48 protein-coding genes and 1 pseudogene (1 of these 49 running past the window's edge) are annotated in these 57,671 nt (G+C 61.9%); 36 read left to right on the top strand and 13 right to left on the bottom strand.

Annotated features, from left to right (window positions below):
- A protein-coding gene (locus IFT47_RS16030) for an alpha-2-macroglobulin family protein (protein ID WP_192173426.1) crosses the window boundary here: on the bottom strand, positions 1–3,236 show its 5' portion. The gene continues 1,693 nt to the left of window position 1, outside the view; 3,236 of the gene's 4,929 nt are visible here — the first part of the coding sequence; it begins with the start codon at positions 3,234–3,236; its stop codon lies beyond the left edge, outside the window.
- A 520-nt stretch (positions 3,237–3,756) separates the two neighbouring features.
- Here IFT47_RS16030 and IFT47_RS16025 point away from each other — a divergent pair.
- Entirely contained in the window at positions 3,757–5,097 is a 1,341-nt protein-coding gene (locus IFT47_RS16025; RefSeq protein WP_192173427.1) for an MATE family efflux transporter, read from the top strand.
- Here IFT47_RS16025 and IFT47_RS16020 read toward each other — a convergent pair.
- The 5 genes from IFT47_RS16020 to IFT47_RS16000 form a co-directional block, all read right to left on the bottom strand.
- On the bottom strand, positions 5,087–5,980 hold the full coding sequence (locus IFT47_RS16020; RefSeq protein ID WP_192173473.1) for an alpha/beta hydrolase: 894 nt from the start codon (positions 5,978–5,980) through the stop codon (positions 5,087–5,089). The two genes, IFT47_RS16025 and IFT47_RS16020, sit on opposite strands and share 11 nt — an antisense overlap.
- A 90-nt stretch (positions 5,981–6,070) precedes the next feature.
- Entirely contained in the window at positions 6,071–7,984 is a 1,914-nt protein-coding gene (speA, locus tag IFT47_RS16015) for an arginine decarboxylase (RefSeq protein WP_074890462.1), read from the bottom strand.
- Between the two features lie 182 nt (positions 7,985–8,166).
- A complete protein-coding gene (locus IFT47_RS16010) occupies positions 8,167–8,538 on the bottom strand; it encodes a translation initiation factor Sui1 (protein WP_192173428.1) in 372 nt (123 codons plus the stop codon).
- Between the two features lie 163 nt (positions 8,539–8,701).
- Positions 8,702–9,247 (bottom strand): NUDIX hydrolase, encoded by a 546-nt coding sequence (locus tag IFT47_RS16005; RefSeq protein ID WP_192173429.1) that lies wholly within the window; start codon positions 9,245–9,247, stop codon positions 8,702–8,704.
- A gap of 3 nt (positions 9,248–9,250) precedes the next feature.
- A complete protein-coding gene (locus tag IFT47_RS16000; protein ID WP_192173430.1) occupies positions 9,251–10,351 on the bottom strand; it encodes a DUF2333 family protein in 1,101 nt (366 codons plus the stop codon).
- Positions 10,352–10,699: 348 nt separating this feature from the next.
- Here IFT47_RS16000 and IFT47_RS15995 point away from each other — a divergent pair, with 348 nt between their 5' ends.
- The 13 genes from IFT47_RS15995 to IFT47_RS15935 all read left to right on the top strand — a co-directional run bounded on the left by IFT47_RS15995 (position 10,700) and on the right by IFT47_RS15935 (position 27,592).
- The gene (locus IFT47_RS15995) at positions 10,700–12,364 is read left to right on the top strand and encodes a GGDEF domain-containing response regulator (RefSeq protein ID WP_192173431.1); all 1,665 of its coding nucleotides are present in this window, start codon (positions 10,700–10,702) and stop codon (positions 12,362–12,364) included.
- Between the two features lie 113 nt (positions 12,365–12,477).
- Positions 12,478–14,274 (top strand): protein-disulfide reductase DsbD, encoded by a 1,797-nt coding sequence (locus tag IFT47_RS15990; protein WP_192173432.1) that lies wholly within the window; start codon positions 12,478–12,480, stop codon positions 14,272–14,274.
- A 152-nt stretch (positions 14,275–14,426) separates the two neighbouring features.
- On the top strand, positions 14,427–14,879 hold the full coding sequence (aroQ, locus tag IFT47_RS15985) for a type II 3-dehydroquinate dehydratase (RefSeq protein ID WP_192173433.1): 453 nt from the start codon (positions 14,427–14,429) through the stop codon (positions 14,877–14,879).
- An 80-nt stretch (positions 14,880–14,959) separates the two neighbouring features.
- The gene (accB, locus tag IFT47_RS15980) at positions 14,960–15,412 is read left to right on the top strand and encodes an acetyl-CoA carboxylase biotin carboxyl carrier protein (RefSeq protein WP_192173434.1); all 453 of its coding nucleotides are present in this window, start codon (positions 14,960–14,962) and stop codon (positions 15,410–15,412) included.
- 17 nt (positions 15,413–15,429) lie between these two features.
- Entirely contained in the window at positions 15,430–16,779 is a 1,350-nt protein-coding gene (gene accC, locus IFT47_RS15975; protein ID WP_192173435.1) for an acetyl-CoA carboxylase biotin carboxylase subunit, read from the top strand.
- Positions 16,780–16,955: 176 nt separating this feature from the next.
- Positions 16,956–17,834, top strand: coding sequence for a 50S ribosomal protein L11 methyltransferase (gene prmA / locus IFT47_RS15970; RefSeq protein WP_192173436.1), 879 nt, complete (start codon positions 16,956–16,958; stop codon positions 17,832–17,834).
- 55 nt (positions 17,835–17,889) lie between these two features.
- Complete coding sequence (locus IFT47_RS15965) at positions 17,890–19,266, top strand: DUF3426 domain-containing protein (protein WP_192173437.1); 1,377 nt, start codon at positions 17,890–17,892, stop codon at positions 19,264–19,266.
- 277 nt (positions 19,267–19,543) lie between these two features.
- On the top strand, positions 19,544–20,557 hold the full coding sequence (gene dusB, locus IFT47_RS15960; RefSeq protein ID WP_122533752.1) for a tRNA dihydrouridine synthase DusB: 1,014 nt from the start codon (positions 19,544–19,546) through the stop codon (positions 20,555–20,557).
- Positions 20,554–20,874: a DNA-binding transcriptional regulator Fis gene (fis, locus tag IFT47_RS15955; RefSeq protein WP_007907419.1), complete on the top strand. Its 321-nt coding sequence runs from the start codon at positions 20,554–20,556 to the stop codon at positions 20,872–20,874. The genes dusB and fis overlap by 4 nt, the downstream gene beginning before the upstream one ends.
- 78 nt (positions 20,875–20,952) lie before the next feature.
- On the top strand, positions 20,953–22,560 hold the full coding sequence (purH, locus tag IFT47_RS15950; RefSeq protein ID WP_192173438.1) for a bifunctional phosphoribosylaminoimidazolecarboxamide formyltransferase/IMP cyclohydrolase: 1,608 nt from the start codon (positions 20,953–20,955) through the stop codon (positions 22,558–22,560).
- 183 nt (positions 22,561–22,743) lie between these two features.
- Positions 22,744–24,039 (top strand): phosphoribosylamine--glycine ligase, encoded by a 1,296-nt coding sequence (gene purD / locus IFT47_RS15945; protein ID WP_192173439.1) that lies wholly within the window; start codon positions 22,744–22,746, stop codon positions 24,037–24,039.
- Positions 24,040–24,132: 93 nt separating this feature from the next.
- On the top strand, positions 24,133–26,928 hold the full coding sequence (locus IFT47_RS15940) for a response regulator (protein ID WP_192173440.1): 2,796 nt from the start codon (positions 24,133–24,135) through the stop codon (positions 26,926–26,928).
- Positions 26,929–26,995: 67 nt separating this feature from the next.
- A complete protein-coding gene (locus tag IFT47_RS15935; protein WP_192173441.1) occupies positions 26,996–27,592 on the top strand; it encodes a MarC family protein in 597 nt (198 codons plus the stop codon).
- Positions 27,593–27,599: 7 nt separating this feature from the next.
- On the opposite strand, the gene IFT47_RS15930 is transcribed toward IFT47_RS15935, so the two are convergent.
- The 7 genes from IFT47_RS15930 to cobG all read right to left on the bottom strand — a co-directional run bounded on the left by IFT47_RS15930 (position 27,600) and on the right by cobG (position 34,527).
- The gene (locus tag IFT47_RS15930) at positions 27,600–28,238 is read right to left on the bottom strand and encodes a hypothetical protein (RefSeq protein WP_192173442.1); all 639 of its coding nucleotides are present in this window, start codon (positions 28,236–28,238) and stop codon (positions 27,600–27,602) included.
- Positions 28,235–28,939 (bottom strand): hypothetical protein, encoded by a 705-nt coding sequence (locus tag IFT47_RS15925; RefSeq protein ID WP_192173443.1) that lies wholly within the window; start codon positions 28,937–28,939, stop codon positions 28,235–28,237. Before IFT47_RS15925 ends, IFT47_RS15930 begins: the two co-directional genes overlap by 4 nt.
- Before the next feature lie 45 nt (positions 28,940–28,984).
- Positions 28,985–29,776 (bottom strand): hypothetical protein, encoded by a 792-nt coding sequence (locus tag IFT47_RS15920; protein WP_192173444.1) that lies wholly within the window; start codon positions 29,774–29,776, stop codon positions 28,985–28,987.
- A gap of 339 nt (positions 29,777–30,115) precedes the next feature.
- A complete protein-coding gene (gene cobJ / locus IFT47_RS15915; protein WP_192173445.1) occupies positions 30,116–31,825 on the bottom strand; it encodes a precorrin-3B C(17)-methyltransferase in 1,710 nt (569 codons plus the stop codon).
- On the bottom strand, positions 31,825–32,559 hold the full coding sequence (locus IFT47_RS15910; RefSeq protein ID WP_244655966.1) for a precorrin-2 C(20)-methyltransferase: 735 nt from the start codon (positions 32,557–32,559) through the stop codon (positions 31,825–31,827). Before IFT47_RS15910 ends, cobJ begins: the two co-directional genes overlap by 1 nt.
- Entirely contained in the window at positions 32,556–33,182 is a 627-nt protein-coding gene (locus IFT47_RS15905; RefSeq protein ID WP_108119017.1) for a precorrin-8X methylmutase, read from the bottom strand. Before IFT47_RS15905 ends, IFT47_RS15910 begins: the two co-directional genes overlap by 4 nt.
- A complete protein-coding gene (cobG, locus tag IFT47_RS15900; protein WP_192173446.1) occupies positions 33,175–34,527 on the bottom strand; it encodes a precorrin-3B synthase in 1,353 nt (450 codons plus the stop codon). Before cobG ends, IFT47_RS15905 begins: the two co-directional genes overlap by 8 nt.
- Positions 34,528–34,735: 208 nt before the next feature.
- Between cobG and cbiE the strand changes: the two genes are divergently transcribed.
- From cbiE to IFT47_RS15790, 22 genes and pseudogenes are all read left to right on the top strand, one after another.
- A complete protein-coding gene (gene cbiE / locus IFT47_RS15895; protein WP_192173447.1) occupies positions 34,736–35,938 on the top strand; it encodes a precorrin-6y C5,15-methyltransferase (decarboxylating) subunit CbiE in 1,203 nt (400 codons plus the stop codon).
- Complete coding sequence (locus tag IFT47_RS15890) at positions 35,938–37,035, top strand: cobalt-precorrin-5B (C(1))-methyltransferase (RefSeq protein WP_192173448.1); 1,098 nt, start codon at positions 35,938–35,940, stop codon at positions 37,033–37,035. The genes cbiE and IFT47_RS15890 overlap by 1 nt, the downstream gene beginning before the upstream one ends.
- A gap of 11 nt (positions 37,036–37,046) precedes the next feature.
- A complete protein-coding gene (locus IFT47_RS15885; protein WP_192173475.1) occupies positions 37,047–37,769 on the top strand; it encodes a cobalt-precorrin-6A reductase in 723 nt (240 codons plus the stop codon).
- Between the two features lie 145 nt (positions 37,770–37,914).
- Complete coding sequence (locus tag IFT47_RS15880) at positions 37,915–38,205, top strand: addiction module antidote protein (RefSeq protein ID WP_192173449.1); 291 nt, start codon at positions 37,915–37,917, stop codon at positions 38,203–38,205.
- Positions 38,206–38,302: 97 nt separating this feature from the next.
- Entirely contained in the window at positions 38,303–38,719 is a 417-nt protein-coding gene (locus tag IFT47_RS15875; protein WP_192173450.1) for a DUF2946 domain-containing protein, read from the top strand.
- A 49-nt stretch (positions 38,720–38,768) separates the two neighbouring features.
- Entirely contained in the window at positions 38,769–39,245 is a 477-nt protein-coding gene (locus IFT47_RS15870; RefSeq protein ID WP_192173451.1) for a copper chaperone PCu(A)C, read from the top strand.
- 35 nt (positions 39,246–39,280) lie between these two features.
- Positions 39,281–39,748, top strand: coding sequence for a DUF2946 domain-containing protein (locus tag IFT47_RS15865; protein WP_192173476.1), 468 nt, complete (start codon positions 39,281–39,283; stop codon positions 39,746–39,748).
- An 85-nt stretch (positions 39,749–39,833) separates the two neighbouring features.
- The gene (locus IFT47_RS15860) at positions 39,834–41,207 is read left to right on the top strand and encodes a PepSY-associated TM helix domain-containing protein (protein WP_192173452.1); all 1,374 of its coding nucleotides are present in this window, start codon (positions 39,834–39,836) and stop codon (positions 41,205–41,207) included.
- Positions 41,208–41,471: 264 nt separating this feature from the next.
- Complete coding sequence (locus tag IFT47_RS15855) at positions 41,472–42,140, top strand: hypothetical protein (RefSeq protein ID WP_192173453.1); 669 nt, start codon at positions 41,472–41,474, stop codon at positions 42,138–42,140.
- Positions 42,141–42,346: 206 nt separating this feature from the next.
- Positions 42,347–44,947 carry a dermonecrotic toxin domain-containing protein gene (locus tag IFT47_RS15850; protein WP_192173454.1) on the top strand — a complete coding sequence of 867 codons (2,601 nt, stop codon included), beginning with the start codon at positions 42,347–42,349 and terminating at the stop codon, positions 44,945–44,947.
- A 249-nt stretch (positions 44,948–45,196) separates the two neighbouring features.
- Entirely contained in the window at positions 45,197–46,462 is a 1,266-nt protein-coding gene (gene urtA / locus IFT47_RS15845) for an urea ABC transporter substrate-binding protein (RefSeq protein ID WP_192173455.1), read from the top strand.
- Positions 46,463–46,646: 184 nt separating this feature from the next.
- On the top strand, positions 46,647–48,236 hold the full coding sequence (gene urtB / locus IFT47_RS15840; RefSeq protein ID WP_192173456.1) for an urea ABC transporter permease subunit UrtB: 1,590 nt from the start codon (positions 46,647–46,649) through the stop codon (positions 48,234–48,236).
- Entirely contained in the window at positions 48,236–49,315 is a 1,080-nt protein-coding gene (urtC, locus tag IFT47_RS15835; RefSeq protein WP_192173457.1) for an urea ABC transporter permease subunit UrtC, read from the top strand. Before urtB ends, urtC begins: the two co-directional genes overlap by 1 nt.
- Positions 49,312–50,166 (top strand): urea ABC transporter ATP-binding protein UrtD, encoded by an 855-nt coding sequence (gene urtD / locus IFT47_RS15830; protein ID WP_192173458.1) that lies wholly within the window; start codon positions 49,312–49,314, stop codon positions 50,164–50,166. The genes urtC and urtD overlap by 4 nt, the downstream gene beginning before the upstream one ends.
- 144 nt (positions 50,167–50,310) lie before the next feature.
- Positions 50,311–51,009: an urea ABC transporter ATP-binding subunit UrtE gene (urtE, locus tag IFT47_RS15825; RefSeq protein WP_192173459.1), complete on the top strand. Its 699-nt coding sequence runs from the start codon at positions 50,311–50,313 to the stop codon at positions 51,007–51,009.
- A gap of 49 nt (positions 51,010–51,058) precedes the next feature.
- Positions 51,059–51,904: an urease accessory protein UreD gene (locus tag IFT47_RS15820; RefSeq protein WP_192173460.1), complete on the top strand. Its 846-nt coding sequence runs from the start codon at positions 51,059–51,061 to the stop codon at positions 51,902–51,904.
- Positions 51,905–52,101: 197 nt separating this feature from the next.
- The gene (locus IFT47_RS15815) at positions 52,102–52,404 is read left to right on the top strand and encodes an urease subunit gamma (protein WP_020293711.1); all 303 of its coding nucleotides are present in this window, start codon (positions 52,102–52,104) and stop codon (positions 52,402–52,404) included.
- Positions 52,405–52,465: 61 nt separating this feature from the next.
- A complete protein-coding gene (locus IFT47_RS15810; RefSeq protein WP_192173461.1) occupies positions 52,466–53,017 on the top strand; it encodes a GNAT family N-acetyltransferase in 552 nt (183 codons plus the stop codon).
- 26 nt (positions 53,018–53,043) lie between these two features.
- A pseudogene (locus IFT47_RS15805) lies at positions 53,044–53,582 on the top strand (N-acetyltransferase family protein).
- Positions 53,579–53,884 (top strand): urease subunit beta, encoded by a 306-nt coding sequence (locus IFT47_RS15800; protein WP_065987755.1) that lies wholly within the window; start codon positions 53,579–53,581, stop codon positions 53,882–53,884. Before IFT47_RS15805 ends, IFT47_RS15800 begins: the two are co-directional and overlap by 4 nt.
- A gap of 141 nt (positions 53,885–54,025) precedes the next feature.
- Positions 54,026–55,726, top strand: coding sequence for an urease subunit alpha (gene ureC, locus IFT47_RS15795; protein WP_172610566.1), 1,701 nt, complete (start codon positions 54,026–54,028; stop codon positions 55,724–55,726).
- Positions 55,727–55,999: 273 nt separating this feature from the next.
- Positions 56,000–57,133 carry a sensor histidine kinase gene (locus IFT47_RS15790; RefSeq protein WP_192173462.1) on the top strand — a complete coding sequence of 378 codons (1,134 nt, stop codon included), beginning with the start codon at positions 56,000–56,002 and terminating at the stop codon, positions 57,131–57,133.
- Positions 57,134–57,671 lie beyond the last annotated feature (538 nt).

Genomic DNA, 57,671 nt, shown 5'->3' with positions numbered 1-57,671 from the left:
CCGCCCAGCGCCTTGACCGGAATCTGCAGCGTCGTGCGTTGCCCCTGGTTCAGGCTGATGGCTTTGGCGCTCTCGCCTTCGACCAGGCTCAGTTGCCCTTCAGCGACGACTTGCACGTTGAGCTTCTGCGCCTTGCCGGACAGGTTCGACAGGTCCAGCGCCACCTTGGTCTGGTCGCCGCCCGCCAGGAATCGAGGTGCCGACAGCTCGGCGATCAGCGGCGCCGCCACCACGGTTTTGGCTTCTGCCATGCCGTAGCGCTCGTCGGTCCAGGCCTGGGCCATGATCCGCAGCTCACCGTTGAAATCCGGGATGTCGACGCTGACTTCCGCATCGCCCTGCTCGTTCAGGGTCACCGGCGCGCTTTGCAGAGCGACGATGGTGACGCTGGTTTCCGGCCGCTTGCCGCCTTTGGCCAGCGCCGCGTCACCGCCGAAGGCCACGCTGGCGAGACGATTACGCCCGGCCTCGATCAACTGGCCATAGATATCCAGCTGATCGGCGCCGTATTCCTTGCGCCCGAACATCGCCGCGAACGGATCCGGCGTGGCGTATTCGGTGATGTTGAGAATGCCGACGTCCACCGCAGCGACCAGCACATGCACGCTCTTCGGAATCGTGCCGTCGGCGTTCTTCGCATTGACCTTCAGTTTGAGCGGCTGCTTGGGCCGCATCTTCTCGGGCGCCGTGACGGTCAGCGCCAGCTTGCGCTGCGAGCGGTCCAGCGGCAGATGCAGCACGCCCACGGCGCGTTTCGGCGTGACGTTGGCTTTGCGTTCACCCGGACGAATCACCAGCGCGCTGACGTAGAGGTCATGCCGCGCCCATTTCTTGTCCATCGGGATGTCGTAGGTTTTGCCTTCGGCCGGCACGTCGATCTCTTGCCACCACAGCGGCCCTTCGCTCGACTCCACCAACAGATAGCCCTTGCCCGCCGACGGCGGCGTGACGGTGACTTTTGCGGTGTCGCCGTCGGCATAGGCCGGTTTGTCCAGCGCCAGCTTGACCTGATCGGGACGCACGGCGCCGCCTTCGGCATTGTCCTGCCAGCGATAACCAGCCCAGAAACGCACGCTGCTGATCAGGCCGGTGGCCGGATCCTCGACTTCGACGCGATAAGGGCCCCACTCCACCGGGAAGCTGATTTTCGCCGTCGAGTCCTTCTTCACGCTGAGGGTTTCTTCGGAGAGGTTGAGAAACTTCTCGTTGAAGTGGTAACTCCAGCCATCGCTGTCGGAGTAGTTCCAGTAGTAATCGCGGCGCTCGCGGACCAGCCGCACCTTGAGGTTGTCGGCAGCCAGCTTGTGGCCCTGGGCGTCGGCCATCAGCACTTCGAACTCAACCGGACCGTCGCCGTCGGTGGCTTCGCCGTCGAACAAACCGCGCAGGCCCGGCATGGCATCGGCGGGCCAAACCGGTTGGGTCAGACGCCGCGTGATCGGACGCCCACCCGACTCCTGCAAACTGGCTTGCAGCACCAGCTCAAGCGGTGAACGGGCCTTGGCCCATTGGCTGTCGATGCTCAGGTCCAGCTTGCCGTTGGCATCGAGCGTGCTGTCTTCGATCTCCAGGTCCTGCTTGAGGTCTTCCTCGGTCACCGAACCAAACTGATAACCCGGCAGGCCGGGCACGGCTTCCCGCAGCGGACGCACATACAGCTGACCGTTCAGGCGATTGCCCGACGCGGGTGCGCCATAGAGGTATCGACCGGTAATCGCCACATCGAACGGCGCATCGGGCGCCAGCGGGGCGTCGCTGCCCTTGAGTTCCAGCGCCATGCGTTCTGGCAGGAAGTCTTCGACCTGGAATTCATACAGCTGCGGCTTGCCGTCACCCAGATCAAACACCAGTTGCCAGCGACCCGTCGGCGCTTCTTCCGACAGCTGCAATTGATATTGATACAGCCCGGTGGCGTTAGCGTCCCACACGAACTTGCGACTGACCTGCTCATCCGGTCGGCGCACTTCCACGGTAATCGGCTGAGGCTTGACGCTCTTGCCGTCGCTGTCACGCAGCAAACCGTTGAGCAGCACCACTTCGCCCGGGCGATAGAGATCGCGCGGGCCGAAAATAAAGAATTGCAGCGGGTGGGCCTTGGGGCCGGTGATGTCGAATTCCGCCAGATCCAGCGCGGCGCTGTTCAGGCGCAGCATGCTGGTCTGCTCGCCTTGGTGGGCCAGCAACACTTCAGCCTTGGCCGGCAATGGCAGCTCGGCGTGGCCGGCGTTGTCAGTCTTGCCCTGGCCGATCACGCGGCCTTTCTCGTCATACAGCTCGACGTCCACGCCGCTCAGGGCTTTGCCGCCTTCCAGCGCCTGAGTGAACACGTCCAGACGATTGGCGTAACGATGCGCCGACAGACCGATGTCGCTGAGGGTGAACAGCGTGGCAGGCTGGGTGTAGTTGTAGGTCCCGGAGGCGCGCATCACGGCCAGATAAACGCCCGGTTGTTGCAGCGGTTTGAGGCCCGAGATCGGCAGCAGCACGGTCTCGCGGGTGTTGCGCGCAGGGTTCAGGTCGAAACGGCCGCTGTAGACCAGATCGGCCAGGGGCAGCAGTTCTTTGGACTGGTAGCTCTCAAGACTGGACGAGCCTTCCCAGGAGCCAAGAAACGCAGGCAGCGACTCAGGCTTGATGCGGAAGAATTCGACGTCGACTTTATCGACGTTGAGGGCGATTACCGGCAGGCCTTCAGCGAGCCGGGTCGGCAGCAGACTGCCGCGACTGGCGAAACCCACGGTCGCCTGGAGATCGGAGGTTTCCAGCCGTGCGGAATACTCTGCCGCCAGGGTGTTGTTGTTCACCGCCACCAGACCCGGGTCGATGGTCAGCACCAGCTTGCGCTTGGGCTCGAGGTGACGAAGGCGCAGCTCCATGAGGTTGTCCGACAGCTCCCAGGCGCCATCGACCTTGCCGTCCTTGCTGTCGACCAGGTGCACTTTTTCAGCGAATTTCTGATCGGGGTTCAACGGCACCGAGAAGCTCAACGACAGCGTGCTGGCGCCATCAAGCTGAACTTCGGAGACGTCCACCACCGTCAACTCGCGTCCGGCGTAGCGCTTGCTCAGCGCAGGAATGTCTACTGCAGGCTTGGGCTTCGCGGACTCGGCGGCGCTTGATGAAGCCGCAGCAACCGGAGGGGTGGCCGCCGCTGAAGCGGGCTTATCGGAGGTGGAGGAATCGCAGGCACTGAGCAGTACCAGCGCGCAGGCCAGGAACAATCCTTTGTTTAGCATGAGGCACTCATTTGGACGGCAGCGATGAGGGAGCAGAAGTTATAGCACCGCTTTGGCAATCGTAAAGCGCGGCGCGCAGATAGACCGCGGGTTTGTGCGTTTGTTCTCGAGGGGGAACGCAGCCATGGTTCCTACCCTTGCGGGAGTCGACTTGATTTCTCGGCCATGCTCGGGGACTGGTGGGAGTGAGCTTGGTCGACTCGGAATCCAGCCCACTCCCACACTATTGGGTTTCGGCTCGAGTTCTCAATCACGCCCCAGGACTGGTGGGAGCGAGCTTGCTCGCGAAGGCATTTTCGCTCCCTATGGAGATGCGCTGAATGTACTGACGCTTTCGTGAGCAAGCTCACTCCCACACTATCGGGTTTCGGCTCGAGTTCTCGGCACGCTCGGGGACGGGTGGGAGTGACCGGGGTCGACTCAAAAACAGGGCGCGCCCCGAGGCTGGTGCACGGGAATGCAGAAGTCCTGCATTCACGCGTCGTCATCGCTACACTCGCGCGCTTGCCCGGGAGTCTTCATGTCCAACTTCTTCAACGACTGGCGTCAGCGCGCGACGCATCGACAGGTGTGGGCGCTGGCGGCGCCGATGATTCTGTCGAATATCTCCGTGCCCCTTGTTTCGCTGGTGGACAGCACGGTGATCGGTCACCTGCCCCACGCTCACCAGCTCGGCGCTGTCGCGGTCGGCGGTACGCTGTACAGCTTTCTCGCGTGGGCGATGGGTTTTCTGCGCATGGGCACGACCGGTTTCGCTGCCCAGGCCGCCGGCCGCAACGACGGAGCGGCGCTGCGCCAGGTGCTGTTGCAGGGCTTACTGCTGGCGATGGGGTTTTCTGTGCTGCTGGGGCTGATCGGCCTGCCGTTCCAGCACCTGGCGCTGGAAATGATGCAGCCCTCGGACGATCTCAACGAGCTGACCCGCGACTTCTTCCATACCCGCCTGTTCGGCTTACCCGCCGCGCTGGCCAGTTACGCGCTGGTGGGCTGGTTCCTCGGGCTGCAAAACGCCCGAGCGCCGCTGGCGATTCTGCTGACCACCAACCTGGTCAACATCGCGCTGAACCTGTGGTTCGTCATGGGCCTGGACTGGGGCGTGGTCGGCAGCGCGCGTGCGTCGGTCATCGCCGAATGGACCGGCGCCCTGCTTGGCCTCGCCCTCACCCACAGAGGTTTGCGCGCATACCCGGGACAGCTGGCAGTGTCCGTACTCAAGCGCTGGCAGAGCTGGCGACCACTGCTCACGGTTAACCGCGACATCTTCATTCGCAGCCTGATCCTGCAATCGGTGTTCTTCCTGATCACGGTGCAAGGCGCTCGACTGGGCGACGCCACCGTTGCGGCCAACGCGCTGCTGCTTAATGGGCTGTTGCTGATGGCCCACGCGCTGGACGGACTGGCCCACGCCGTCGAAGCCCTCTGCGGACACGCCATCGGCGCGCGGGACCGCGGGGCGTTGCGGCGCTCGTTGAATGTCTCGGGAGGCTGGTCGCTGATTTGCAGCGTCGCGTTTGTGGCGCTGTTTCTGCTGGGCGGGCACCTGTTCATCGAGATGCAGACCGACATCACCGCAGTGCGCGACATCGCCTTCGTCTATCTGCCCTATCTCGCCGTGCTGCCCTTTGTCGCGGTCTGGAGTTACTTGCTCGACGGCCTTTTCATCGGCGCCACCCGCGCCCGCGAGATGCGCAATGCCATGGTCGTCACGGCCTTGATCACCGCACCGTTTGCCTGGCTGGCAAGCGGATTCGGCAACCACGGTCTGTGGCTGGCGTTTTTGCTGTTCATGGCATTAAGGGCGCTGACGCTGGGGTATCTGGCGTTGAAGCTCAACCGCAGCGGCGCTTGGTTCAACGGCTGACCGAGACGCTCGACACCGGCGCCTGATCCTGTGCGTGGATAAAGGCTGCGACCTCCTCCAGCACCGGAGCCAGGCTGCGCAATGGGCGGGCAAGTGCACCCACCAGCGTGCGGTGACTGGTGCGAGAGAAATACACCTCGCGCACTGACACGCCCTGAGCGCGCAAACGACTGGCCATGCCCCCCGTGTTGCGTTGCGGGTTCACCTCCGTGTCATCGGCGGAAGCGATCAGCAACGCCGGCGGTGACGCTGCGCTGACATGGTTGATAGGCTGCGAGTCGGGCGGCGAATTCGGGAAGTAAAACACCGGCTTCACTTCCGGGTCGTCGATGGGCAGAAAATCATAGGGCCCGGCCAGACCGATCCAGCCCTTGATGATGGAAGGCGTCGTACCCGCTGCCGCCAGCCATTTTGGGTCCAGAGCAAGCATCGCGGCGTTGTAGGCCCCGGCACTGTGGCCCATCACATACAACTTCCCCGGATCACCGCCGTACTGACGAATGTGCGCGTGGGTCCAGCCCACCGCTTGGGCGCTGTCCTGCAGCAGTTCCTGGTAATGCACTTGCGGGTACAACCGGTAATCGGCAAGCACCGCAACGATGCCCCGGGACGCGAGCGCCTCACCGACGAAGGCGTAGTCACCCCGCGATCCGCTGATCCAGCTGCCGCCATAGAAAAACACGACGACGGGCGCGTCCGGCGCTGCATCTTTGGGCGTGTAGATGTCGAGTTTGTTGCGCGGGTCCGGGCCGTACGCCAAGTCAGACGTTCTGCTGAACGTGCTGCTCGGGGTAAACGCGTTGAGCACCTTCAGCGGCGTGCAAGCCATCAGCAAGGTCATCAACCAGGCGGCGAACACCGCTTTGAGCGCCAGCTTGATCATCATTCATGCTCCCGAAACAGTGAAGGACGCCTGACTGTGCAGACAACGAAAACGGGCCACAAGGGCCCGTTTTTGGGAGTCGCTACCTCATCACGACGACAGGTAGGACGACCGCGTCAGGCCCAGACGCAAGGCATCCAGAAACTGGGTGCGCTCGCGCGGGGTGATCTTGGCGCTGGCGACTTTGTCCCGGTAATGGGTCATCAGTTCTTCCGGCGACAAGTGCACGTAACGCAGCATGTCTTCGATGGTGTCGTGGGTTTCGATCCCGGCCGAATACGCGCTGCCATCCTGGTTCTGGTAGATGTTCACCGAATCGGTGTCACCAAACAGGTTGTGCATGTCGCCGAGAATTTCCTGATACGCGCCGACCAGGAACACGCCCAGCAAGTAGTCCTCACCCTCGTTCAATGAGTGCACCGGCAGGCTGGTCTCGATGCTTTGCTCGTCGACGTACTGATTGATCTTGCCGTCAGAGTCGCAGGTCAGGTCTTGCAGCACGGCGCGACGCAGTGGCTCTTCGTCCAGACGATGCAGCGGAATGATCGGCAGCACCTGATCGATCGCCCAGGTGTCCGGGAGGCTCTGGAACACCGAGAAGTTGCAGATGTACTTGTCGGCCAGCTTGTCGTTGAGTTCGTCGAGCACCTGACGATGGGAACGCTGGCGGGCTTTCAGCGAGTTGTGCAAACGACGGCACACCGCGAAATAGCACTGCTCGCCCAAAGCCTTCTGCGCCAGGGTGATCTTGCCGTCGGAGTACTGCGACGCGATGTCACTCATGTAGTGCGTGGCGCGCCAGTAGGTCTCGGTGACCATTTCGATGTCGGTCGGGCCGAGCAGATCGATCAACCACTGCAGGGTTTCCGGCAGGCTTTCCTTGTCGGTGATTTCAGGCACTTCGTCGTTGTGACGCTCGACGTCGGTGACCTGGATCACCAGCATGGCGTGGTGCGCGGTCAGCGAGCGGCCGCTTTCCGAGAAAATGTGCGGATGCGGCAGGCCCTGGGCGTCGCAGAACTCCTTGAGCATCCCGACCACGACGCCGGCGTAATCGTCCATGTCGTAGTTGATCGAGCTGGCGTTGCGCGAGTGCGTGCCGTCGTAGTCGACACCCAGACCGCCGCCCACGTCGATGTGATCCACCGGCAGGCCAAGGTTGCGCAGCTCGCCGTAGTAACGAATCGCTTCCTTGAAACCGTGCTGGTAGTCCGCCAGGTTGGCGATCTGCGAGCCCATGTGGAAGTGCAGCAGACGAATGCCCTGATCGAGGCCTGCCTTGGTGAAGCGGTCGACGACCGACAGCAACTGCGCGGCGGACAGCCCGAACTTGGACTTTTCGCCACCGGTGTCGGCCCACTTGCTCGACGCCAGGGACGACAGGCGCACACGCAGACCTACTTGCGGCGCGACCTTCAGCTCGGCGGCTTCTTCGATGACCAGTTCGACTTCGGACTCTTTCTCGATGACGATAAAGACGTTGTGGCCCAGCTTCTGACCCATCAAGGCCAGACGAATAAACTCGCGGTCCTTGTAGCCGTTGCAGACGATGGTGCCGCCTTTCGGCGCCAGGGCCAGCACGGCCATCAGCTCAGGCTTGGAGCCGGCTTCGAGGCCGATGGACACGTTTTGCGTGGCGATGATGTTTTCCACCACCGCTTCCTGCTGGTTGACCTTGATCGGGTACAGCGCGGTGTACTTGCTCTGGTATTCCAGGCGGGCGATGTTCTCGTCGAACGCACCGGTCAACTGACGCACGCGGTCCTGCAGAATGTCAGGGAAACGCACCAGCAGTGGCAGGGACAAGCCGCTCTTGCGCAGCTGATCGACCTGCTCGTAAAGATCGATGGGCGAACTGGTCGGCCCATTGGGGCGAACTTCAACGCGGCCGGCTTCGTTGATTGCGAAATAACCGGCCCCCCAATGACGGATCCCGTAGACACTGCGGCTGTCTGCCACGGTCCATTGGCTGCCATCGTCTTTGCGTGTGCGTCGTACGGACATCAAAGTCCCCTATAGAAAAGTCATAAAGCCCCGGCCTGACCGGCTGGGCGCAGTGTAGAGCGTGGAAATGACGGTTTGGCGCCTGCTCGCTGTGGGGCAGTAGACCCGCATTGCGCAGCAGAGTTTGCATGGATGAATGCGGCCAGACCGACGACTAAATCAACGGGCTCGAAACAGTCGGCTCAACCGCCCGACTTCTTCGCCTTGAAACCCTGCTTGACCAACTCGGCCAACAGCGTTTCGACGTGGTCACCCTGGATCTCGATCACGCCATCCTTCAGCGCGCCGCCGGTTCCACACCGTTGCTTGAGGGTCTTTGCCAGGTCCTTGAGCGCGTCTTCGGCCAGCGGAACGCCGGCGACGGTCGTGACAGTCTTGCCGCCCCGGCCTTTGCTTTCGCGGCGCACGCGGGCAATACCATCACCTTCCGGGATGAGCGTGCTTTTGCAGGTACAGGCGTGGACGGGCTGACGGCAGTCGGGACAATGCCGACCGGCGTCGGTTGAAAATACCAGGCCACCGAGGGCGGCGAAGGATGCGGCTTTTTTGGCCACCGGCAATCCTCTTGTTGAGGAGCGAAGTCTGGCCGGCGGGAACCGACCGCGAAGCCCCACTCAGGCAGGGGCAGCGCTACCGGATCGAAAGAACGGTCCGGCGTGAAAAGTCGCGCAGTGTAACGGCAAAAGGCGCCGATGCTAAGAGCAAATATGCGCCAATTTACGGGACTTTTGCGACGCCTTCCAAATAGCGCCTGAAGGCGGCCAGCGAGTCCGGGCAGTAAGGCTTTTCGGTGGTTTCGCGCAGCACCTGATCGATGCTGAGAAAGCGCGCTTCCAGCACTTCTTCCGGCTGCAGTTTCAGCGGTCCGTCCCAGACTGCAGAGAACACCGCGCACCACAGTCGGTTATCCGGCTGATCGAAGAAGAAACGTTCGTGAGGGGTAAGCGGCACGCCAGAGACGCCCAACTCTTCCTCCAGCTCGCGCGCTGCCGAAAGCTCGTAGCTTTCATCGGCCTGTACCATGCCGCCCGCCGCCACATCCCAATACCCGGGATAGATCGCCTTGCTCAGCGTGCGTCGATGCACACACAGCTCACCGGCCGAGTTGAACAGAAGGATATAGGTGCCGCGTCCGATGAGACCGCGCTCACGCAGCTCTGCCCGGGGCAGCGCGCCGAGGGATTGATCGTGACGATCAACCCAGGCAATCAGCTCGGCGTCGGAGGCCGCACGGTGGGCGGCCTCTTGATCGGAAACGCTCATCGATCAGCCTTGGGACAGCAACTGGCGCAGGTCAATCACCGCCGCGTTGGCACGGGACAGGTAGTTGGCCATGACCAGCGAGTGGTTGGCGAAGATACCGAAAGGGCTGCCGTTGAGGATCATCGGGCTCCAGATCGGCTCTTGCGAGGCTTCCAGTTCACGGATGATCTGACGCACGCTGACGGTTGCATTCTTCTTCGCCAGCACATCGGCGAAATCGACTTCGATCGCACGCAGCAGGTGCGACAGAGCCCAGGCCTGACCGCGTGCTTCATAGAAGACGTTGTCGATCTGCATCCATGGGGTTTCAACGATTTCTTCGTCAACCTGCGGCACTTCGCCCGGTTTGACCGTGACCGTGGACTGCGCCTCGGTTTTCAGGGTGCTGTTCAGCTTGACCCGACCGACGCTGGCGGACAGTCGCTGGGACAGAGAACCCAGTCGCGTACCCACGTCGCCCAACCAGTTATTCAGGTTGTCGGCGCGGGTGTAAAACAGCGCGCCCTTTTGATTGGGGTCAGACAGGCGCGCCTGGTAGCGGCTCAACGCAGCGATGCCGTCGCGGTACTGAGACTCGCTCGAAGGCAGCACCCAGCTTTTATTGTCGAAGTTGAACAGTGGCTCGGCGCGCGCCAGATCGCCGTCTTCGGCGGACTGGGATTGCGACCGAGCGAAGTCTTTACGCAGTGCGCGGCTCAGGTCGCGCACCTGGACCAGCACGCCGTACTCCCAGCTCGGCATGTTGTCCATCCACAGGCCGGGCGGCGAACGATCGTTGGAAATGTAACCGCCCGGTTTATCCAGCAAAGTGGACGCGACGGTCTTCAGGGTTTCGACGGTGGTGTAGCCCAACACCATCTGCTTGCCTTCACTTTGTGCGGCGGCCTGGGCTTGCTGCTGGACCGGAAACAGTGGCGGTTCGCTGCTCCACCAGATGCCGAGCACCACGGTGACCACCAGATAAATACCCACCACGGCCCCGACGGCACGACTGAACAACAGGCCGCCCCAATACCCCCGAGAACCCCGAGGAGCCTTGCCCATCGGCTTTTCGTCAACGCGTTCAGTTCCCGCGCTGCCCGAGCGCTTCTTCCAATCCAGCATGGCCTTGTCCTTTCAATCACGGAATTCAGTGCTTCTGACCGCAACCTTACAGCAAGGTGCGTTTGGCAGGAATGTAGTGGCAGGTGCAATTGTTTAGCAGCTGAGTCGAGCGCGTCCCCGGCCAAAGGCACCTTATCCATTCTCCTATCCCGCTATCCGCAGCTACGCTTCCTGCCTTGAACTGAACCAACTGGTTCGAACACTCAAACGGGTTTAAAGATAGAAATTTGACGGATAAAACCGTCAAAAATGACGAGAAAATGACTTGCGGCAATCCTGATCCGGGGAAGTAGTGCTAGCATAGCGCCAGCATTTATATCGGGGTTTCCCCTGTAAAGAAGTCAGCACATGACCGAAGCAGAAGATCCGAGCCGCGACCGGCTCAAACACCACTTTGCCCAACGCGTTATCCATCAGGCCCGTCAGATTCTTGAGGTGTGGCAACGCCTGCAGCAAAGTGAATGGTCGGCAACGGACATGGCTGAACTCAGCGAGGCCAACCAGCGCCTGCTGCGTTTCGCCGAACGCTTCGAGCAGGCCGAACACGTGCAACTGGCGACCGCGATCAACCTGGCGTTGCTTGACGTCGAGGCCAACCGAGGCCGCTTGAGCAGCGCCCTGATTACCGACCTCAATCGTCTGATGCAGCGCCTGTCCCGAACCGGCCTCAGGCACGGCGACCGCCTAGAGCAAACCGCCCTGCCGCCCCTGCGCAAGCCGATCTATATCGTCCTGCAGGATCATGAACGCGGCGAACGTCTGGCCAAGCAGCTGGAGTTCTTCGGCCTGAGCGCGCAGTCACTCGCAAACGTCGACTCCTTCCACATGACCATGGCCGAGCGCTTGCCCGCCGCCGTCGTCATGGATGTCGACTTCGGTGGCCCGGGCCAAGGCCTGAAGCTCGCCACTCAAATGCAGGAGGGACTGGAGCAAAAACTGCCGCTGCTGTTTTTCAGCCATCACGAGACGGACACCCCCACACGCCTTGCGGCCGTGCGCGCCGGAGGGGAAGAATTTCTGACCGGCACGCTTGAGGCCTCCAGCCTGCTGGAGAAGATCGAAATCCTGACCCGGGTGGCGCAGTACGAACCGTACAAGGTCCTGATCATCGATGATTCGCGCGCCCAGGCCACACACACCGAGCGCTTGCTCAACGGCGCCGGAATTGTCACCCGGACCCTGTTCGACCCGATCAAGACCATGGCTGAACTGGCCGAATTTCAGCCTGACCTGATCATTCTCGACATGTACATGCCCGGCTGCACTGGCACCGAGCTGGCCAAGGTGATCCGCCACAATGACCGCTACGTCAGCGTGCCGATCATCTACCTCTCGGCTGAGGACGATCTGGATAAACAGCTGGATGCGATGAGCGAAGGCGGCGACGATTTTCTTACCAAACCCATCAAGCCCCGCCACCTGATCACCACCGTGCGCAATCGCGCGGCGCGGGCGCGCAACCTAAAAGCGCGCATGGTCCGCGACAGCCTGACCGGCCTGTACAACCACACGCACATCCTGCAATTGCTCGAAGATTGCAGCTTCCGCTCGCGGCGGGAGAACAAGCCGCTGAGCTTCGCCATGCTGGACATCGACCACTTCAAGAAGGTCAACGACAGCCACGGCCACCCCATGGGCGACCGTGTGATCAAGAGCCTGGCGCTGTTCCTCAAGCAACGCCTGCGCAAGACCGATTACATCGGTCGCTATGGGGGTGAAGAGTTCGCGGTGGTCATGCCGGACACAGATCTGGCAGCCGCCCACGGCGTGCTCGACGAAATCCGCCAGCGCTTCGCCGAAATCCACTACCCCGCGCAGCCCGTTGATCTGTTCTGCACGTTCAGCGCCGGGGTGGTGGAAATCGCCGAGGACGACGATGCGCTGATGATGGCCTCGCAAGCAGACGAAGCGCTGTACCGCGCAAAAAAGGCTGGCCGCAATCAGGTGCATGGGCTCCAGGAGCGCGTTGCAGTGTCGCCCTTGAGCAAACACACCCAGCCGGACACTGTTTGACCGCTGTTTCCTACATCATTTTCAGACCGAAGCAGACCGAAGAACTCAAGCCCTCCCTGCACGCCCGCAGCCACTCCGCTATCATGCGCGGACTTCTGTGATGCGAGACCGCCATGCGCCGCCTGCTTTGTCTGCTACTGCTGATCTGTGCCCTCCCCGCTGTCGGCGCGAGCTTTCTGGAGAACAGATCGAGCCCCACACTGGGCAGCGCAGCAGTCGACAACAGCAAGGACTTCCTGCCGGTTCGCCAGGCGTTCCAGCTGAACCTGAGCGACACCACCGCTGACTCCATCAAGTTGCAGTTTGTCGCCACCGAAGGCTACTACCTGTATCGCCATCGCTTTCAATTTCGCACCGAGCCCGCCGACATCGGCCTCGGCGCCGCGCAACTGCCAGACGGCGAAAAGAAACACGACGAGTACTTTGGCGACGTCGAGGTCTATCACGGCATTCTCGACGTCAACTTGCCGCGCAACGCCGGGGACGACCGCCCTTTTACGCTAGTCGTCACCTATCAGGGATGCGCGGACAAAGGGCTCTGCTACCCGCCGGAAACCGAGCGCCTGAGCATCGGCGGCAGCGCAACCTCTTCTGCCGACGCATCTGCTGCGGCGCCATCAGGCAATGAGCAACCGTTACCCTCCTTCAGCTGGAAACAACTGGCGCTGTTTTTCCTCGCCGGAGTCGGGCTGACCTTTACGCCGTGCGTATTGCCCATGCTGCCGATCCTCTCCGGCGTGGTCCTGCGCGGGCAGATCGGCGGGCTGCGCGGTTTCTCCATGTCCCTGGCCTACGTGCTGCCGATGGCGATCTGCTTCGCCATCCTCGGCGCACTGATGGGCATGTTTGGCGCCGGTCTCAACCTGCAAGCACGCCTGCAGTCGGCATGGGTCCTCGTGCCGTTCGCCGGGTTCTTTGCGCTCTTCGCTATCGCCATGTTCGGCGCGTTCGAGCTGCGCCTGCCCCGCGCGCTCAATGACCGGCTGGACCGCATCGCAGGCAATACCCAGGGCGGATCCTTGTGGGGAGCAGCGGTTCTGGGCGTGGTTTCAAGCCTGCTGGTCTCGCCTTGTGTCTCAGCACCATTGGCCGGCGCACTGCTTTATATAAGCGCGAGCGGCGATGCGCTGGGCGGGGCTTTGAAGCTGTTCGCTTTGGGCCTGGGCATGGGCGCTCCACTGGTGCTGGTGGCAACGGGTGGCGCGGCGTGGCTGCCGAAAAGCGGGCCATGGCTGGTTGCGGTCAAGAACGCCATCGGCGTGCTGTTGCTGGCCCTGGCCATCGGTTTGCTGAGCCGGGTGATTCCGGGGCAAGCCACGTTGCTGTTGATCGGGCTGCTAGGAGCCGGCGTTGCGATCTTTCTGGGTGCGCTGGAGCTGGGCGAAAAGACCACCCGAGGCCGCATCGCCCAATTGCTGGGTCTGTTCCTGCTGGTGTACGCCCTCGCGTGCTGGTACGGCGCGCTGAGTGGTCAGACTGACCCGATGCGCCCGCTGGGTCAGGCTCAAGTCATTGCGAGCGGCGCCCAGCCAAAGTCCGACAGCCGCTGGCAGACGGTGACCCAGGCGAGTGAACTGGACCGAATTCTTGCGGAGTCCAAAAGCGCAGGTCAGCCGGTTCTGGTCGACTGGTACGCGGACTGGTGCATCAGCTGCAAGGTCATCGAGCACGAAGTTCTGCCGGACCCGAAAATTGCCAGTGAGCTGGGCGCTTTCAGGCTAGTCCGTTTCGACATGACCGACAGTAACGCCGAGCAACGCGCCTTGCTGGATCGCTACAAACTGTTCGGCCCTCCAGCGCTGCTGCTTTTCGGAAAAAACGGCAACGAGCTGGAAAACGTGCGTGTCGTCGGCGAAATCGACGTCGAAGCCTTCGCAGAGCGCCTTTCTAGAGCAAATGACCAAATTTAGCGTCATGGTCACAAACTTCGCGCGAACATCGGGCATCGTGCTGAATATTGTGGGTAACTGGACAGTCCATCGTACTTTCCGGCATAGTCGCTGCCCATCAGCGGCTCACTCTGTGCGTGAGCGTCGAAAACGCGAACAACAAGGAACACTCGATGGCGACTTTTCTGGTTCTTCACGGACCTAACCTGAACCTGCTGGGGACCCGTGAACCGGGGATCTATGGCTCGGTCACGTTGGCCGATATCAACCAGGATCTGGAACAGCGTGCGCGCGAAGCCGGTCACCACCTGATGTACCTGCAGAGCAACGCTGAATACGAGCTGATCGATCGCATCCACGCTGCACGCGATGAAGGCGTGGACTTCATCCTGATCAATCCGGCTGCTTTTACGCACACAAGCGTTGCGATACGTGACGCGTTGCTGGGAGTGAGCATCCCATTCATCGAAGTGCACCTGTCGAACGTGCACAAGCGCGAACCTTTCCGCCATCACTCCTACTTTTCAGATGTTGCTGTAGGCGTGATCTGCGGCCTTGGCGCCAGCGGTTACCGACTGGCCCTGGAGGCCGCCCTGGAACAATTGGCCAAGAGTTCGAAAGCGTGAACGGCACAGTCCCGTACTGAGCCAGACCGCCGGAACCGGCTACCAAATCCCCCTGACCGTCCCTTGGGAGTTGATGATTAATGGATATCCGTAAAGTCAAGAAACTGATCGAATTGCTGGAAGAGTCCGGCATCGACGAATTGGAAATCCGTGAAGGCGAAGAATCCGTACGGATCAGCCGTCACAGCAAGACTCCAGCACAGCAGTACTACGCGCCTGCTCCGGTTGCAGCTCCGTCACCTGCCCCGGTTGCAGCGCCAGTGGCCGCCGCGGAAGCACCTTCTGCTCCGAAGCTCAACGGCACCGTCGTCAAATCTCCAATGGTCGGCACCTTCTACCGCACCCCGGCGCCTGGCTCATCAGCGTTCGTTGAAGTCGGCAAGACCGTCAAGAAAGGCGACACCATCTGCATCGTTGAAGCGATGAAAATGATGAACCACATCGAAGCTGAAGTCAGCGGCACGATCGAATCCATCCTGGTAGAAAACGGTCAGCCGGTTGAGTATGACCAGCCGCTGTTCACCATCGTTTGAACCGGGGAGAGCCTGCGATGTTGGAAAAAGTCCTGATCGCCAACCGCGGCGAAATCGCCTTGCGCATCTTGCGTGCCTGTAAAGAACTGGGCATCAAGACCGTCGCGGTCCATTCCACGGCAGACCGTGAGCTGATGCACCTTGGCCTGGCAGACGAAACCGTCTGTATCGGCCCGGCGCCAGCCAACCTGTCGTACCTGAACATTCCGGCCATTATTTCGGCAGCTGAGCTGACCGGCGCCACGGCGATTCACCCGGGCTACGGTTTCCTCGCGGAAAACGCAGACTTTGCCGAACAGGTCGAGAAATCCGGCTTCGCGTTCATCGGCCCGAAAGCCGAAACCATTCGCCTGATGGGTGACAAGGTTTCCGCCAAAGACGCCATGAAGCTTGCCAAGGTGCCAACCGTTCCCGGTTCCGACGGCCCGTTGCCGGAAGACGAAGAAACCGCGCTGCGCATCGGCCGTGAAGTCGGCTATCCGGTGATCATCAAAGCCGCTGGCGGCGGCGGTGGTCGCGGCATGCGCGTGGTGCACAAGGAAGAAGACTTGATCGAAGCGGCCAAGCAGACCCGTGCTGAAGCGGCTGCCTGGTTCAGCAACCCGATGGTCTACCTGGAGAAATACCTGACCAACCCACGTCACGTGGAAGTGCAGGTGATTTCCGACGGTCAAGGCCACGCGATCCACCTGGGCGATCGCGACTGCTCCCTGCAGCGCCGTCACCAGAAGGTCCTGGAAGAAGCGCCGGCGCCCTTCATCGACGAACAAGCCCGCAAGGACGTGTTCGCGGCATGCGTCAAGGCGTGCATCGACATCGGCTACCGTGGCGCTGGCACGTTCGAGTTCCTGTACGAGAACGGCCGCTTCTACTTCATCGAAATGAACACCCGTGTTCAGGTGGAGCACCCGGTATCGGAAATGGTCACAGGTATCGACATCGTCAAGGAGATGCTCAGCATCGCCGCCGGCAACAAGCTGTCGTACACCCAGGATGACGTGGTCATCACCGGGCATGCGCTGGAATGCCGGATCAACGCTGAAGACCCGAAAACCTTTGTTCCGAGTCCGGGCCTGGTCAAGCATTTCCACGCGCCGGGCGGCAACGGCGTGCGTGTGGATTCGCACCTGTACAGCGGCTACAAGGTTCCGTCCAACTACGACTCGCTGATCGGCAAGCTGATCACCTGGGGCGCCACTCGCGATGAAGCCATGGCGCGCATGCGTAACGCCCTGGATGAAATCGTGGTCGACGGCATCAAGACCAACATCCCGCTGCACCGTGATCTGACCCGCGATGAAGGCTTCTGCGAAGGCGGCGTCAACATTCACTACCTGGAACACAAGCTGGCCGCTGACAAGCATTGATCCGCCAGTAAGTGCGACAGACCAACAAAGCCGCTCTCGAGCGGCTTTGTTGGTTTTAGCAGGACCGGCATCGCTGCGACACCCGCTTTGTTGTTTCCCCGCGAACCCCGTAAACTTGCCGGTCTTTCGTGGCCGTCGGCCCCCTTTTCAATTTTCCAACTCGAAGGTCACCCGCCATGCCTTGGCTGCAAGTCCGTCTCGCCATTAGCCCAGAACAAGCCGAAACCTACGAAGACGCGCTGCTCGAAGTCGGCGCCGTATCGGTGACGTTCATGGACGCTGAAGACCAGCCGATCTTCGAGCCAGAGCTGAACACCACGCCGCTGTGGTCGCACACGCACCTGCTGGCGCTGTTCGAAGCCGACACCGATGCCGATCACGTGCTCGCTCACCTGAGATTGCTCACCGACGCCGAGCTGCCGGAACACACCCATGAAGTGATCGAAGATCAGGATTGGGAACGCAGCTGGATGGACAACTTCAACCCGATGCGCTTCGGCCAGCGGTTGTGGATCGTGCCGAGCTGGCACGCCGCGCCGGAACCCGACGCAGTCAATCTGTTGCTCGACCCGGGCCTGGCGTTCGGCACGGGCACCCACCCGACCACTGCGCTGTGCCTTGAGTGGCTCGACGGTCAGGACCTCGCCGGCTGTAATGTGCTGGATTTCGGCTGCGGTTCCGGCATTCTCGCCATCGCCGCGTTGCTGTTGGGCGCCGAACAGGCGGTCGGCACCGACATCGACGTCCAGGCCCTCGAAGCCTCGCGCGACAATGCCGGCCGCAACAACGTCCCGGCCGAGAAATTTCCGTTGTACTTGCCTGAAGACCTGCCCCAGGTGCAGGCCGACGTGTTGGTCGCCAATATCCTCGCCGGCCCGCTGGTTTCTCTGGCGCCGCAGTTAGCGAGCCTGGTCAAGCCCGGCGGCCGTCTGGCGCTGTCCGGCATCCTTGCCGAGCAAGGCGATGAAGTCGCTGCCGCCTACGCCGACACCTTCGAGCTGGACCCGATTGCCAACCGCGAAGGCTGGGTACGGATCACCGGTCGTCGCCGCTGACAGCCAGTTGCCCTAAGATCCAACCATCAGGCGCTCTTTAACCCCGGATACCCGCATGACCGACAGCTTCGTCACTCAGTGCCCGCATTGCCAGACCAGTTTCCGCGTCAGTCACGCTCAGTTGAGTGTGGCCAGAGGCATGGTGCGCTGTGGCTCATGCCTGCAGGTGTTCAACGCCGCAAAGCAGCTGCTGGAACAACGCGGCGGGACGCCCCCGGAAGCGCCGCTGACTTCAGTGCCAAATAGCGAATCCGTTGAGAAAAAACCGGAAATTCTCGCGACGCAGTCACTCGTTGTCATCCAGCCAGCGCCACTGCCGGTCAAGCGTGAAGAGCGTGAAGTCGATCTGGACAGCCTGGACCTGGACGATCTCGACGTGGAACTGGCCCGTCTCGAACAGCGCGAGACTCAACTGCCCGAGTCCTTCGGTCGTGTCAGCAAGGCGCTCGATCACGACGAAGTCGAGTCCTTCAGCGCAAGGCGCGACGAGCCTGACGTCGCGCAGGAGTCGTGGGCCCACGGCATGAGTGACGACGATGTCGACCGGCTCCCCGAACTGCGCGCCGAAGTGCTTGAGGAACGCGAAGAGCATACCGACCACACGATAGACGAAGGCCCGCTGGACGAGCCGATCAACCCGCAGGACCGTCATCGCACCGAGCCGTCATTCTCGCTTACCCCGGACGACCTGGACGACGAATCGGCTCGCCCCCACTCGCTCCAGCCTCAAGGCGAACCCGATGATCAGCCGTCGGAACGCTTCTCCGCCCTCGACACCCATGACGATCAGGATCGCCTCAGCGCCCGTCACGATGATGAAGACGACGAGGCCCCGCTCGCTGCTGCCGGCGGCAAGCGCGGCGGGCGCAATGAACCGGGTCTGCGGGACAGGGCGCTGCTCGATCTGACGGATGATCCGCTGCAGTTGTCCTGGCAAAAACCCAAACCGCGCTGGGGTCGGCGCCTGCTGTGGATGCTGTTGATCCTGATTGCGTTGGGCGCGCTGGCCGGGCAATACGTTGCCTACCACTTCGAAGAACTCGCGCGGCAGGATCAGTACCGCCCCCTCTTCCAGGATCTGTGCCCGACACTCGGCTGCAAGGTCCCGTCCAAGGTTGATATCAAACTGCTCAAGAGCAGCAACCTTGTCGTGCGCAGCCACCCCGAATTCCAGGGTGCGCTGGTGGTTGACGCGATCATCTACAACCGCGCGTCCTTTTCCCAGCCGTTCCCGCTGCTCGAACTACGCTTTGCCGATGCGACCGGTCAGTTGATCGCCAGTCGTCGATTCAAACCGGGCGAGTACCTGAGCGGCGAGCTGGCGGGCAAGGACGAGATGCCGCCGCAGACGCCGATTCATATCGCACTGGACATTCTCGATCCGGGCCCCAAGGCGGCGAACTACAGCCTGAGCTTCCGTTCGCCGGAGTAAAACACCGCCCGTTGCGGGTTTGTCCGCACCGAAATGCAGCACCCTGCGCGGGACGGGATGCCCGAAATTCGACGACACTTTTATGACAATACCGGCCTAAACCTAACCGTTCGCGATAAGAACGGAGCTGTTCAGATTTTATCCAATTCAGCCTTTATCCAGTCATCGAGAGCGGGTATCATGCCCACCCTTTTTCATACTCTGGGTCCCGTCTGAATTGGCGCTGAAGCACTTTTCGGACCAGACCTCGTGATTCGGCCCCACAACAGGTCACCCTATGTCGGCGGTACGCATCGGCCCTTACACATTGCAAAACGGCTTGATTCTCGCCCCGATGGCGGGTGTCACCGACCAGCCCTTCCGACAACTCTGTCGCCAGCTCGGCGCAGGCCTGGTGGTCTCGGAAATGGTCACCAGCGACATGAGCCTCTGGAACAGCCGCAAGTCGCGGTTGCGCATGATTCACGAAGGCGATCCCGAGCCACGCTCGGTACAGATCGCTGGCGGGGACCCGCAGATGCTTGCGGATGCAGCACGCGCCAATGTCGAACTCGGCGCGCAGATCATCGACATCAACATGGGTTGCCCGGCAAAAAAGGTCTGCAACAAGGCCGCTGGCTCGGCGCTGTTGAAAGATGAACAGTTAGTGACCGAAATCCTGCACGCGGTGGTCGCGGCAGTCGAGGTACCGGTCACGCTGAAGATTCGCACCGGCTGGGACCGGGCGAACAAGAACGGTCTGACCGTCGCCAGAATCGCCGAGCAAGCCGGCATTCAGGCACTGGCGGTACACGGGAGAACCCGTGCCGATCTCTACACCGGTGAAGCCGAGTACGACACCATCGCCGCCATCAAGCAGGCGGTGTCCATCCCGGTGTTTGCCAACGGCGACATCGATTCACCGGAAAAGGCCCGCTACGTCCTCGACGCTACCGGCGCTGACGGGCTGTTGATTGGCCGGGCCGCCCAGGGGCGCCCATGGATTTTTCGCGAGATAGAACACTACCTGCAGACCGGGGAAAAACTTCCGGGCCTGCCCGTCGGTGAAGTGGAACGCATTCTGCTAGAGCATCTGGCTGCGCTTCACACGTTCTATGGCGACGTGATGGGCGTGCGAATCGCCCGCAAACACGTCGGCTGGTACCTCGCAACGTTGCCGGGCGCCCGGGAGTTTCGCGCCCTTTTCAACCGTTTGGACGATACAGAAGCACAGTGCGCCAACGTTCGGGAGTTCTTTTCCCAGCGCGATAAATCCCGCCCGGCAGGGAACGAAGAAGAGGTGGCCGCATGACGATGATGACTGAGACTTTAGTGAGTGGAACAACACCCGTGAGCGACAACGTCAATTTGAAACAACACCTCAATACGCCGAGCGAAGAGGGTCAGACCCTGCGCGGAAGCGTCGAGAAGGCGTTGCACAACTACTTCGCTCATCTGGAAGGTGCGGCCGTCACTGATGTCTACAACCTGGTGCTCTCGGAAGTCGAGGCGCCGTTGCTCGAGTGCGTGATGAACTACGTGAAGGGCAACCAGACCAAGGCCTCCGAGCTGCTGGGGCTGAACCGCGGCACCCTGCGCAAGAAACTCAAGCAGTACGACCTGCTGTAAGCATCCGAAAAACAAGCGACCTCACTTCAATGCGGTCGTTTTTTTTGCAAAATTCTTTTGCTTTTGATGGAAGTTGAGATGACCGACCAGACGACCCGCCTGCCGATCCGCCGCGCCTTGATCAGCGTATCCGACAAGACCGGCATCCTTGAATTCGCGCGTGAACTCGAAGCCCTCGGTGTCGAGATCCTCTCCACTGGCGGTACGTTCAAGCTGCTCAAGGACAACGGCGTTGCCGCAGTAGAAGTCGCCGATTACACCGGCTTCGCTGAAATGATGGACGGCCGGGTCAAGACGCTGCACCCGAAAATCCACGGCGGCATCCTCGGCCGTCGCGGCATCGACGACGCCATCATGAGCGAACACGGCATCAAGCCGATCGATCTGGTCGCCGTGAATCTCTATCCGTTCGAAGCCACGGTTTCCAAGCCGGGCTGCGACCTGCCTACGGCCATCGAGAACATCGATATCGGCGGCCCGACCATGGTTCGCTCCGCCGCTAAAAACCACAAAGACGTCGCCATCGTCGTCAACGCCAGCGATTACACGAACGTGCTGGAAAGCCTCAAGTCCGGTGGCCTGACTTACGCGCAGCGCTTCGATCTGATGCTCAAGGCTTTCGAGCACACCGCGGCCTACGACGGCATGATCGCCAACTACCTGGGCAGCGTTGACCAGTCCGCTGAAACCCTGAGCACCGAAGGCCGCAGCGAATTCCCGCGCACCTTCAACACTCAGTTCGTCAAGGCGCAGGAAATGCGCTACGGCGAGAACCCGCACCAGAGCGCGGCGTTCTACGTTGAAGCCAAGCCCGCCGAAGTGGGCATCGCCACCGCGACCCAGCTGCAAGGCAAAGAGCTTTCCTACAACAACGTCGCCGATACCGACGCGGCGCTTGAGTGCGTGAAGAGCTTCGTCAAACCCGCGTGCGTGATCGTCAAGCACGCCAACCCGTGCGGCGTTGCAGTAAGCCCGGATGCCGAAGGCGGGATTCGTCAGGCCTACGAGCTGGCCTACGCCACCGACAGCGAATCGGCGTTCGGCGGCATCATCGCCTTCAACCGTGAACTGGATGCCGAGACGGCCAAGGCCATCGTCGAGCGTCAGTTTGTCGAAGTGATCATCGCCCCGAGCGTCAGCGCCGAAGCCCAGGCCATCATCGCCAGCAAAGCCAACGTGCGCCTGTTGACCAGCGGCCAGTGGGACGCCGAGCGCGCGCCGGCCTGGGATTACAAGCGCGTCAACGGTGGGCTGCTGGTGCAGAGCCGCGACATCGGCATGATCGGCGCCGACGACCTGAAAGTGGTCACCCAGCGCGCGCCGACCGAGCAGGAAGTCCACGACCTGATCTTCGCCTGGAAAGTCGCCAAGTACGTGAAGTCCAACGCCATCGTTTACGCCAAGAACCGCCAGACCATCGGCGTCGGCGCAGGCCAGATGAGCCGCGTGAACTCCGCGCGCATCGCGGCGATCAAGGCCGAACACGCCGGTTTGCAGGTGCAGGGCGCTGTCATGGCTTCCGATGCGTTCTTCCCGTTCCGCGACGGCATCGACAATGCGGCCAAGGTTGGCATCACCGCAGTGATCCAGCCAGGCGGCTCGATGCGCGACGCCGAGGTGATTGCGGCAGCGGACGAAGCAGGCATCGCGATGGTATTCACCGGCATGCGCCATTTCCGTCACTGATACGGTTTACGCTGTTGGCTTTTGTAGGACCGGCTTTAGCCGGGAAGGCGGCATGACTGACCCGACAGATGTGTCGGATGTACTGTCCTCTTCCCGGCTAAAGCCGGTCCCACAGTCTGCGTTCGGCGTTCCACACTGTTTGCCTTCGGATTTTTACGCGTTGTCGTTATTGAGGTTTTGGAAATGAATGTTTTGATCATTGGCAGCGGTGGCCGTGAACACGCTCTGGCCTGGAAGGTCGCGCAGGACGCTCGTGTCGAGAAAGTGTTCGTCGCACCGGGCAATGCGGGTACTGCCACTGAAGCCAAGTGCGAAAACGTTGCCATCGACGTATTGGCGCTTGAGCAACTCGCCGACTTCGCCGAGAAGAACGTCGCGCTGACCATCGTCGGCCCGGAAGTGCCGCTGGTGGCCGGTGTTGTCGACCTGTTCCGCGCCCGTGGCCTGAACTGCTTCGGCCCGACCAAGGGCGCCGCGCAGCTGGAAGGCTCCAAGGCCTTCACCAAGGATTTCCTGGCGCGCCACGCTATTCCCTCCGCCGACTACCAGAACTTCACCGAGATCGAACCGGCACTGGCGTACCTGCAAGAGAAAGGCGCACCGATCGTCATCAAGGCTGACGGCCTGGCAGCGGGCAAAGGCGTAATCGTCGCGATGACCCTTGCGGAAGCAGAAGACGCGGTGCGCGACATGCTGGCCGGTAATGCCTTCGGCGACGCAGGTTCACGCGTGGTGATCGAGGAATTCCTCGATGGCGAAGAAGCCAGCTTCATCGTCATGGTCGACGGCAAGAACGTGTTGCCCATGGCCACCAGCCAGGACCACAAACGCGTCGGCGACGGCGACAGCGGCCCGAACACGGGTGGCATGGGCGCATATTCCCCGGCCCCGGTGGTCACCGCCGAGGTTCACCAGCGCGTGATGGATCAGGTCATATGGCCGACCGTCAGGGGCATGGCTGCCGAGGGCAACATTTACACCGGTTTCCTCTATGCTGGTCTGATGATCGACAAGGCTGGCAATCCGAAAGTCATCGAGTTCAACTGCCGCTTTGGTGATCCGGAAACCCAGCCGGTCATGCTGCGTCTGCAGTCGAGCCTGGTATCGCTGGTCGAAGCCGCTCTGGCGCAAACGCTGGATACAGTGGATGCTCAGTGGGACCCGCGTCCGAGTCTGGGAATCGTACTGGCAGCCGGCGGTTACCCGGCAGATTACGCCAAGGGCGACGAGATTCACGGGCTGGACGCTGCGGCCGCGTTGCAGGGCAAAGTGTTCCACGCTGGCACCGCGTTGCAGGATGGCCGTATCGTGACCTCCGGCGGTCGCGTACTGTGCGCGACGGCCCTGGGCGACACCGTTGGCGATGCGCAGAAACAAGCGTACGAACTGGCGGCAAAGATTGACTGGAACGGTTGTTTCTACCGCAAGGACATTGGCTACCGCGCCATTGCCCGGGAACGCGGCGAAGATCTGGCGTGAGCCTCGGCCCGATCAGCGGCTCCTCCTTGAGTCGCTGATCGTTCATCCGGTGCCCCAGAGTTAAACAGGCTTCATTCACGAAGGGATTTCGCCGTGCGCTGGCTCAGGATTGCCACTCGTTTGACCGTCACATTGCTGACCCTGCTCTGTATATCCTCCGCCGCCGCCGAGGTCAGTGCAGGCTGGTCAACCCTTGTCGACGACCAGGCGAACCTGAACCTCAGCGACGTCCGCTCCCCCCACTACGAATCCCAGTTCAGCCCGGTCGAACTCGATCAAGTGCGCGCGACCAGCCGCGACGCCGCATTGTGGCTGCACTACCGCCTGCCCCCGACCACCCATGAGCAACTGGTGCGGATCTTCGCGCCCGACCTGGCGACGGTCGACATGTACGTGCTCGACGGCGACAGCCTGATCGATCATTCGCGCTCCGGTAACCGGGTGCCGCGCGGAGCCCAACCCCTGCCGTCACTGGACTTCCTGCTGCCGGTGCCCCAGAGCGACAAGCCCCTCGACCTGTATTTGCGCCTCAAATCCGAACAGGAACTGCGCCCGAACATCACTCTGCAGTCCGCCGTCAGCAGTGCCGCAGACGAGCGCCGCCCCCTGCTGCTCGGCCTGTTCTTCGGTTCGCTGGCCATGCTGATCGTGCAGAACCTCACGCGCTTCGCCCAGTCCCGCTCGGTCAGTAGCTTGTGGCTGGCAGCGTGCGAGGCGTTTCTGGGGCTGAGCGCCTTACTGCTGCTCAACCTTCAGGCGCCATGGCTGCCGCGCTGGCATCTGGCGCAGACGCCGAGCGCTCACCTGGCTCTGCTGCTCGCCGCCGCGACAGGCCTGATGTACACGTACTGTTTCTTCATTCAGCGCGGGGTCGAGATGCTCAACCGGCTGCTGATGGGCGTGCTGCTGGTGGTCGGCTTTGGCGCGCTGCTGGTGCTGTTCGTTGAAACGCTGCCACTGAACATCATGACGTTCCTGCTGGTGGCATTGACCACGGTCAGCATCACCCTGGTGTCGATCTACCACCTGCAGAAGGGTTACTCCCCTGCCCGACCGTTTGTGATCGCCATGATCGCGTTCAATCTCGGCAACCTCGTGGTGCTGCCGGCCATGCTCTGGCTGACAAGCTTTCCCGCGCAGACGCTGATCATCGGGGTATTGGCGGTGTTCTGCCTGTGCGGCCTGCTGATGAGCATCGCCCTCAGCGAGCGTCATCGCAGCATCACCGAAGACAATTTCAGCATCAGCCGCGAACTGGCCGCCAGCACGGCAGAAATCAACGCCAAGGCCGAGTTTCTGGCGAAGATCAGTCACGAGATTCGCACCCCCATGAACGGCGTGCTGGGGATGACCGAGTTACTGCTGGGCACGCCGCTGTCGGTCAAACAGCGCGATTACGTGCAGACCATTCACAGCGCCGGCAACGAACTGCTCACCCTGATCAACGAAATCCTCGACATCACCAAACTGGAGTCAGGGCAGATCGAGCTGGATGACGTGCAGTTCGACCTCAACGCGATGATCGAGGACTGCCTGAGTATCTTCCGCGCCAAGGCCGAGCAGCAAAGTGTCGAGCTGATCAGCTTCATTCAGCCCCAGGTGCCGCGCGTCATCAGCGGTGACCCGACACGCCTGCGGCAGACGCTGCTCAGTCTGCTGGAGAACGCCTTAAAGAAGACCGACGAGGGCGAGATCCTGTTGGTCGTCGCCCTCGACTCCCGCGGCGGCAAGCCACGGCTGCGCATCGCCGTGCAGGACAGCGGTACGCCGCTGACGCCCAAGGAACGCGACGCACTGCTGCACGCCGAGCTGCATAGCAAGAACTTCCTGGCTGCCAGCAAGGTCGGCGGTCACCTGGGGCTGGTCATTGCCCGACAGCTGATCCTGTTGATGAACGGTGAGTTCGGCATCCAGAGCGGCACCAATCAGGGCAGCACGCTGTGGCTGAGTCTGCCCCTTGATGCAGAACGACTGGAGCAGCCGCCCGCTGATCTGGACAGCCCGCTCAAAGGTGCGCGGGTTCTGGTCGTCGATGACAACGACACCTGCCGCAAGGTACTGGTCCAGCAGTGCAGCGCGTGGGGGCTGAACGTCAGCGCCGTGCCATCGGGCAAGGAAGCACTGGCGCTGCTGCGCACCAAGGCTCACTTGCGCGACTACTTCGATATCGTCTTGCTCGATCAGAACATGCCCGGCATGACCGGCATGCAACTGGCCGCCAAGATCAAGGAAGACCCGAGCCTGAACCACGACATTCTGTTGATCATGCTCACGGGTATCAGCAACGCGCCAAGCAAGGTCATCGCGCGCAATGCCGGGGTCAAACGCATCCTCGCCAAACCGGTCGCCGGGTACACGCTGAAGACCACGCTGGCGGACGAGCTCAATCAGCGCAACAAAGGTAACGCGCCCTTCCCTGCGGTGCCGGGGCTGATCAGCGACATCGATGTGCCCAGCGATTTCCGCATTCTGGTCGCCGAAGACAACAGCATTTCCACCAAGGTCATTCGCGGCATGCTCGGCAAGCTCAACCTGCAGCCGGACACCGCCAGCAATGGCGAAGAGGCGCTGCTGGCGATGAAGACCCAGCGCTATGACCTGGTGCTGATGGATTGCGAAATGCCGATCCTTGACGGGTTCTCGGCCACACAGCAGTTCCGCGCCTGGGAAACCGGCAACCAGCGCATTCGCACTCCTGTGGTGGCGTTGACCGCGCACATCCTTGCGGAGCACAAGGATCGCGCGCGCCAGTCCGGGATGGACGGCCACATGTCCAAACCGGTGGAGCTGTCTCAGTTACGCGAGCTGGTCGAATACTGGGTGGAACAGCGTGCCCGGGATGAGGCGACGCGCGTCACCCGTGGCGAAGACCGCTACGAGCAAAACTGACCGCCAAGTGTCCATGACGGGCTGATAGACTTGGCGCCGTCCCAGTCTGCTGCCATGAGCTCAAACCATGCTTCACGTGCTGTTCAGCGTTTACCTGAAGATGCTGGTGCTCTATAGCCCGTTCTTCGTCCTGTCCTGTTTCATTTCCCTGAGCCGCGGCTATTCGCGCAAGGAACGCCGGCAGCTGGCGTGGAAGATCGCCTTGGCGACCCTGGTGTCCAGCGTCTTGCTGTACCTGTTCGGGCGGGTGATTTTCGGGGTCTTCGGCATCACCGCCGACGCCTTCAGAATCGGCGCCGGCAGCGTGCTGTTCATCTCAGCCCTAGCCATGGCCCAGGGTAAATCCGGCGTGCAGACCGACAACGTGCAGCAGGACGTCGCCATCGTGCCGCTGACCATCCCCATCACCGTCGGCCCCGGCACCATTGGCGCACTGCTGGTCATGGGGATCAGCCAGCCCCATTGGGATGACAAACTCACTGCCATCGTCAGCATCGCGCTGGCCAGCCTGACGGTGGGCGTGATCCTTTATCTGTCCAACAGCATCGAGCGAATTCTGGGGGATCAGGGGCTACAGATTGTCAGCCGCCTCATGGGGTTGTTTGTGTGCGCACTCGCGGCCCAGATCATCTTCACGGGCATCAAGGGCTACCTGCTGACCTGAGGCGCGCTCAGAGCGCAAATGTCTGAATGGCCCTCGCCCCATGGGCGTCCAGCTCCCTGGCGACGGCATCGCGATGCGTCGCATAATCTCGACGATCAAAACGGTAGGCCCCTCCCGTGATACGCAACATCAGCTCACTGCGTGAGTCAGACCAGAAGTCGAAATCCCGCGTCTCGACGTGACCTGTCATCTGGATGCCGCACAGCAGCACCATCACAGCGCCTGTCGTATCCACTGCGCACGGAATGACCTGAAAACCCGCGATGACGCTGTTCCCGTTGATGCTTTCAAAAAAGTGCTCCGCGTAGTGGTGAATCTGCATGGCCTGAAGCGACGCCTGCGCCTGTCGCGCCAACCGAGCGGACCCGCGTGATTCGATAACACGGAAGCTGATTTCCTCTAGCTCCGACGCGCTCCGGATCACCATGGGTTCATGCATGATCGGACTCAACTTGACGAAACTTCGTTGCTCCAGTGCCTTGCCATACCGGTACGCCCAGTAGGTGAAATGCTCATCCCGACTGACCTGACCGGCCACGCGCTCGGCTCGCAGCAAGCAGTCAAACAGATCCTCGCGGTCCTGCTTATTGATGCCGGTGGACAGCGACACCAGACCGTTACCGACCACCGCACCAGTGGCGCTCATGCTTCTGCTCCTTCCAACGCAGACACCAGATGGGGTCGACGATCCTCCAGCGCCTGGCTGATCTTTTGCCGAAACGGCGAGTAGACCAAATCCATCAGGCGAAGAGAGTAGAACCGTAACTCAACATTGCCGATGATATCGCCGGGCAGCAGAGGCTCGAAAAGAAAGTCATTTCTCAGCGGCAAGCGGTGAGTAAAGGTGACAAGGACAACCGAGAGCGCTGCGCTTTCATCCAGGAAAGCGATTTGCATCGCCACTTTCTGCTCGATGCGGATCTCCCCCGGAATCGCCGTCGTCATCGGTTCAAGCACCTGCGCGGCCAGCAGGTCGAAGGCTGGCTGAGCGGGATGGCTGGATAGAGCGCGCCAGGCGGCGGATTCACCCTCGAATACCATATCGCTGGGCATGAAGAGCGGTAGTCTGATTTTCATCCATGCCCACACAGAGCCGGGACCAAGCTCCAGAGCTGGGCAGCTGATTGCCTCATGGGCTTTCAGCACCCCGCCAAAGCGCGTGAAGGCCGCGAGCCAGGTCTCGTTCCACGCAGGCGTTGCGGCAAACCGTTCGTGTTTTTTTGTGGCCGCCAGTTGCGTGTACAACACGCAGTCAGCGATATCGCTCTTTTGGGTTTCAGTGCAGTCACGGTGCATGAACAATAAGCACCCTGCGCTGATCCGGGTTTCAATCATTCCCTGATGCATGGCACATCTCCAGAGAAAAGGAGGCGCATGGCGCCTCCCTTTTGTTCAGATCTCGAATTCCGAGATGGCCAAAGAAGCGCTCTTGCTCAATTGGTCCTGAACCTGGTTGCGGACCCGCGCGTAGGCGCGGGTGTTGAACACCAGCATATCCTCGCCGCGGAAAGTCGAAACGTCTGCGCTGTTCCATGTCCAGAAGAGCACGTCGGTGACGGTCGAGTTGGCGGAGAAGTTGACCGCGCCCAGCGCCATCGTGACGCTTCCTTCAGCAGACTCCGCACATGCGCCGACCCGGAAGTTTGCACCCCGATGAGTCTTGGTCTGACGTTCGAACAAACGCAGCGGTTTTTCCTGAGCCCTAAGTGCCGCGATGGCATCGCCAGCCACTTTGAGCATTGCGGCACTGGCGGGTCCGGGCAGAGCCGCAGCAGCAATGGCGGAGCCCAGGATTTCAAGCCCCGCTTGTTCCATGCTGAAACGCTGGTGGGTGGAGCGATAACGAGCGTAATTCCAGTTGGTTGAAAACCAGCCCTGGGTTGACAACACTCGGTTAAAACGTCCGTACCACTCCTGACTCTGAGTTTCTGGATTGAACGCTTTGTTAGCCACCATCGTCGCGAACAGGAAGGAATCCATAACGTCTTGCTTGTTCTGTCGCGAAACACCTTCTGCAAAGGCGAGGAGATTGCTGCCGACAACAGCGCCCTGAGGTGGACTGTCCAAGGCCGGCACATCCATCTTTGAAACGTGGTCAATCAGCGAGTGAGAACAGTCGGCCAGTTGGCAACCGGCGATATAGGCGCGGCGTTCAGAGTCGGTCAGGCTTGCTTCATGTGTCATTTCGTTATTCCTTTAACTGGTGGGAATGTCCGTCGTGGACACAACCGAGGTTAACGGAATTTTCTGGGGTCGCAACGCAGTGGCAAAGAGCCCCTCGCGCTGTGTGTGCGCAGCATGTCCTACAGCAAAGCGTTGAATTCAGGGAAACATGAGGCCCCTGAACCTCAAGAAATACGGATGCTCTCGAGGTTGGGGCTCAGTCAGCGCGGAACCAGACGACGTAACCCGGAGCCGGCCCAACGGGATTTCCGCAGGCGTCTGCAGCGGTTTCGTCATGGCGTTGCCGTCAGGCCTGCGCGAGTTATCGGACCAATCCCACAGAGCAAACCGAACCGTCGCTCACGTCGGCTTGGCACCGTACCAGCGCGGCGTGTAGACCCACGACTCACCATTGGTGCGCGGGAACACGCAGGTCAACGACGACCCCACCAGCACCATCGTGCGCATGTCGACGTGCTCCGGCCTCAGCTCGCCAAGCGTAATGACCCGCAACGTCTGCGCCGGCCGACCCACATCACGCCCCAGCGTCACCGGCGTCTCAGGGCTGCGATGCTGGCGCACGATTTCAAGCGCCCGCCCCAGCTGCCAAGGGCGAGAGCGCGAGATCGGGTTGTAGAACGCCAGCGCCAGATCGGCCTGACAGGCCAGATCCAGGCGCTTCTCGATGATCTCCCATGGCTTGAGGTTGTCCGACAGGGACATGACGCAGAAGTCGTGACCTAACGGCGCACCCGCCAGCGCCGCCGTCGCCAGCGAGGCAGACACCCCCGGAAGGATGTGCAGATCAACCCGGTGCCAGTCGGGATTATCCGATTCGTGCAGCGCTTCCAGCACCGCCGCGGCCATGGCGAACACGCCGGGGTCACCCGATGAAACCACCACCACCGAACGGCCTTCAGCGGCCAGCTCGAATGCATGCCGAGCGCGCAGCATTTCTTCGCGGTTGTCGGTGCAGTGCAGCACCTGGTCGGCGCGGAACGGCCCGGCCATGCGTACATAAGTCTCGTAGCCGAGCACGTCATTGGCGCGTGCGAGCTCGGCTTTAACAGCAGGAATCATGAAGTCAGTGGCGCCCGGGCCAAGCCCGATAACCGCCAGTCGTCCTCGTGCACAGCCGATCTGTTCAACCTCCAACGGCTGCGGCGCGACGGCAATGGCGATGCCCGCCGCCGGGGTCAACGGTGGCAACAATTGCGGCAGGACCTGCCGGGTCATGTCGGCGGGCGTACCGGCGGTGGTAAAACGCAACGGTACGCCCAGTGCGTCGGCAGCCGCGTGCAGCGCCGGATTGGCCATCTCGGCTTTGCTGGCCAGTAAACAGCCCAGCGCCTGCACGGCGATGCGCGAATCATGCAGCGCGGCCTTCACGGTATCGGCGAGATCTGCCAGATCACCGCTCACCGCCACCAGCACGTTGCGCGGGTAGATCAACAGTTCGTGGTCGCTGGGCTCGCGCTCGGCGTAACCGACGTGAATAGCCAACTGCGCCTGGTCATCTTCAGGCAACTGTGCCTGAGCCAGCCACGGCGCCGCGCCCTCGACGCGCACGCTTTCGCCCGACAGCAAATCGCTGACGAAGCGCTTGCCCAGCTCAAGATCGCCCAACGCGTAACCCGCCGGCGGGTTGAGCAGACAGGTGCCGAAGCGCAGTTCGCCGCTGGTGGTGATGGCGGCGGCGGTGTTCAGCGAGGCGGCGATTTCCCGGGCCATGACATTGACGCCGCCCAGTCCGCCAAGCAGCGGCACCACTGCGCTGCCATCTTCGGCGACGGCCAGCACCGGCGGCTCGACGCCCTTCTCCAGTAACACCGGCGCCAGCGTGCGGATGACGATACCCGCCGCGCACAGCGCGATAATCGGCGTGTCTTGCTGATACAGCTGGCGCAGCGTCGCGCCAAATTCCGAATAGCGGCGGTCGACGTCTTCGACACGTCCGGCCAGCCCATAAATCAGCGCTTGGGGGTACAGCTGCTGAATGCGTCGCGCCGTGGCCAGCGCGCCTTTGCCCAGAATGACGATGGCCGGGGCGTTGAGAGGGGTTGTGCTCATCAGCCCTGCCACCGTTCACCGGGGACAATGATCAGCGAGAAATACGGCGATGACATCGGGTCGACCTCGGCCAGCGGCACGATCTTCTGATTGGCCATGGTCGCGCGCTCGACGTACAGCGCGCGCTCGGCCAGCCCGGTTTCAACCAGCACCTGGCGCACTTTCGGCAGATTGCGCCCCAGTTTCATGATCACCGCAGCGTCGGCGTCCTCAAGCTTGCGTTTGAGTTCCTCGGCGGACAACACGCCGGACAGCACCGACAGGCTCTGATTGCGGTACACTAGCGGCGCACCCAGCACCGACGCGCCACCGAGCATCGAACAGACGCCCGGGATGACTTCGGCGTCGTAGTGATCGGCCAGACGATCGTGCAGGTACATGTAGGACCCGTAGAACATCGGGTCGCCTTCGCAGATCACCGCCACGTCGCGTCCAGCGTCCAGATGCGCCGCCAGATCAGCGCTGCAGCGGTCGTAGAAATCGCTGATCACTTGCTCGTAAGACATGTGAACGGGCAACGCCTCGGTGGTCACCGGGTACACCAGCGGCATCAGCGTCTGGGCCTGCTGCAAATGGCCTTCGATGATGCCGAACGCATTGCCCTTCTTGCCCTTGGCGACGAAGTACGCGACCACGGGCGATTCGCGCAGCAGGCGCAGCGCCTTGACGGTGATGAGTTCCGGATCACCCGGCCCCACGCCCAGGCCAATCAGACGACCCCGTGGTGCCATCATTCGATCTCCGTGGCGAGTGAGTTGACTGCCGCGGCGGCCATGGCGCTGCCACCACGACGACCCTGCATGATCACGTAGGGCACGCCGCGACTGTCGGCGGCGAGCATGTCCTTGGATTCAGCGGCGCCGACGAAACCTACCGGGAAACCCAGGATCAGCGCAGGCTTGGGCGCGCCGGCATCAAGCATTTCCAGCAGATAGAAGAGCGCAGTCGGCGCGTTGCCGATCACCACGACCGCCCCTTCCAGGTGCGGCCGCCACAGCTCCAGCGCCGCCGCCGAGCGGGTGTTCCCCAGCTCACGGGCCATCTCGGGCACGCGTTCGTTTTTCAGGGTGCAGATCACTTGATTGTTGGCGGGCAGGCGCGTGCGCGTGACCCCTTCGGCGACCATGTGCGCGTCACACAGAATCGGCGCCCCGGCCGCCAGTGCGCGGCGGCCGGCTGTGCCCGCACCGGGGGAGAAGCGCAGGCCCTCGACCGCATCGACCATGCCGCAGGCGTGAATCACCCGAACGGCGAGTTTTTCCAGGTCGGCCGGGATGGAATCGAGCCGGGCTTCGGCACGAATGATCGCGAAGGAGTTACGGTAGATCTCCTGGCCGTCGCGGATGTAATCAATCATCGGTGTTGCTCCGTGAGTCGGCGGTCAACAACGCGCCGACTGCTTCAATAGTGAGGTCACGTGCATGCAGATCGCCGAATCCGGACATTTCTGCATGACGAAAATAAAGGTCGTACCGACCGGGCGACGCTGCCAGCAAGGTCACCGGCATCACGTGCGCAGCGGCGCATGAACGCGCGCAGCCGGACAGATGCACTGCGCGGCTGATGGCGTTTTCTTGCAGCAGTGCGGCCAGATGCAGGGCATCGGCCTTGGTGTCCGCCAGCCCTTTCGCGCAGGCAGCGGAGCCGGTGCAGGCGACGATTTTCGACAGCGACTGAGCGGCATCGACGAGCAAACCCGCTTGGCTCAAGCCTTCCATCACGGTCACCGAATGGCCTGCCGGGACATTGCGCAGCATCAGGCTTTGCCATGGCGTCATGCACAACTGACCGTCGCCGAACGCGATCGCCAGTCGGGCGGCTTCGCGCAACATGGACGGCCGCAGACGCCCCAACGGCACGCCTGCGCCCACGGCCATGATGCCGGCTGTTGCCTGGGCATACGTGCCGATGTGCGCGAAAGACCGGGTAGGCGCACGCCGCCAATCGGTTACTTTATGATCAATCACCAGTCGCTGCGGCGAACGCGCGGCGACGTGTTCGATGAATCGCGCAACGGGCACTTCTTTCAACAGATCACGCATGCGGGCATGTTCGGGGCGAGCGAGATTCAGAAAGGTTTCCAGCACCGCGACCACCAATGCGTGCGCTGCGTCCGGCGCCACTGCGGCCACCGGCGAATCGGTGGCCGGGCAACCCGCGAATCCAAATCCCAGCAACGTCTGGCCATCGACCTGCAACGGGGACAGCCAGAGGTCATGGGGATGCTCGAGCATCGCCAACCCCTCGCCGCCGTCCAGCGACAGCGCGAACTTGGGCGACAGCTCATGGAAACGCGGGTGGTGCTCAAGGGAATGCAGAATCTGCCCGGCCAACGGACGCACGTCGAGCAGCTGCTGCGGATCAATGCCTGCGGTCGGGCTGAGCATCAGGTTGCGCACGTCGTCACTGGCGGGATTGCTCGGCCCCAGACCGGCATCGAGCAGGCTGGCAATCAGCCCGTCGTGGTCGGCGCCGATGCCGCGAATCTGCAGATTGCCACGATTGGTCGCCTCGATCACGCCACTCGCGAACCCCTCGGCGGCACTTGCCACGACCATCGCCTGTTCCGCTGAAAGCACCCCGCCCGGCAGCTTGATCCGGCAGATGCCGCCATCCAGCGCCGGGACGATACGCAGCAACCCCGGGCAGGCCGAGGGGCGAATGGGCGTAGCGGATGGGCGAGCAGACAACGGCTCGGTCAAAGGATCACCTGGTGCGAACGGGCGGACGCGTAGAGAAACGAAAAGTTACAGGGGCCGTATTATGCCTGCTTTGGCCGTTGCCATGAAAAGACGCTCTGTCGGATTCACAAACCCGTACGAACCGGGCCCGTCGGCGCGGTATCATGCCGGCCACTTTTACAGGCCGAGCAGGCGGGCCTGTTGCACGCAATCGGGTTGAGGGCAATTCATGTCGCCGTGGCTGACAGTCGTGGGAATCGGTGAGGACGGCTATAAAGGCCTGGGCCGAAACGCTCGGCACGCGCTGTTGCAGGCGAGGCAGGTGTTCGGCGGCGCGCGGCAGCTTGCCTTGTTGCCGCCGTGCATACAGGCGGAGCAGCGCCAGTGGCCGAGCCCGTTTTCCCTGAGCCCGGTGCTGGAACAACACGGCGCCCCGGTCTGCGTGCTGGCCAGCGGCGATCCCATGTTGTTCGGCGTCGGCGCAAGCCTGTCCAAACTCGTCCCCTTCGATGAGATGCGGGTAATTCCCGCGCCGTCGTCTTATTCCCTGGCAGCGGCGCGCCTGGGTTGGGCGTTGCAAGACGTGGTGACGTTGTCGGTGGTCGCCCGCCCGATCGCCGCGCTGAACGCCCACTTGCAGCATGGGCTGCGCCTGCTGGTGCTGAGCAACGACGGTTCGAGCCCGGCGGCCATCGCGGCGCAGCTCAAGGAACGCGGTTTTGGTCCGAGCCCCATGATCGTCCTCGAACACTTGGGCGGCAGCGCCGAGCGACAGATCGAGGGCACTGCGGGTGAGTGGAACGCCACCGACATCGCGGCGCTGAATCTGGTCGCCATTGAGTGCCGCGCACAGCCTGATGCACTGCGCCTCTCGCCGCTGGGCGGTCTGCCGGACGAAGCGTTTCGGCATGACGGCCAGCTGACCAAGCGAGACGTGCGCGCGATTACCCTGGCCCGTCTCGCCCCCGTTCCTGGTGAATTGCTGTGGGACGTGGGCGCAGGCTGCGGTTCCATCGGCATCGAGTGGATGCGCGCGCACCCGACCTGCCGCGCCATCGCTGTCGAGGCTGATGAGGGACGGCAACACTTGATCGAATTCAACCGGGATGCGCTGGGCGTGCCCGGCCTGCAACTGACTCGCGGACGTGCGCCCGATGCCCTTGAAGGCCTTGAGCAACCGGACGCCATCTTTATCGGCGGCGGCGTGACGCGCGAAGGTGTGTTGCACGCGTGCTGGCAAAACCTGCGCTCGGGCGGTCGGCTGGTCGCCAATGCCGTCACGCTGCAAAGCGAGGCGATGCTGGTGAACTGGCGCGAGCAATACGGCGGCGAACTGACCCGCATTCATCTGGCCCACGCCAAGCCGCTGGGCGAGTTCGACACCTGGCGTCAGGTGCTGCCGATCACCCTGCTCGAAGCGATCAAACCCTGATGCGCGACGAAACCGCCGAACAACCCGCGCCATTGCGCAGCGGCTTGACCACCGGCAGTTGCGCCACGGCGACGTCCCTCGCTGCTGCGCGCCTGTTGCTGGCCGGCGAAACCAACGATGCGATCGAAATTACGCTGCCCAAAGGCAAGTGCGTGCAGATGCGCCTAGAATTCTGCCGCCTGATTGCGGGCGGCGCCGAGGCCGGCACGCTCAAGGATGGCGGGGACGATCCGGACGTTACCCATGGCGCGCTGGTGTCTGCTCAGGTCAGGCTGATCCCTGAGCCGGGCGTGCGTTTTGTCGCGGGCGAAGGGGTCGGCACCGTTACCCGCCCGGGCCTGGTGCTGGGGGTCGGCGAGCCGGCGATTAATCCGGTGCCGCGCAGGATGATGGCCGAACACCTCACGCAACTGGCCCATGAGGTCGGCTATGGCGGCGGGTTTGAAGTGACGGTCTGCGTCGAAAACGGCAGCGAACTGGCGTTGAAAACCATGAACCCGCGACTGGGGATTCTTGGCGGGCTGTCGATTCTGGGCACCAGCGGCATCGTTCGGCCCTTCTCCTGCGCGGCGTACATCGCGTCGATCCACCAAGGCATCGACGTCGCGCGCACCAACGGTTACCAGCACATCGCCGCCTGCACCGGCAACGCCAGCGAAGACACGATGCGTCGGGTGTATCAGATCCCCGACATCGCGCTGATCGAGATGGGCGACTTTGTTGGCGCCGTCCTCAAGCACCTGCGCAAAACTCCGGTGGAGCGGCTCAGTGTCTGCGGCGGCTTCGGCAAGATCAGCAAACTGGCGGCCGGCCACATGGACCTTCACAGCCGGCACTCCAGCATCGATCTGCATCAACTTGCGCGATGGGCGGCCGATGTGGGCGCCGATGCCGAGCTGCAACAGAACATTCGCGAGGCCAACACCAGTCAGCAAGCGCTGGCCATGGCCTCCGCCTTCGGCATCGCGCTGGGTGATGCGGTGTGTCAGCACGCGCTGAATTTCGCCCGCAGCGTGGTGCCGGCGCAGGTTCAGGTCGAGGTTTTTGCCATCGACCGGCAAGGCGGGATTGTCGGGCATGCGGGGGGCTTCGTTTGAAAAAGGTAGCCATTAAACGCGTGCTGTTGCTCGGCGGCGTGACCGACGCGCTCGCGATCGCCCGCACGCTGGGGCCTCAACATATTTACAGCCTGGCGGGCGTGGGTCGCGTGCCCACCGACTTGCGCTGTGAAGTCCGTGTAGGCGGGTTCGGCGGTGTTGACGGTTTGGCAAATTTCGTACAGCAAACTGGCATCGATCTGATCCTGGATGCGACGCACCCTTACGCTGCGCAGATGAGCCAGAACGCTGTCATGGCGGCAAAGCTGACCGGTGTCCCCTGCTGGGCATTGCGTCGACCCGCGTGGCAGCCGGGGCCAGACGATGACTGGCGCGAAGTCGCGGACTGGGCAGAACTGATTGCCGCCCTCGCCCCCTTTCAACGCCCCCTGTTCACCCTGGGCCGCGAGCCTTTGCAGCATCTGCACGAGATTCCAGCCCATCAGTTCTGGACGCTGCGCGCCCTGGACATCTACCCCGGCAACGAACGCTGTGAAGTGATCGGCGCCCGCGGGCCTTTCCGCCTGGAGGACGAGCGCGAGCTGTTCGAGACTCGCAACATCGACGTCCTCATCAGCAAGAACAGCGGCAGCACCGCGACCGAGCCGAAGCTGGAAGTGGCGAGAGAACGCGGGATGCCGGTGTTGGTGTTGAAGCGGCCGGTGTTGCCGGAGGCGGACCAGGCGTTCTGGAGTGTGGGTGAGGTGCTGGATGCGTTGCGGGACGTTGGCTGACGCATGCCAAAGATGCCGTGAAAATCGTCCGGGTTTGCGGATCGGTCTGACTTCCACCGTCTGACTCGCCTGACATCGGAAATGTATCCTCCGGGATACCTTCCCTTGTGTTTTGTGCGGAACGCTTCACGGCGAGGGAACAATGATGAAAGAAGAATTCAAACCGTTCGACGCAGCGGAATATCTGGAAACACCCGAAGACATGGCAGGCTATCTGGACGCGTGCCTTGAAGAAGACCATGGCGATGGTGTGCTCATACGCAAAGCTCTGGGCAACATCGCGCGGGCTTATGGCATGTCTCAGATCGCACGTGATACTGGGCTGGGTAGAGAGAGCCTGTACAAAGCGCTGAGCACAAACGGCAACCCCGAATTCGCCACCATCATGAAAGTCATCAAAGCCCTTGGCCTGAAACTCCACGCCTCCACCGCCTGAACCCCTGCTGAACCCTGACTGAACCAAACCCGCCGCGCGACATAACGTCGCGGGCGGGCTTTTTACATCTGGCGGCCGATCAGGCTAAATGGCCGACATGAAAAAACAACAAGATCAAATCATCACGCAGAAGCGGCGCCGGGCCTTTGCCTGGGTGGCCTGTTTCGCGTTGCTGTTCGGCGTACTGGCAATGCCGATGACACCGACCATGCCGCGCCCCGAGGGTGAGCGGCTGGTCTGGGGGAACGCCTGCACTGGCGCCGCGTCACGACTGGCCATGACGCCCGTTGAAGTCATCGACAGACAATCACCCTATCACCCCGACATCGCCTTCATGCAGCACTGCGCCTGCTGCACACACGCCACGCCACTGGTTGCAGTGCCGACCCGCATCGGTTTCGGACTGTTCGCCCTGGTCGAGCCGGTGCGTTTCCCTGTCGCGGTGCTGGTGCTGCGCGCGGCACCACGTCAGCACTGGCCTGACCGTAATCCTCACGCATCGCCCAAGGTCTGATGTCCCGATCGTGCCGTCGCGTACCTGAATGAACCGGAGACCTGCGTAGATGCTGAACAAAATCCTCCTGCTGATCGCCCTCGCGCTGCCAGCCGGTTTCGTTGAAGCCCAGGATTACACCAAGGGGCAACTGACCGTCGCGCAGCCATGGTCCATGGCGCTGCCGCCCAACGCGCCCACCGTCGCTGCGTATTTTGTGATCACCAACAAGGGACCTGACGCCGACAGACTGGAAGCGGTCGACAGCCCCATCGCCGGTGCCGCCCAGTTGCATCAACACGTGAGCCAGGACGGCCTGATGAAGATGCAGCACGTCGAGACGGTGAATATCCCTGCCGGTGGCACCGTGACATTCGCCCCCATGGCCTATCACGTCATGCTGCTGGATCTGAAAGACCGCACCCGACTCATCGACGGCCAGACCTTCCCGCTGACCCTGCACTTTCAAAAAGCGGGCGACCTGACCGTTGACGTCGCGGTACTGAAACAACCACCGGTTGCTGCCGCTCCGGCCCACGCCCACTGACCCGCTGAATACCGACACCACTCCACTTGAACCGCCTGCCCGCGACCCGCGCCAGATCCGCCACCGCCCCTCGTCATCCGCAGGGCGCCTGGCTGAGCCTGTTCGCCATGCTGATGATCTTCATCGGTCCGCTGATCTCGCAATCCATGCCGATGGAGCATCACAGCGGCATGGCGATGCCCGCGCCGACTTCCATGTCGATGCATGGCGAGATGGACATGTCGGCGTCGATGGACATGTCCATGGACATGGGCGCAGGCGAACACAGTAGTCACGCCAAGGCCGAGCAAAGCGCCGGCGTCGATCACGTCATCTGGGCCAAGTGCGGCTATTGCACGCTGCTGTTCAGTTGCCCGGCGCTGACCAAAACCGTGGCCGTATTGGCGCCGATCCCGCCTAAGCCCGCGGACTTCTACAACGAGGCCCCGCAACACGGCCACGCCCAGCGCAACGTCTTCCCCAACGCTCGCAGTCGCGCGCCACCCCTCTCGTCAGTCGCCTGAACACCACAAATTGATTCGTACCCGCTGACGGCTTCCCGGCCGCCAGCGGGTTGCGCCGTGTTTTCCCTGACGGGAGCGTTGCACCATGTCCAAACCGAATGTGTCTTTCTACAACCTGGCATGGCGATGGCATTTCTATGCCGGCCTGTTCGTCGCGCCGTTCATGATCCTGCTGGCGGTCACCGGGATCATTTACCTGTTCAAGCCTCAGCTCGACACGCTGATGTACAGCGACCTGCTGACAGTCAAACCCGCGCACCACTCACTCAGTGCCGATGACCTGCAAAACCGCGTGCTGACCGCTTATCCACAGGCGCAAGTGAGCAAGTACCTGCCGCCGCTGAACGCCGAGGGCAGCGCGCAGTTCGTGGTCAAAAACGACGGCCGCGACGTGAACGTGTTCATCGATCCGTACAGCGGCACGGTGCTCGGTACCCAGGACGCAAAGCAAAACCTGCAAGCCATCGCGCGCGAACTGCACGGCGAACTGATGATTGGCACTGTCGGTGATCGGCTGGTGGAACTGGCCGCTGGCTGGGGCATCGTGCTGGTGGTTTCAGGTGTGTATCTGTGGTGGCCGCGAGGGCGATCACCGGCCGGCGTGCTCTGGCCTCGCCTCACCGCGCGTGGTCGCATTCTCTGGCGCGACCTGCACGCGGTGACCGGATTCTGGGGTTCGGTGGCGCTGCTGTTCATGCTGCTGAGCGGCATGACCTGGACCGGCATGTGGGGAAAGGTCTACGCCGACGTGTGGAACACTTTTCCGGCGGCCATGTGGAATGACGTACCCAAGTCGGATAAGCAAGCGGGCGCCTTGAACAGCGCGAGCATACAGACCGTGCCGTGGGCCATGGAAAACACGCCGATGCCGGTGTCGTCCGGGGATCACACCGAGCACATGAATCACATGCACATGTCCAGCGCTCCCGCAGCGCCGGGCATCTCCCTTCAGCAAGTGGTGGACATTGCCAAGGCGCACCATATCGAGCCGGGCTACAGCATCACCCAACCGAAAACGGCTGACGGCGTATTTACCGTTTCCGTATTCGCCGACGACCCGCGAAATGACGCCACGCTGCACGTCGATCAGTACAGCGGCAAGGTGCTGGCGGATGTGCGTTACAGCGATTACAGCACGGTGTCCAAGGCCACTGAACTGGGCGTGATGCTGCACGAAGGCAAGATGTACGGCTGGGTGAACCAGCTGCTGATTCTGTTCATCTGCCTGATGGTGCTGCTGAGTTCAGTGAGCGGAATCGTGATCTGGTGGAAGCGTCGCCCGCAGAACGGCTTTGGTGTTCCGCCTTTGCGCCATGACTTGCCGCGCTGGAAAACTGCGACGGCAGTGATGATCGTGCTGGGCGTGGCCTTCCCACTGGTGGGCGTTTCGATGCTGGCGGTGTGGCTGCTCGATCGAATAGTGCGTTCGCGCTTTGCCAAAATGGCGACAACAGCTTAGATTGCGTCTCGCGGGGCCTGGAACCTCTTTTGGGTGGTTTAGTGATGAATTCCTCCTCATTTCGGGTTTCAGGCTCCGCACCTGTTTTATCTGCTCACTGAGCGCTGCCTTTCTCCCCCGAAAAATCCTACTTGCCTGGTCGCTTTCCCTTCGAGCTCAGGCCAGAGAGTGCCTACAGACGCACGCCCCAAGCCCTGACTCCATGCAATGAGTTGCCGAACCCAACGGTTCTGCGAATCATCCCCCATGCAATGAACAGGCACCATGAATCCCACAACCGTCACTCCCTCAACTACGTCTACCTCCACACCCATCGCTGACAGCCCCGCGCTGACACGCTACGAGCTGCCCGATTTCACCCAGGCCCTTGAACAGACGTTTGCCGAATGCCTTCGCCTGTCCCATCCCGGTCTTGTGGTTGATTGCGCCAGTGCGCGGCTCGTCTGCCGAGAGCGAAACCCGCAACCTGCCGCAACGGCGACCATCAGCAGTTACCCGCTGCTTGCCAGCCTGGTAGCCCATTTCACCGGGCTCTTTGAATGGCAGAACGTCGAGTCTGCCGGGCTCTACGCCACAGAGTTTCCTTCGGCTGACACGCCCTCCCTTGGCGGACTGGACCGCGACGCGCTGGCCGCTTTGTACACCTGCGTCGCACAAACGCTGGCCGAGCGGTACAAGCAACGGCTCTCGGATCACTGGGCAGAGATTCAGCCTTCCGGCAAAACCCGGCGCGATGACTTTCTCGCCGACCGGGTTCAACTGCTCAGGCTGGAAGGCCAGATGCGTGTCGAGCGCGGCCAGTTTCAGCCGCATCTTCACAGCATGCTTAACGACACGCTGGATTACGGCGTCGACACCTCGCCCGAGCCGTTGCAGAAATACGATGTGTTCAGCTTGTCGCTGGTAGGAGCGACGGTCCGCTGTTTCCTCTGACCGGCACGTTTGTGATCACCGAACAACGCAGCGATCAGGTTCCGGCAACCGACGACGCGTCACTGGGCGAGGTCATTCTGTACACCCCCGCCGACAGCCTGGAGCGATTCGATTCACTGCATCAGCTCACCGAGACTCTCACCCGACGCCTTGCCGAGGACACTCAACGCGGTCGGCTGCTGAGCCATCTCACGCTCGATGACGTAGTGGCACTGGCGCTTCCCGGCGTTGAAAACGCGCAGCCCGCTCTGCGCTGGAGCTTGCAGAGGCTGGGCAACAATTTCATGAGCCTGCTGCTGACATTGCAGATCATCAAACAGAAGGCCGACTTTGATCACGCGGTGAAAATCGCCCAGTCCCTCAGGCTGGATCAACCCTCATTCCAGCGGCTGATTTTCGAGCTGATGGCCTCGGAACAGCTGTTCGATAACCACCGCATCGAGCGCCTGCTGGATTGCGATGTGGTGCGCGAGCAGATGCCTGAGTGGTGGCAACGGATGAATGAAGATCAGCACGTCGAATGGGCGCGACACGCGACGGTGTACGCGCAGGCGATCCGCGCAATCCGGCGCATCAGCCTTGATCACTTCAACACACCACAAGCTGACAGCCTGCACGTCCTGAGGGCTTACGCCGATGCGACGGTCAGCGCCGCACTGGCGGAGAAAAACATTCAACTGTCGCCCCGAAAGATTGTGGTAACGGCGATGTTCCACCAGCCCATCCCGGTGCGCTTTTACCCTATCACCGTGATGGAAACCGAGACTCACTCGCAGACCTTCTCACTGCACGCCCTGGCCCACGACAACGCACTGCGGGTGACCGCTCAGGATGCCAGCGAGTTGCGGGCTGCAGACGGGCACGGTGCAGAAGTACCGGGTCTCTCCGCAGAATTCACGCGCGAGCTGCTGGCGCGAATCGACATGCCAAAGCGACTGGATGACTACCTTGCCGAACACTTTGACCACTCTGATTTCGCTGACCAGTTGAAGCATCAGCACCGCGAGTTGCTGTTGGCGCGCCTGGGCATGGCGTATATCGAGAGTGAGCTGAACGGCTTTCCTGAAAACCGGCTGGCGTGGATCAAAGCGGTACTGGACGGTCCCGATTCACAGCGGCGTCAGGGGGTGGACGGGGTCAGGATCGAGGTGCGATTACTGCAGATCAGCGGGGTAAAAATCCCGGACATCATGCTGATTGCCCCGGTCGGCAAATTCGACAGGGGGCCTCTGACCCTTTGCACGCTTAACGCGCCGGATAACGTGGTGTTCCGCACCTTTGACAGCATGTTCCATCTCACCCAGGCGTTTCTGGAACAAGACGTGTACAAATCCTACGTGGCGAGGTTGATGCCATTGGCCGACAGGCGCCTGGCCCGGGTGATGCTCGATTATGAGGAGTGGCTCAAGCACTGGCGCTTTCCAGACGCGTTGACGTCGCTGCCAGGTCCATTTCCCGCCCCGTCCCATTTGATAAAGCCAGTGGTCTTCGTGACGCAGACCGGCGACCTGTTTGACGAGCATTTCAGGATCAGGATCCGCCAACTGAAAGAAGAAGCGAAATCCCTGTTGGTCCAGCCTGGTGGTGGCAATTCCCGAAAGCAGGTATTCGACATGGTCGTGAGCATCGCACTGCTGCTGTTGCCCCCGCCGGTCATGGTTCCGCTCGCACTGGGGCTGGGCCTTTACAACGCCTGGAGCGGCTTTCAAAAAGTGGATGAAGACGACTGGGAGGGTGCAGCCCAAGAGTTTATGGACGCGGCCGGTTATTTGCTGACTGCCGGGATTGGTCGAGCAAGCGCCGCAGCGCTGAAGGGGCCTCAACTGGCGATGATAAAACGCCCGCATCTGGTCCGCCGCACCGGACGCCATGGGCAGGTGCAAATCGGCTATATGCTGTCACCCGCTGGTGCGCCCTTCTTTGCGGAGTCGGGCATGGTCACGCGGCTGGACCCGAACAAATTCACCGAAATCACCTTCGGTTCTGAAACAGGTTACGTGGCTCGACGCTTCAACCTGTTCGGACGATCTCGCCTGTATCGCCCCTATCTTCGCGATCCAGCGCTACTGATTCATGAGGATGAATATGTCGTCCGGTCAAGCGCCGGGGGCTGGAAGAAGGTCTCGCAACCGGTCGTGCGCCTGAGTCCACAGGCCGACCGACAGGCCCGGCATGACTTGAGCCGATTGCTCAACGGATGGCCTACTCCAATTGAAGGCATTTCCATCACTGAACCGTCCCTTGATGAACCGCGCTTCCTGGCCCTCGCGAACCACGCCAAAGCGGAGCTCTACCCCGAACTGCTCGACTATATCGAAGGCGGCTCGGCCGAGATCAACCGACTCTTGAGAACCGGCGCGCGAACGCCCCGCACGCAGGCATTCCTCAACCAGTTCCACCGCCTGCGCTCATGGAAAGGCGATGCGTTCCGCGCCGCGCACGTAACAGACGAGGGCTTGCAGCAATTGCGACGCGAGCTCGGTGCGGTGTTCGTGGATGCGGGCGTGCAATCGGCGTCGATCAGCCGAACCAATGCCGTGCGCTGGAGCCTGGACAGCTTCGTGACTGACCCGGCGCCGAGCAATACGCATCCGGTGTTTCTGATCTTCGCGCCGTCGGTTCCGAAGAAAAACATGTTCTCGGGTTTTCTCGGTGATCACGTCGCCATCCCGCCCGGCACCCGCCTGCAACTCAGGGCGTTCAGAGAGGTGAACGGAGAAACGTTCGCCTATTTCACCGCGCCGGACAGGCTGGTGTACGAAACATTCGATCTGTTCACCGGCGAGCGTGAGCTTTTTGTGAGGTAGCCCTTCTCGCCAATCGCGTCAGACCACCCAGCCTTGCGGCTCCAAAGGGATCGCACCAGTTGGGCGCGCCTGACGCACCACCTGACTCGCACCGATCCACATTGGTGCGGGGCGCCCTGTGCAGGCGACTTTTTCATTCCATTTTGCGACGCGCGCGGCCTTGGCCCAGCGTTTGCTAAAGCCTAAGCAGACTCAACTCTGCACCGCCAACAGCCGTCATCTAAAAAAATCAAAGAATGGAGCTAGCCAATGAAGCGTCGTAGTTTGCTGAAAGCGTTCACTTTGTCTGCATCGATCGCAGCGATGGGTTTGACCTGGACCGCTCAGGCGGCCGAGACCATCAAGGTCGGCATTCTGCATTCTTTGTCCGGCACCATGGCCATCTCGGAGACCTCGCTCAAGGACATGGCGCTGATGACCATCGATGAAATCAACGCCAAGGGCGGCGTCAACGGCAAGATGCTTGAGCCTGTGGTGGTCGACCCGGCGTCGAACTGGCCGTTGTTTGCGGAGAAAGGTCGTCAGTTGTTGACCCAGGACAAGGTCGCCGTGGTGTTCGGTTGCTGGACTTCGGTGTCGCGCAAATCGGTGTTGCCGGTCTTTGAAGAGCTGAACGGCTTGCTGTTCTACCCGGTGCAGTACGAAGGCGAAGAAATGTCACCGAACGTGTTCTACACCGGCGCCGCGCCTAACCAGCAGGCCATTCCTGCGGTTGAATACCTGATGAGCGAAGACGGCGGCGCGGCCAAGCGCTTCTTCCTGCTGGGCACCGACTACGTCTACCCGCGCACCACCAACAAGATTCTGCGCTCGTTCCTGCACTCCAAAGGTGTGGCGGACAAGGACATCGAAGAGGTCTACACCCCGTTCGGTCACAGCGATTACCAGACCATCGTGTCGAACATCAAGAAGTTCGCGGCAGGCGGCAAAACCGCTGTGATCTCCACGGTCAACGGCGACTCCAACGTGCCGTTCTATAAAGAGCTGGGCAATCAGGGCCTGAAAGCCACCGACGTACCGGTGGTGGCGTTCTCGGTCGGCGAAGAAGAATTGCGCGGCGTCGACACCAAGCCGCTGGTGGGCAACCTGGCCGCGTGGAACTACTTCGAATCGGTGAAGAACCCGGTCAACACCAAGTTCGTCGCCGACTGGAAGGCCTACGCCAAGGCGCACAACCTGCCGAACGCCGACAAGGCCGTGACCAACGACCCGATGGAAGCCACGTACGTGGGTATCCACATGTGGGCGCAAGCGGTGGAGCAAGCCAAGTCCACCGACGTGGATAAAGTCCGCGAAGCCATGGCTGGCCAGACTTTCGCCGCGCCGTCGGGCTTCACCCTGACCATGGACAAAACCAACCACCACCTGCACAAGCCGGTGATGATCGGCGAGATCAAGGCCGACGGTCAGTTCAATGTGGTCTGGCAGACCAAAGAACCGATTCGCGCCCAGCCGTGGAGCCCGTTCATTCCGGGCAACGACAAAAAGCCTGACTACGCGGTGAAGAGCAACTAAGGAAAACAGGGTAAACGGTCGGTTGAATGTTCCGGCTGAACCTATCCCTGTAGGAGTGAGCTCGCTCGCGATCGCGATCTGCCTGTGACGATGATGTCGGCTGGTATACCGCCATCGCGAGCAAGCTCACTCCTACAGGTTCCTCGTCTGACGTTACGTCATGCGGGTGCTCTCAGGATTCGATATGCCCAGATACTTCCACCACCTTATTCTCGCGCTGTGCCTGTGGCTGCCCTTCGCCGCCCACGCCAGCGAGGCCGGCGACTTTGTTGCGGCCGACTCCTCCGAGCGCGCCCAATTGCTGGAAAGCTGGGCCGCCAGGCCTGACCCGGCGCGCGTCGAGTTGCTGGTTGCCCTGCAGGATGGCCGCGTCGCTGCCGACAGCAGCAACCGGGCGTTCATTCAGAACGGCGACAGCTTTATCGCCGTCGACCCGGACGCCCCCGCGGTGGCCGATGCACCCAACCCCGATGCGCCCCAAGCCATCAGCCTGAACAACCGCCTTCGCGGCCTGATCAACACCGCGCTGGCCAGCCATCAGCTTTTAGCCGCCGACCCGAAAGTCCGTCTGGCTGCCGCGCAGGTGCTGCAAAAAAGCGCCCGTCCGGCGCAGTTGCCCTTGCTGGTGCAGCAAGTGGCGAGCGAACAGGACGACAGCGTTCACGCCGCCCTGACCCTGGCGCTGGCCAATCTGCAACTGGTCGACATCAGCCCCACCGTGCGGCTCGCCGCCGTGCGTCTGCTCGGTGAAACCGGTGATCCACTGGCCCGCACCCGTCTCGAAACCCTGCTCGAACCCAACGTCGAAACCGACGCTACCGTGCGCCTGGCGGCCGAAACCAGCCTGGCTCAGGTCAAACGCAAATTGATGTTCGGCGAGATCCTCGGGCAAGCCTTCGCCGGCCTGTCGCTCGGGTCGATTCTGCTGCTGGCGGCGCTGGGACTGGCGATCACCTTCGGCCTGCTCGGCGTGATCAACATGGCCCACGGCGAGATGCTGATGCTCGGCGCCTACGCCACCTACGTCGTGCAGATGATGTTTCAGCGCTACGCCCCCGGCGTCCTTGAGTTCTATCCGCTGGTGGCGCTGCCGATCGCGTTTTTCGTGACTGCGTGCATCGGCATGGCGCTGGAGCGTACGGTCATTCGCCACTTGTACGGTCGCCCACTGGAAACACTGCTGGCGACATGGGGCATCAGCCTGATGCTGATTCAGCTGATTCGCGTGGTGTTCGGCGCGCAGAACGTCGAAGTGGCCAACCCGGAATGGCTGTCGGGCGGCATTCAAGTGCTGCCCAACCTCGTGCTGCCCTGGAACCGCATCGTCATCATTGCGTTCGCGCTGTTTGTCGTCGTGCTGACCTGGCTGCTGCTGAACAAAACACGCCTGGGCCTGAACGTGCGCGCCGTCACCCAGAACCGCAACATGGCCGCCTGCTGCGGCGTGCCCACCGGGCGCATCGACATGATGGCCTTCGGGCTCGGCTCCGGCATCGCCGGTCTGGGCGGCGTGGCCCTGAGCCAGATCGGCAACGTCGGCCCTGACCTGGGCCAGAGCTACATCATCGACTCCTTCCTCGTGGTCGTGCTCGGCGGCGTCGGTCAGCTGGCCGGCAGCGTCACGGCGGCCTTCGGGCTGGGCATCGCCAACAAGATCCTCGAACCGCAGATCGGCGCGGTGCTGGGCAAGATCCTGATCCTGGCGCTGATCATTCTGTTCATTCAGAAACGTCCGCAAGGCCTCTTCGCACTCAAAGGACGGGTGATCGACTGATGAATCAGCCATTGATGGTCACTGCCGCGCAACGCGCCGGCACCAAAATCACGGTCGCGGTCGGCGCGGTGATTCTTGCGCTGCTGATCGCCCTGCCGTTGTTGTCCCTGCTGCCTGAAAGCAACGGCCTGCAGGTGTCGGCCTACACGCTGACGCTGGTGGGCAAGATCCTCTGCTACGCGATCGTCGCGCTGGCGCTGGATCTGGTCTGGGGTTACGCCGGCCTGTTGTCCCTGGGCCACGGGCTGTTCTTCGCCCTGGGCGGTTACGCGATGGGCATGTACCTGATGCGCGAGGCGTCGGGTGACAGCCTGCCGGCGTTCATGACCTTTCTGTCGTGGACCGAACTGCCGTGGTACTGGGTCGGCACGCAGCATTTCCTCTGGGCCATGTGCCTGGTGGTGCTGGCGCCGGGGTTGCTGGCACTGGTGTTCGGCTTCTTCGCCTTCCGTTCGCGGATCAAGGGCGTGTACTTCTCGATCATGACCCAGGCCCTGACCTTCGCCGGCATGTTGCTGTTTTTCCGCAACGAAACCGGCTTTGGCGGCAATAACGGCTTCACCAACTTTCGCAGCATTCTGGGGTTCAGCATCACCTCCCAGGGCACCCGCGCCGTGTTGTTTCTGCTGACAGTGGCGTTGCTGGCGGGCAGCCTGTTTGTCGGCTGGCGTCTGGCGCGCAGCAAGTTCGGCCGCGTGTTGACCGCCGTGCGCGATGCGGAGAACCGCCTGATGTTCTGCGGCTACGACCCGCGCGGCTTCAAGCTGTTCGTCTGGGTGTTGAGCGCCGTGTTGTGCGGCCTGGCCGGGGCGTTGTATGTGCCCCAGGTCGGCATCATCAACCCGAGCGAAATGTCGCCGACCAACTCCATTGAAGCAGCAGTCTGGGTCGCCCTGGGCGGTCGCGGCACGCTGATCGGCCCGCTGCTCGGCGCCGGTGTGGTCAATGGCATGAAGAGCTGGTTCACCGTGGCTTTCCCTGAATACTGGCTGTTCTTCCTCGGCGCGCTGTTCATCGTGGTGACGCTGTATCTGCCCAAAGGCGTGATCGGCCTGATCAAGAAAAGGGGCGAGCAATGAAAAGCACTCCGACGCCCGCATTCGATCCGGTGCTCGACCCGAACAGCGATGCCGGTACCAGCCGCGACGCCATCGGTCTCGGGCAGGTTGCCGGCAAGGGGCTGAACACCCTGCACGGCACGATCCTGACGCTGGAAGACATCAGCGTCAGCTTCGACGGGTTCAAGGCTCTCAATGATCTGAATCTGTACATCCGCGTTGGCGAGCTGCGCTGCATCATCGGCCCCAACGGTGCGGGCAAGACCACGCTGATGGACGTGATAACCGGCAAGACCCGCCCCAGTCACGGCAAGGCCTGGTTCGGCGAAACCCTTGATCTGACCAAGATGAGCGAAGTGCAGATCGCCCAGGCCGGGATCGGGCGCAAGTTTCAGAAACCCACGGTGTTCGAAGCGCTGAGCGTGTTCGAAAACCTGGAGCTGGCGCAGAAGACCGACAAATCGGTGTGGGCCAGCCTGCGGGCCAAGCTCAACGGCGAACAGCGCGACCGCATCGACGAGGTGCTGGAAACCATTCGCCTGACCGCGTCGATGTCACGGCCCGCCGGGCTGTTGTCCCACGGCCAGAAACAGTTTCTGGAGATCGGCATGTTACTGGTCCAGGATCCGCAATTGCTGCTGCTCGATGAGCCCGTCGCTGGCATGACCGACGCCGAAACCGAATTCACCGCCGAGCTGTTCAAGAGCCTGGCCGGCAAGCACTCGCTGATGGTGGTCGAGCATGACATGGGCTTCGTCGGCACCATCGCCGACCACGTCACCGTGCTGCACCAGGGCAGCGTGCTGGCGGAAGGATCGCTGGAAGACGTGCAGGCGGATGAGCGGGTGATTGAGGTGTATCTGGGGCGGTAAACCTCCGATCTGCTGATCGTTCCCTTGCTCCGCGTGGGAATGCATCCGGTGACGCTCCGCGTCATGAAGCAGACGCAGAGCGCCCGATGCGGCGTTCCCACGCAGAGCGTGGGAACGATCATAGGATTTCTTGAGAAACTGGCCATGCTCCAAGTCGAAAAGCTCCACCAGTACTACGGCGGCAGCCACATCCTCCGAGGCCTGTCGTTTGACGTAAAAATTGGCGAGGTCACGTGCCTGCTCGGTCGCAACGGCGTGGGCAAGACCACGTTGTTGAAAGTGCTGATGGGGCTGCTGCCCGCCAAAGAGGGCGTGGTGCAGTGGGAAGGCAAGCCGATCACCGGCTTCAAGCCCCACCAGCGCGTGCATGCCGGGATCGCCTACGTGCCCCAGGGCCGGGAGATTTTCGGCCGACTGACCGTTGAGGAAAACCTGCTGATGGGCCTGTCGCGCTTCCCGGGCTCAGAGGCCAAGGAAGTCCCGCCGTTCATTTACGAGCTGTTCCCGGTGCTGCTGCAGATGAAGCACCGGCGTGGTGGTGACCTGTCCGGCGGTCAGCAACAGCAACTGGCGATCGGTCGCGCCCTGGCCAGTCGCCCTCGCCTGCTGATTCTCGACGAGCCCACCGAAGGCATTCAGCCCTCGGTCATCAAGGAAATCGGCGCGGTGATCAAAAAGCTCGCGGCGCGTGGTGACATGGCGATTCTATTGGTCGAGCAGTTTTACGACTTTGCCGCCGAACTGGCGGATCAGTACATCGTCATGTCCCGCGGCGAGATCGTCCAGCAGGGCCGCGGCGAACACATGGAGGCCGAAGGCGTTCGGGGCCTAGTCACCATTTGATGCGCCGATCAGCTAAGGTACGGTCCTTCGATAACACGATAATCGACTTATGAATCTTCCTGCCCACACCGCCCTGTTCACCCCCAGCTGGCATGCCGAGCTGGAGCTGGCGTATGGGCGTTTCGGCGACAGCACGCGCCCGACCCAGCGACGCCATAAAGGTCCGTTGCGGGTGCAAAAGCATCTGTACGCAGAAGGCCCGCAGGTCTGCCAGCACATCATCGTTCACCCGCCGGGCGGCATTGCCGGCGGCGACCGGCTGGACATCAGCGCCAGCGTCGGTGCCAACGCCTGGGCGCAATTGACCAGCCCCGGCGCAGCGAAGTGGTACCGCGCGGCGGGTCCGGCTTATCAACAACTGGACATCAAAGTCGCGGCAGGGGGCACGCTGGAATGGCTGCCGCAAGAGAGCATCGTGTTCAGCGAGGCCAAGGCTGAATTGACCACGCGGATCGACCTTGAAGGCGACGCCCGGCTGTTTTATTGGGATGTGGTTGCGCTGGGCCGACCGGCCAGTGGCGAGCGCTTCGATCACGGCCACTTTCAGGCACATCTGGATATTCGGCGCGATGGCCAGCTGTTGTGGCACGAGCGCCAGCGCATTGTCGGCAATGACGGCTTGCTGGATTCGCCGATCGGCCTGGGCGGCAAACCGGTGTTCGCAACGCTGATCGTGACCGGGGAAATCGACGCTGAGTTGATGGAGCGCTGCCGCGAGCTGGCCGAACATTCACCCGTGCGCGGCGACCTGAGCCAGCTGCCCGGGCTGATCATCGCCCGTTGCCTGGCAGACGAAGCCCTGCATGCTCGGGCCTGGCTGATTGCATTATGGAAGCTGCTGCGCCCTGCCTTGTTGGGCCGGGAAGCGGTAGCGCCGAGGATCTGGAGCACTTGATGGACGCGTTGCCCGACCCGCTCCCTCGGGGCACGCATAGACATCCTGTAGCAGTGAGTTTGGTCTGGGCCGCATCCGGACGATTGCGATCCGTCAGATAGGAACATGTCTCTGACACACCGCAATCGCGAGCAAGCTCACTCCTACAGATACATTGCAGCGCTGACTTATTCAGTTATTTAAGACGGACAAAATCCATGGACCTGACACCACGCGAAAAAGACAAGATGTTGATCTTCACCGCAGGCCTGGTGGCCGAGCGGCGGCTGGCACGCGGTGTGAAGCTCAATTACCCGGAAGCGATGGCCTTCATCTCCGCCGCCCTGCTGGAAGGTGCGCGGGACGGCCAGACCGTTGCCGACCTCATGCACTACGGGACCACTCTGTTGACCCGTGAACAGGTGATGGAGGGCATCCCGGAAATGATCCCGGAAATTCAGGTCGAGGCCACCTTTCCGGACGGCACCAAGCTGGTCACCGTGCATCAACCGATTGCCTGAGCGGCGCATCGACGCTGAGATGCCCACTGAAACAGCCACACAGGAACCCGTGGAAACGAACATGACCTATTCGATTCGTGACGCACTGCTGACGGACATGCCGGCCGTGCTGGCCATCTACAACGACGCCGTGCTCAACACCACGGCGATCTGGAACGAGCAGCCGGTGGATCTCGCCAACCGCGAAGCCTGGTTCGCCGCGCGCCAGGCCCAGGCATACCCGATTCTGGTGGCGGTCGACGCCGACGATCAGGTGCTGGGCTATTCGTCGTTCGGCGACTGGCGGCCATTCGAAGGCTTTCGCCACACCGTCGAGCACTCGGTTTACGTGCGTACCGATCAACGGGGCAACGGCCTGGGTCCGCTGCTCATGAAAGCGCTGATCGAACGGGCCCGCGCCTGCGACAAGCACATGATGGTCGCGGCTATCGAAAGCGGAAACGCGGCGTCGATTCACCTGCACGCGCGCGAGGGTTTCATCACCACCGGGCAGATGCCCCAGGTCGGCACCAAGTTCGGCCGCTGGCTGGACCTGACCTTCATGCAGCTGGACCTGTCGCCCGGCGCCTCTGCTCCACCCTTGCAAGCGCCCGGCATCAAGCCTGTCGCCTGAATGTTCATTCTGAAAGGATTTCGTCCATGAATGCCGCCCACTTACGCCGCGTCACGCCAGAAAGTTTTGCCCACTACCGCCCGGGCCTGGTGGCGCTATTGCTCGACGCCGTGCAAGACGGCGCGTCGGTCGGGTTCATGGCGGATCTAGGCGCCGAGGAGGCTGCCGACTGGTGGGACGGCGTCAAAGCCGAGGTAAGGGAGGGCAACGTGCTGCTCTGTGGGTGGTGGCAGAAGAAGACCAGGTGCTGGCGACGGTGCAATTGGCGCTGTGCCAGAAGGCCAACGGCCTGAACCGCGCCGAGGTGCAGAAATTGCTGGTGCTCAGTCAGGCGCGTCGGCGCGGGCTGGCAACTCAATTGATGACCGCCGTGGAACAGGCCGCGCAGCAGCATCAGCGCGGGCTGTTGTTTCTGGACACGCTGGCAGGTTCCGATGCTGAAGATTTCTATCGCGCGCTGGGTTACGAGCTGTCGGGGTTGCTGCCGGACTACGCCTGCAACCCTGACGGCGAATACAAGGCCACGGCCATTTACTACAAGTTACTGTCGAGGAAGAGCGCATGATCCCTGGTGAGTACCAGATCCAGCCCGGCGACATCGAGCTCAACGCCGGTCGCCGCACCATCACCCTCAGCGTCGCCAATAGCGGCGACCGGCCGATTCAGGTCGGCTCGCACTTTCATTTTTTCGAGACCAACGACGCCCTGACCTTCGACCGCGCCGCCAGCCGGGGCATGCGCCTGAACATCCCGGCCGGCACCGCCGTGCGCTTCGAGCCAGGGCAGGCGCGGGAAGTGGAGTTGGTGGACCTGGCCGGGTTGAGGCGGGTTTTCGGGTTTGCCGGAAGAGTTATGGGTGAACTGTAAAACGCGTTCACTTTCCAGCCAGGTCAAGCTGCAAGCGCCAAGCTACAAGCGCCAAGCACAGCAGTCCGCGGCGTACACAACATTCGCTTTTACTCGCAGCTTGCCGCTTGAGGCTTGCCGCTTTGATTCGAGGAACGAAGTATGAAGATCAGCCGACAAGCCTACGCCGACATGTTCGGCCCCACTGTCGGCGACCGTGTGCGTCTGGCCGACACCGAGCTGTGGATCGAGGTCGAGCAGGACTTCACGGTCTATGGCGAGGAAGTGAAGTTCGGCGGTGGCAAGGTCATTCGTGACGGCATGGGCCAGGGCCAGGGCGTGGCTGCCGAAGTCGTCGACACGCTGATCACCAACGCACTGATCGTCGATCACTGGGGCATCGTCAAAGCCGACGTCGGTCTCAAGGACGGGCGCATCGCTGCCATCGGCAAGGCCGGCAACCCGGACATCCAGCCCGGCGTGACCATCGCCATCGGCGCGGCGACCGAAGTGATTGCAGGCGAAGGCATGATCCTCACCGCCGGCGGCGTCGACACCCACATCCATTTCATCTGCCCGCAGCAGATTGAAGAAGCGCTGATGAGCGGCGTCACCACCATGATCGGCGGCGGCACTGGCCCGGCGACGGGCACCAACGCGACCACGGTCACGCCCGGCAAGTGGCACATGATGCGCATGCTGCAGGCCGCCGAAGCGTTCCCCATGAACATCGGCTTCACCGGCAAAGGCAACGTCAGCCTGCCCGAGCCGCTGATCGAGCAGGTCAAGGCCGGCGCCATCGGCCTCAAGCTGCACGAAGACTGGGGCACCACGCCAGCAGCCATCGACAACTGCCTGAGCGTCGCTGATCAGTACGACGTGCAGGTAGCGATCCACACCGACACCCTGAACGAATCCGGCTTCGTCGAAACCACCCTGGCGGCGTTCAAGAACCGCACCATTCACACCTACCACACGGAAGGCGCCGGCGGCGGTCACGCACCGGACATCATCAAGGCCTGCGGCTTCCCTAACGTGCTGCCGAGCTCGACCAACCCGACCCGGCCGTTCACCCGCAACACCATCGACGAGCACCTGGACATGCTGATGGTCTGCCATCACCTGGACCCGAGCATCGCCGAAGACGTCGCGTTCGCCGAGAGCCGCATCCGCCGCGAAACCATTGCCGCCGAGGACATTCTTCATGATCTGGGCGCATTCTCGATGCTCAGCTCCGACAGCCAGGCCATGGGCCGCGTCGGCGAAGTGATCATGCGCACCTGGCAGACCGCCGACAAAATGAAACGCCAGCGCGGGCCATTACCCGGTGACGGCGAGGGAAATGACAACTTCCGCGCCAAACGCTACATCGCCAAATACACCATCAACCCGGCGATCACCCACGGCATCAGCCATGAGGTGGGCTCGGTGGAAGTGGGCAAATGGGCGGACCTGGTGCTCTGGCGCCCGGCTTTCTTCGGCGTGAAACCGACCCTCATCCTCAAGGGCGGCTCCATTGCCGCGAGTCTGATGGGCGACGCCAACGCCTCGATCCCGACCCCGCAGCCGGTTCACTACCGCCCGATGTTCGCCAGCTACGGCAGCTCGCTCCACGCCAGCAGCCTGACCTTCATCAGCCAGGCGGCCTTTGATGCCGGCGTTCCGGAGCAGCTGGGGCTGAAGAAACAGATTGGCGTGGTGAAGGGCTGCCGCAGCGTGACCAAGGCCGACCTCATCCACAACGACTACCTGCCGAACATCGACGTGGACCCGCAGACGTATCAGGTCAAGGCCGACGGCGTGCTGTTGTGGTGCGAGCCGGCCGAGGTCTTGCCGATGGCGCAGCGGTATTTTCTGTTCTAAGCGCAGAACTCACTTTGTTGTGGGAGCGAGCTTGCTCGCGAAGGGGCCGGCGCATCCACCCACTCTTTCAGTGGCTGAAATGCCGCCTTCGTGAGCACGGTGGGGCGCGACCCCGGTCTCCTACATGGCTTGTTTTGGCTGCCTGACAGCGCTTCAACTGGACGGCAAGCCAACACTAAGAGGAAGCGCACGCAAATGCGTGATGCTTCCTGCAACAACATGGCGGTACTATGCGCGCTCTCATTCAGCGCCCCGCCAGCAAGGTAGTCCCCCATGCGTCTTTCGGACTTCATCGTTCAGAATGTGGATCGCATCGTCGATGAGTGGGAACGGTTTGCGGCCACGCTGACGCCCGCAGCCGCCCAGATGAGTTCAGTCGAGCTGCGCGACCACGCCGAGGCGATCCTTCTCGCGGCGGCGCGTGACATGAACACCGCCCAGACCAAGGCCGAGCGCATCGCCAAGGCTCAGGGCGAAGACATCGGCAAAACCCCGACACTCGACCAGGCCGCCTCCAGTCATGGCGAGCTGCGGCATATCGTCGGGTTTGATCTGGTGCAGATGACGTCTGAATTCCGTCACCTTCGGGCCACGGTCGTGCGCTTTTGGGCAGAAAGCCAGAAAGAGCCGCAGGCCAGTCACCTCACTGACATGATTCGCTTCAACGAAGCCATCGACGAAGCCCTGGCCGAGTCGACGGCCGCCTACGCCGATCGCGTGACGCGTTCCCGTGACATCTTTCTCGCCATTCTCGGCCACGACCTGCGCGCGCCCTTGCAGGCCATCGGCATGTCGTCCGAAGTGCTGATGCGCAAAACCGCGCTGACGGACGCCGATCTTGCGTATATCAAGCGCATCAAGAGCAGCAGTCTGTTGATGGGAACGATGATCAGCGATTTGCTGGAGTTCGTTCGAAGCCGTCTCGGCGTCACGTTGCCGGTCGAACGCAAGCCGATGGAGATGACCCTCGCCTGCCGTGAAGCCATTGACGCGGCCACGGCGGGGCAGCCCGATTGCAACGCAGTGTTCACCAGCACCGGTGAGACCCGGGGCGAGTGGGATCAGGCGCGCATCGCGCAGTTGCTGCAGAACCTGATTGGCAACGCCTTGCAGCATGGCGCGGCGACGCGTCGGGTCACCGTCACGCTCACCGGCAGCGAAAACCACGTGAGCCTCTCGGTGCACAACGACGGCGAGCCGATTGCGGAAGAAGCCATCGGCAGCATCTTCGACCCGCTGGTGCGCTCGGCCAATGAAAAGGCCGGCATCCACAACCCGTCCACCAGCCTGGGCCTGGGACTGTTCATCGTAAAAGAAGTGGTGAACGCCCATGGCGGCGGCATCACGGTTGTGTCGAACGTTGGTGACGGCACGACGTTTACCGTGGAATTGCCGAAGAAAGGCTAGCAGGCGGTTGCACGGAATCGCTATCGGCCAAACACCGCGCTGTTGCAGGGGCACTCGATACCTGTGGGAGTGAGCTTGCTCACGAAGGCGGCAGTCCTGCTGCCGAAGATGTAGCGGAAGGGCCTATTCGTGAGCAAGCTCACTCCCACAATGACGTCGTCAGCAGGAAGATCGCTATCTGGCAGAAACGCAGCACTTGTGGGAGTGAGCTTGCTCACGAAGACTGCATCCCTGCTGCCGAAGATGTAGCGGATGGAAGGGCCTCTTCGCGAGCAAGCTCGCTCCCACAATGACGTCGTCAGCAGGAAGATCGCTATCTGGCAGAAACGCAGCACTTGTGGGAGTGAGCTTGCTCACGAAGGCGGCAGTCCTGCCGCCGAAGATGTAGCGGATGGAAGGGCCTACTCGTGAGCAAGCTCACTCCCACAATGACGTCGTCAGCAGGAAGATCGCTATCTGAGCTGGCCTAATGACCCCGGACACCTCAATGGGGGAAACTGTACCCATTGAGGAACGATCATGACCAAGAAATACAGAA

Source organism: Pseudomonas sp. CFBP 13711, assembly GCF_014842265.1.
GTDB lineage: Bacteria > Pseudomonadota > Gammaproteobacteria > Pseudomonadales > Pseudomonadaceae > Aquipseudomonas.
The sequence above is the reverse complement of the archived record's forward strand: the minus strand, read 5'-3'. Positions and strand labels throughout refer to the sequence as shown.

What these genes read in the sequence shown, in the direction of transcription:
- prmA (WP_192173436.1), top strand. Translation starts at nt 16,956, where the DNA reads ATGCCTTGGCTGCAAGTCCGTCTCGCCATTAGCCCAGAACAAGCCGAA.
- urtB (WP_192173456.1), top strand. Translation starts at nt 46,647, where the DNA reads ATGCCCAGATACTTCCACCACCTTATTCTCGCGCTGTGCCTGTGGCTG.
- urtA (WP_192173455.1), top strand. Translation starts at nt 45,197, where the DNA reads ATGAAGCGTCGTAGTTTGCTGAAAGCGTTCACTTTGTCTGCATCGATC.
- purH (WP_192173438.1), top strand. Translation starts at nt 20,953, where the DNA reads ATGACCGACCAGACGACCCGCCTGCCGATCCGCCGCGCCTTGATCAGC.
- IFT47_RS15790 (WP_192173462.1), top strand. Translation starts at nt 56,000, where the DNA reads ATGCGTCTTTCGGACTTCATCGTTCAGAATGTGGATCGCATCGTCGAT.
- urtD (WP_192173458.1), top strand. Translation starts at nt 49,312, where the DNA reads ATGAAAAGCACTCCGACGCCCGCATTCGATCCGGTGCTCGACCCGAAC.
- IFT47_RS16000 (WP_192173430.1), bottom strand. Translation starts at nt 10,351, where the DNA reads ATGCTGGATTGGAAGAAGCGCTCGGGCAGCGCGGGAACTGAACGCGTT.
- IFT47_RS15990 (WP_192173432.1), top strand. Translation starts at nt 12,478, where the DNA reads ATGCGCCGCCTGCTTTGTCTGCTACTGCTGATCTGTGCCCTCCCCGCT.
- IFT47_RS15995 (WP_192173431.1), top strand. Translation starts at nt 10,700, where the DNA reads ATGACCGAAGCAGAAGATCCGAGCCGCGACCGGCTCAAACACCACTTT.
- dusB (WP_122533752.1), top strand. Translation starts at nt 19,544, where the DNA reads ATGTCGGCGGTACGCATCGGCCCTTACACATTGCAAAACGGCTTGATT.
- ureC (WP_172610566.1), top strand. Translation starts at nt 54,026, where the DNA reads ATGAAGATCAGCCGACAAGCCTACGCCGACATGTTCGGCCCCACTGTC.
- aroQ (WP_192173433.1), top strand. Translation starts at nt 14,427, where the DNA reads ATGGCGACTTTTCTGGTTCTTCACGGACCTAACCTGAACCTGCTGGGG.
- IFT47_RS15870 (WP_192173451.1), top strand. Translation starts at nt 38,769, where the DNA reads ATGCTGAACAAAATCCTCCTGCTGATCGCCCTCGCGCTGCCAGCCGGT.
- IFT47_RS15860 (WP_192173452.1), top strand. Translation starts at nt 39,834, where the DNA reads ATGTCCAAACCGAATGTGTCTTTCTACAACCTGGCATGGCGATGGCAT.
- urtE (WP_192173459.1), top strand. Translation starts at nt 50,311, where the DNA reads ATGCTCCAAGTCGAAAAGCTCCACCAGTACTACGGCGGCAGCCACATC.
- IFT47_RS16025 (WP_192173427.1), top strand. Translation starts at nt 3,757, where the DNA reads ATGTCCAACTTCTTCAACGACTGGCGTCAGCGCGCGACGCATCGACAG.
- IFT47_RS15965 (WP_192173437.1), top strand. Translation starts at nt 17,890, where the DNA reads ATGACCGACAGCTTCGTCACTCAGTGCCCGCATTGCCAGACCAGTTTC.
- cbiE (WP_192173447.1), top strand. Translation starts at nt 34,736, where the DNA reads ATGTCGCCGTGGCTGACAGTCGTGGGAATCGGTGAGGACGGCTATAAA.
- speA (WP_074890462.1), bottom strand. Translation starts at nt 7,984, where the DNA reads ATGTCCGTACGACGCACACGCAAAGACGATGGCAGCCAATGGACCGTG.
- IFT47_RS16005 (WP_192173429.1), bottom strand. Translation starts at nt 9,247, where the DNA reads ATGAGCGTTTCCGATCAAGAGGCCGCCCACCGTGCGGCCTCCGACGCC.
- IFT47_RS15910 (WP_244655966.1), bottom strand. Translation starts at nt 32,559, where the DNA reads ATGATGGCACCACGGGGTCGTCTGATTGGCCTGGGCGTGGGGCCGGGT.
- IFT47_RS15890 (WP_192173448.1), top strand. Translation starts at nt 35,938, where the DNA reads ATGCGCGACGAAACCGCCGAACAACCCGCGCCATTGCGCAGCGGCTTG.
- IFT47_RS15905 (WP_108119017.1), bottom strand. Translation starts at nt 33,182, where the DNA reads ATGATTGATTACATCCGCGACGGCCAGGAGATCTACCGTAACTCCTTC.
- accC (WP_192173435.1), top strand. Translation starts at nt 15,430, where the DNA reads ATGTTGGAAAAAGTCCTGATCGCCAACCGCGGCGAAATCGCCTTGCGC.
- IFT47_RS15925 (WP_192173443.1), bottom strand. Translation starts at nt 28,939, where the DNA reads ATGCATCAGGGAATGATTGAAACCCGGATCAGCGCAGGGTGCTTATTG.
- purD (WP_192173439.1), top strand. Translation starts at nt 22,744, where the DNA reads ATGAATGTTTTGATCATTGGCAGCGGTGGCCGTGAACACGCTCTGGCC.
- IFT47_RS15880 (WP_192173449.1), top strand. Translation starts at nt 37,915, where the DNA reads ATGAAAGAAGAATTCAAACCGTTCGACGCAGCGGAATATCTGGAAACA.
- IFT47_RS15810 (WP_192173461.1), top strand. Translation starts at nt 52,466, where the DNA reads ATGACCTATTCGATTCGTGACGCACTGCTGACGGACATGCCGGCCGTG.
- IFT47_RS15875 (WP_192173450.1), top strand. Translation starts at nt 38,303, where the DNA reads ATGAAAAAACAACAAGATCAAATCATCACGCAGAAGCGGCGCCGGGCC.
- IFT47_RS15800 (WP_065987755.1), top strand. Translation starts at nt 53,579, where the DNA reads ATGATCCCTGGTGAGTACCAGATCCAGCCCGGCGACATCGAGCTCAAC.
- IFT47_RS16020 (WP_192173473.1), bottom strand. Translation starts at nt 5,980, where the DNA reads ATGATCAAGCTGGCGCTCAAAGCGGTGTTCGCCGCCTGGTTGATGACC.
- cobJ (WP_192173445.1), bottom strand. Translation starts at nt 31,825, where the DNA reads ATGAGCACAACCCCTCTCAACGCCCCGGCCATCGTCATTCTGGGCAAA.
- IFT47_RS15930 (WP_192173442.1), bottom strand. Translation starts at nt 28,238, where the DNA reads ATGAGCGCCACTGGTGCGGTGGTCGGTAACGGTCTGGTGTCGCTGTCC.
- accB (WP_192173434.1), top strand. Translation starts at nt 14,960, where the DNA reads ATGGATATCCGTAAAGTCAAGAAACTGATCGAATTGCTGGAAGAGTCC.
- IFT47_RS15815 (WP_020293711.1), top strand. Translation starts at nt 52,102, where the DNA reads ATGGACCTGACACCACGCGAAAAAGACAAGATGTTGATCTTCACCGCA.
- urtC (WP_192173457.1), top strand. Translation starts at nt 48,236, where the DNA reads ATGAATCAGCCATTGATGGTCACTGCCGCGCAACGCGCCGGCACCAAA.
- IFT47_RS15855 (WP_192173453.1), top strand. Translation starts at nt 41,472, where the DNA reads ATGAATCCCACAACCGTCACTCCCTCAACTACGTCTACCTCCACACCC.
- fis (WP_007907419.1), top strand. Translation starts at nt 20,554, where the DNA reads ATGACGATGATGACTGAGACTTTAGTGAGTGGAACAACACCCGTGAGC.
- IFT47_RS15920 (WP_192173444.1), bottom strand. Translation starts at nt 29,776, where the DNA reads ATGACACATGAAGCAAGCCTGACCGACTCTGAACGCCGCGCCTATATC.
- IFT47_RS15935 (WP_192173441.1), top strand. Translation starts at nt 26,996, where the DNA reads ATGCTTCACGTGCTGTTCAGCGTTTACCTGAAGATGCTGGTGCTCTAT.
- IFT47_RS15820 (WP_192173460.1), top strand. Translation starts at nt 51,059, where the DNA reads ATGAATCTTCCTGCCCACACCGCCCTGTTCACCCCCAGCTGGCATGCC.